Source organism: Synechococcus sp. CBW1108, assembly GCF_015840335.1.
GTDB lineage: Bacteria > Cyanobacteriota > Cyanobacteriia > PCC-6307 > Cyanobiaceae > Cyanobium_A.
This window is the reverse complement of the sequence record NZ_CP060395.1, coordinates 1,963,426-2,019,415: the sequence shown is the minus strand read 5'-3', so window position 1 is coordinate 2,019,415 and position 55,990 is coordinate 1,963,426. Positions and strand designations below refer to the sequence as shown.

54 protein-coding genes, 6 tRNA genes, 3 rRNA genes and 2 pseudogenes (1 of these 65 cut by a window edge) are annotated in these 55,990 nt (G+C 64.6%); 34 read left to right on the top strand and 31 right to left on the bottom strand.

Annotated elements, in window-relative coordinates; all coding sequences use genetic code 11:
• Positions 1-171 precede the first annotated feature (171 nt).
• Positions 172-242 (bottom strand) — tRNA-Gly (locus tag H8F27_RS10965).
• Positions 243-339: 97 nt separating this feature from the next.
• Between H8F27_RS10965 and H8F27_RS10960 the strand changes: the two genes are divergently transcribed.
• Genes H8F27_RS10960 through plsY form a run of 5 tightly spaced genes read left to right on the top strand, consistent with a single transcriptional unit; the run spans position 340 to position 4,508 of the window.
• The gene (locus tag H8F27_RS10960; protein ID WP_370594512.1) at positions 340-1,740 is read left to right on the top strand and encodes an MFS transporter; all 1,401 of its coding nucleotides are present in this window, start codon (positions 340-342) and stop codon (positions 1,738-1,740) included.
• Positions 1,737-2,501: an ABC transporter permease gene (locus tag H8F27_RS10955; protein WP_197148119.1), complete on the top strand. Its 765-nt coding sequence runs from the start codon at positions 1,737-1,739 to the stop codon at positions 2,499-2,501. The genes H8F27_RS10960 and H8F27_RS10955 overlap by 4 nt, the downstream gene beginning before the upstream one ends.
• A complete protein-coding gene (locus H8F27_RS10950; RefSeq protein ID WP_231596212.1) occupies positions 2,501-2,962 on the top strand; it encodes a DUF3119 family protein in 462 nt (153 codons plus the stop codon). The genes H8F27_RS10955 and H8F27_RS10950 overlap by 1 nt, the downstream gene beginning before the upstream one ends.
• Positions 2,955-3,833 (top strand): DUF3086 domain-containing protein, encoded by an 879-nt coding sequence (locus H8F27_RS10945; RefSeq protein WP_197148118.1) that lies wholly within the window; start codon positions 2,955-2,957, stop codon positions 3,831-3,833. Before H8F27_RS10950 ends, H8F27_RS10945 begins: the two co-directional genes overlap by 8 nt.
• A 39-nt stretch (positions 3,834-3,872) precedes the next feature.
• Positions 3,873-4,508, top strand: a complete 636-nt coding sequence (gene plsY, locus H8F27_RS10940) for a glycerol-3-phosphate 1-O-acyltransferase PlsY (protein WP_231596211.1) — start codon at positions 3,873-3,875, stop codon at positions 4,506-4,508.
• A gap of 35 nt (positions 4,509-4,543) precedes the next feature.
• On the opposite strand, the gene proC is transcribed toward plsY, so the two are convergent.
• The 7 genes from proC to H8F27_RS10905 all read right to left on the bottom strand — a co-directional run bounded on the left by proC (position 4,544) and on the right by H8F27_RS10905 (position 9,762).
• Entirely contained in the window at positions 4,544-5,335 is a 792-nt protein-coding gene (proC, locus tag H8F27_RS10935) for a pyrroline-5-carboxylate reductase (protein WP_197148117.1), read from the bottom strand.
• Between the two features lie 8 nt (positions 5,336-5,343).
• The gene (locus tag H8F27_RS10930) at positions 5,344-5,895 is read right to left on the bottom strand and encodes a cell division protein SepF (RefSeq protein WP_197148116.1); all 552 of its coding nucleotides are present in this window, start codon (positions 5,893-5,895) and stop codon (positions 5,344-5,346) included.
• Positions 5,896-5,979: 84 nt separating this feature from the next.
• The gene (locus H8F27_RS10925) at positions 5,980-6,606 is read right to left on the bottom strand and encodes a YggS family pyridoxal phosphate-dependent enzyme (protein WP_231596210.1); all 627 of its coding nucleotides are present in this window, start codon (positions 6,604-6,606) and stop codon (positions 5,980-5,982) included.
• A 10-nt stretch (positions 6,607-6,616) separates the two neighbouring features.
• Entirely contained in the window at positions 6,617-6,844 is a 228-nt protein-coding gene (locus tag H8F27_RS10920; RefSeq protein ID WP_197153517.1) for a PII-interacting protein PipX family protein, read from the bottom strand.
• Positions 6,845-6,935: 91 nt separating this feature from the next.
• A complete protein-coding gene (locus H8F27_RS10915; RefSeq protein ID WP_197148114.1) occupies positions 6,936-7,868 on the bottom strand; it encodes an energy-coupling factor transporter transmembrane protein EcfT in 933 nt (310 codons plus the stop codon).
• Positions 7,869-7,893: 25 nt separating this feature from the next.
• Positions 7,894-9,258 carry a ribosome biogenesis GTPase Der gene (der, locus tag H8F27_RS10910; protein WP_197148113.1) on the bottom strand — a complete coding sequence of 455 codons (1,365 nt, stop codon included), beginning with the start codon at positions 9,256-9,258 and terminating at the stop codon, positions 7,894-7,896.
• Between the two features lie 33 nt (positions 9,259-9,291).
• The gene (locus tag H8F27_RS10905; protein ID WP_197148112.1) at positions 9,292-9,762 is read right to left on the bottom strand and encodes a DUF1823 family protein; all 471 of its coding nucleotides are present in this window, start codon (positions 9,760-9,762) and stop codon (positions 9,292-9,294) included.
• Between the two features lie 28 nt (positions 9,763-9,790).
• Between H8F27_RS10905 and dusB the strand changes: the two genes are divergently transcribed.
• Positions 9,791-10,771: a tRNA dihydrouridine synthase DusB gene (gene dusB / locus H8F27_RS10900; protein WP_197148111.1), complete on the top strand. Its 981-nt coding sequence runs from the start codon at positions 9,791-9,793 to the stop codon at positions 10,769-10,771.
• A complete protein-coding gene (locus H8F27_RS10895; RefSeq protein WP_231596209.1) occupies positions 10,768-12,798 on the top strand; it encodes a glycosyltransferase in 2,031 nt (676 codons plus the stop codon). The genes dusB and H8F27_RS10895 overlap by 4 nt, the downstream gene beginning before the upstream one ends.
• On the opposite strand, the gene H8F27_RS10890 is transcribed toward H8F27_RS10895, so the two are convergent.
• Both H8F27_RS10890 and cobI read right to left on the bottom strand, forming a co-directional pair.
• Positions 12,692-13,468 (bottom strand): DUF4079 domain-containing protein, encoded by a 777-nt coding sequence (locus H8F27_RS10890; RefSeq protein WP_197148109.1) that lies wholly within the window; start codon positions 13,466-13,468, stop codon positions 12,692-12,694. The two genes, H8F27_RS10895 and H8F27_RS10890, sit on opposite strands and share 107 nt — an antisense overlap.
• A gap of 71 nt (positions 13,469-13,539) precedes the next feature.
• Complete coding sequence (gene cobI, locus H8F27_RS10885) at positions 13,540-14,316, bottom strand: precorrin-2 C(20)-methyltransferase (RefSeq protein WP_231596208.1); 777 nt, start codon at positions 14,314-14,316, stop codon at positions 13,540-13,542.
• Between the two features lie 55 nt (positions 14,317-14,371).
• On the opposite strand from cobI, the gene H8F27_RS10880 reads away from it, so the two are divergent.
• Entirely contained in the window at positions 14,372-14,944 is a 573-nt protein-coding gene (locus tag H8F27_RS10880; protein WP_197148108.1) for an acireductone dioxygenase, read from the top strand.
• Positions 14,945-15,011: 67 nt separating this feature from the next.
• Here H8F27_RS10880 and H8F27_RS10875 read toward each other — a convergent pair whose 3' ends face one another.
• On the bottom strand, positions 15,012-16,028 hold the full coding sequence (locus tag H8F27_RS10875) for a cation diffusion facilitator family transporter (RefSeq protein ID WP_231596207.1): 1,017 nt from the start codon (positions 16,026-16,028) through the stop codon (positions 15,012-15,014).
• Positions 16,029-16,123: 95 nt separating this feature from the next.
• On the opposite strand from H8F27_RS10875, the pseudogene H8F27_RS10870 reads away from it, so the two are divergent.
• Positions 16,124-16,975, top strand: a pseudogene (locus H8F27_RS10870) (IS256 family transposase); the annotation flags it as partial.
• A gap of 374 nt (positions 16,976-17,349) precedes the next feature.
• On the opposite strand, the gene istB reads toward H8F27_RS10870, so the two are convergent.
• Positions 17,350-18,120 (bottom strand): IS21-like element helper ATPase IstB, encoded by a 771-nt coding sequence (gene istB / locus H8F27_RS10865; RefSeq protein ID WP_231596206.1) that lies wholly within the window; start codon positions 18,118-18,120, stop codon positions 17,350-17,352.
• Positions 18,017-19,654 (bottom strand): IS21 family transposase, encoded by a 1,638-nt coding sequence (gene istA, locus H8F27_RS17625; protein ID WP_231596205.1) that lies wholly within the window; start codon positions 19,652-19,654, stop codon positions 18,017-18,019. The genes istB and istA overlap by 104 nt, the downstream gene beginning before the upstream one ends.
• Before the next feature lie 44 nt (positions 19,655-19,698).
• Between istA and H8F27_RS10860 the strand changes: the two genes are divergently transcribed.
• From H8F27_RS10860 to H8F27_RS10835, 6 genes are all read left to right on the top strand, one after another.
• Positions 19,699-20,088, top strand: coding sequence for a transposase (locus H8F27_RS10860; RefSeq protein ID WP_231596204.1), 390 nt, complete (start codon positions 19,699-19,701; stop codon positions 20,086-20,088).
• 492 nt (positions 20,089-20,580) lie between these two features.
• Complete coding sequence (locus H8F27_RS10855; protein WP_231596203.1) at positions 20,581-21,870, top strand: chloride channel protein; 1,290 nt, start codon at positions 20,581-20,583, stop codon at positions 21,868-21,870.
• Positions 21,871-22,267: 397 nt separating this feature from the next.
• Positions 22,268-22,450 (top strand): hypothetical protein, encoded by a 183-nt coding sequence (locus H8F27_RS10850; protein WP_197147973.1) that lies wholly within the window; start codon positions 22,268-22,270, stop codon positions 22,448-22,450.
• The gene (locus tag H8F27_RS10845) at positions 22,422-22,862 is read left to right on the top strand and encodes an IS66 family transposase zinc-finger binding domain-containing protein (protein WP_197148105.1); all 441 of its coding nucleotides are present in this window, start codon (positions 22,422-22,424) and stop codon (positions 22,860-22,862) included. The genes H8F27_RS10850 and H8F27_RS10845 overlap by 29 nt, the downstream gene beginning before the upstream one ends.
• Positions 22,832-23,785: an IS66 family transposase gene (locus tag H8F27_RS10840; protein WP_197148104.1), complete on the top strand. Its 954-nt coding sequence runs from the start codon at positions 22,832-22,834 to the stop codon at positions 23,783-23,785. Before H8F27_RS10845 ends, H8F27_RS10840 begins: the two co-directional genes overlap by 31 nt.
• Positions 23,786-24,271: 486 nt before the next feature.
• Entirely contained in the window at positions 24,272-25,243 is a 972-nt protein-coding gene (locus tag H8F27_RS10835) for a hypothetical protein (RefSeq protein ID WP_197148103.1), read from the top strand.
• A 115-nt stretch (positions 25,244-25,358) separates the two neighbouring features.
• On the opposite strand, the gene H8F27_RS10830 is transcribed toward H8F27_RS10835, so the two are convergent.
• Positions 25,359-26,003 carry a tRNA-(ms[2]io[6]A)-hydroxylase gene (locus H8F27_RS10830; RefSeq protein ID WP_197148102.1) on the bottom strand — a complete coding sequence of 215 codons (645 nt, stop codon included), beginning with the start codon at positions 26,001-26,003 and terminating at the stop codon, positions 25,359-25,361.
• Positions 26,000-26,440, bottom strand: coding sequence for a type II 3-dehydroquinate dehydratase (aroQ, locus tag H8F27_RS10825; protein ID WP_197148101.1), 441 nt, complete (start codon positions 26,438-26,440; stop codon positions 26,000-26,002). Before aroQ ends, H8F27_RS10830 begins: the two co-directional genes overlap by 4 nt.
• Positions 26,441-26,493: 53 nt before the next feature.
• Between aroQ and H8F27_RS10820 the strand changes: the two genes are divergently transcribed.
• The 7 genes from H8F27_RS10820 (at position 26,494) to H8F27_RS10790 (ending at position 33,069) form a co-directional block, all read left to right on the top strand.
• Positions 26,494-26,575, top strand: a tRNA-Tyr gene (locus H8F27_RS10820).
• 10 nt (positions 26,576-26,585) lie between these two features.
• Positions 26,586-26,657 (top strand) — tRNA-Thr (locus H8F27_RS10815).
• A 58-nt stretch (positions 26,658-26,715) separates the two neighbouring features.
• Complete coding sequence (locus tag H8F27_RS10810) at positions 26,716-27,312, top strand: response regulator transcription factor (protein WP_231596202.1); 597 nt, start codon at positions 26,716-26,718, stop codon at positions 27,310-27,312.
• Entirely contained in the window at positions 27,309-29,342 is a 2,034-nt protein-coding gene (locus tag H8F27_RS10805; RefSeq protein WP_197148100.1) for an ATP-binding protein, read from the top strand. Before H8F27_RS10810 ends, H8F27_RS10805 begins: the two co-directional genes overlap by 4 nt.
• Before the next feature lie 110 nt (positions 29,343-29,452).
• A complete protein-coding gene (locus H8F27_RS10800) occupies positions 29,453-30,031 on the top strand; it encodes a hypothetical protein (RefSeq protein WP_197148099.1) in 579 nt (192 codons plus the stop codon).
• Between the two features lie 53 nt (positions 30,032-30,084).
• Positions 30,085-31,473, top strand: coding sequence for an aldehyde dehydrogenase family protein (locus H8F27_RS10795; protein WP_231596201.1), 1,389 nt, complete (start codon positions 30,085-30,087; stop codon positions 31,471-31,473).
• Between the two features lie 102 nt (positions 31,474-31,575).
• The gene (locus tag H8F27_RS10790; protein ID WP_197148098.1) at positions 31,576-33,069 is read left to right on the top strand and encodes a LysM peptidoglycan-binding domain-containing protein; all 1,494 of its coding nucleotides are present in this window, start codon (positions 31,576-31,578) and stop codon (positions 33,067-33,069) included.
• A 1-nt stretch (position 33,070) separates the two neighbouring features.
• Here the strand turns inward: H8F27_RS10790 and H8F27_RS10785 are convergent, their stop codons facing one another.
• Entirely contained in the window at positions 33,071-34,555 is a 1,485-nt protein-coding gene (locus H8F27_RS10785; protein ID WP_197153512.1) for an ATP-dependent DNA helicase RecQ, read from the bottom strand.
• 66 nt (positions 34,556-34,621) lie between these two features.
• The gene (locus H8F27_RS10780) at positions 34,622-35,635 is read right to left on the bottom strand and encodes a hypothetical protein (RefSeq protein ID WP_197148097.1); all 1,014 of its coding nucleotides are present in this window, start codon (positions 35,633-35,635) and stop codon (positions 34,622-34,624) included.
• A gap of 140 nt (positions 35,636-35,775) precedes the next feature.
• On the opposite strand from H8F27_RS10780, the gene H8F27_RS10775 reads away from it, so the two are divergent.
• From H8F27_RS10775 to mtnC, 4 genes and pseudogenes are all read left to right on the top strand, one after another.
• Positions 35,776-35,985 (top strand): photosystem I reaction center subunit IV, encoded by a 210-nt coding sequence (locus H8F27_RS10775; protein ID WP_197153511.1) that lies wholly within the window; start codon positions 35,776-35,778, stop codon positions 35,983-35,985.
• A 90-nt stretch (positions 35,986-36,075) separates the two neighbouring features.
• The gene (locus tag H8F27_RS10770; RefSeq protein ID WP_197148096.1) at positions 36,076-36,921 is read left to right on the top strand and encodes a DNA-formamidopyrimidine glycosylase; all 846 of its coding nucleotides are present in this window, start codon (positions 36,076-36,078) and stop codon (positions 36,919-36,921) included.
• A pseudogene (mtnB, locus tag H8F27_RS10765) lies at positions 36,900-37,547 on the top strand (methylthioribulose 1-phosphate dehydratase); the annotation flags it as partial. The gene H8F27_RS10770 and the pseudogene mtnB, both read left to right, overlap by 22 nt.
• A 48-nt stretch (positions 37,548-37,595) precedes the next feature.
• On the top strand, positions 37,596-38,327 hold the full coding sequence (gene mtnC / locus H8F27_RS10760; RefSeq protein ID WP_197153510.1) for an acireductone synthase: 732 nt from the start codon (positions 37,596-37,598) through the stop codon (positions 38,325-38,327).
• Positions 38,328-38,432: 105 nt separating this feature from the next.
• On the opposite strand, the gene rrf is transcribed toward mtnC, so the two are convergent.
• The 7 genes from rrf to petB all read right to left on the bottom strand — a co-directional run bounded on the left by rrf (position 38,433) and on the right by petB (position 45,934).
• Positions 38,433-38,549: ribosomal RNA gene (rrf, locus tag H8F27_RS10755) — 5S ribosomal RNA — on the bottom strand.
• Between the two features lie 155 nt (positions 38,550-38,704).
• Positions 38,705-41,591, bottom strand: a 23S ribosomal RNA gene (locus tag H8F27_RS10750).
• Between the two features lie 531 nt (positions 41,592-42,122).
• Positions 42,123-42,195: transfer RNA gene (locus H8F27_RS10745), tRNA-Ala, on the bottom strand.
• Between the two features lie 35 nt (positions 42,196-42,230).
• Positions 42,231-42,304: transfer RNA gene (locus H8F27_RS10740), tRNA-Ile, on the bottom strand.
• A 187-nt stretch (positions 42,305-42,491) separates the two neighbouring features.
• Positions 42,492-43,977, bottom strand: a 16S ribosomal RNA gene (locus H8F27_RS10735).
• The 16S, 23S and 5S rRNA genes sit together here with 2 tRNA genes alongside, the layout of an rRNA operon.
• A 694-nt stretch (positions 43,978-44,671) precedes the next feature.
• On the bottom strand, positions 44,672-45,154 hold the full coding sequence (petD, locus tag H8F27_RS10730) for a cytochrome b6-f complex subunit IV (protein WP_197148095.1): 483 nt from the start codon (positions 45,152-45,154) through the stop codon (positions 44,672-44,674).
• A 96-nt stretch (positions 45,155-45,250) separates the two neighbouring features.
• Positions 45,251-45,934, bottom strand: coding sequence for a cytochrome b6 (gene petB, locus H8F27_RS10725; RefSeq protein ID WP_197148094.1), 684 nt, complete (start codon positions 45,932-45,934; stop codon positions 45,251-45,253).
• Positions 45,935-46,064: 130 nt separating this feature from the next.
• Between petB and ctpZ the strand changes: the two genes are divergently transcribed.
• The 3 genes from ctpZ to H8F27_RS10710 are packed head-to-tail and all read left to right on the top strand — an operon-like array spanning position 46,065 to position 49,278.
• Positions 46,065-47,261 (top strand): carboxyl-terminal processing protease CtpZ, encoded by a 1,197-nt coding sequence (gene ctpZ / locus H8F27_RS10720; RefSeq protein WP_370594510.1) that lies wholly within the window; start codon positions 46,065-46,067, stop codon positions 47,259-47,261.
• 2 nt (positions 47,262-47,263) lie between these two features.
• A complete protein-coding gene (locus H8F27_RS10715) occupies positions 47,264-48,505 on the top strand; it encodes an HD domain-containing protein (protein WP_197148092.1) in 1,242 nt (413 codons plus the stop codon).
• Positions 48,506-48,531: 26 nt separating this feature from the next.
• Complete coding sequence (locus H8F27_RS10710) at positions 48,532-49,278, top strand: septum site-determining protein MinC (protein ID WP_197148091.1); 747 nt, start codon at positions 48,532-48,534, stop codon at positions 49,276-49,278.
• On the opposite strand, the gene H8F27_RS10705 is transcribed toward H8F27_RS10710, so the two are convergent.
• From H8F27_RS10705 to H8F27_RS17620, 4 genes are read right to left on the bottom strand one after another with little or no spacing between them, the layout of a single operon-like run.
• Positions 49,268-49,867 (bottom strand): chromate transporter, encoded by a 600-nt coding sequence (locus H8F27_RS10705; RefSeq protein ID WP_197148090.1) that lies wholly within the window; start codon positions 49,865-49,867, stop codon positions 49,268-49,270. The two genes, H8F27_RS10710 and H8F27_RS10705, sit on opposite strands and share 11 nt — an antisense overlap.
• Positions 49,864-50,427 carry a chromate transporter gene (locus tag H8F27_RS10700; protein ID WP_231596200.1) on the bottom strand — a complete coding sequence of 188 codons (564 nt, stop codon included), beginning with the start codon at positions 50,425-50,427 and terminating at the stop codon, positions 49,864-49,866. Before H8F27_RS10700 ends, H8F27_RS10705 begins: the two co-directional genes overlap by 4 nt.
• Positions 50,420-51,274: a phospholipase D-like domain-containing protein gene (locus tag H8F27_RS10695; protein WP_304623220.1), complete on the bottom strand. Its 855-nt coding sequence runs from the start codon at positions 51,272-51,274 to the stop codon at positions 50,420-50,422. The genes H8F27_RS10700 and H8F27_RS10695 overlap by 8 nt, the downstream gene beginning before the upstream one ends.
• A 15-nt stretch (positions 51,275-51,289) precedes the next feature.
• Complete coding sequence (locus H8F27_RS17620) at positions 51,290-51,436, bottom strand: hypothetical protein (RefSeq protein WP_231596198.1); 147 nt, start codon at positions 51,434-51,436, stop codon at positions 51,290-51,292.
• Positions 51,437-51,552: 116 nt separating this feature from the next.
• On the opposite strand from H8F27_RS17620, the gene minD reads away from it, so the two are divergent.
• The 5 genes from minD (at position 51,553) to H8F27_RS10670 (ending at position 53,705) form a co-directional block, all read left to right on the top strand.
• Positions 51,553-52,371: a septum site-determining protein MinD gene (gene minD, locus H8F27_RS10690; protein ID WP_197148089.1), complete on the top strand. Its 819-nt coding sequence runs from the start codon at positions 51,553-51,555 to the stop codon at positions 52,369-52,371.
• 5 nt (positions 52,372-52,376) lie between these two features.
• Positions 52,377-52,685: a cell division topological specificity factor MinE gene (gene minE / locus H8F27_RS10685; protein WP_197148088.1), complete on the top strand. Its 309-nt coding sequence runs from the start codon at positions 52,377-52,379 to the stop codon at positions 52,683-52,685.
• Positions 52,686-52,762: 77 nt separating this feature from the next.
• Complete coding sequence (locus H8F27_RS10680) at positions 52,763-53,020, top strand: response regulator transcription factor (protein WP_197148087.1); 258 nt, start codon at positions 52,763-52,765, stop codon at positions 53,018-53,020.
• Between the two features lie 11 nt (positions 53,021-53,031).
• Positions 53,032-53,103 (top strand) — tRNA-Thr (locus H8F27_RS10675).
• Positions 53,104-53,138: 35 nt separating this feature from the next.
• The gene (locus H8F27_RS10670; protein WP_197148086.1) at positions 53,139-53,705 is read left to right on the top strand and encodes a hypothetical protein; all 567 of its coding nucleotides are present in this window, start codon (positions 53,139-53,141) and stop codon (positions 53,703-53,705) included.
• A gap of 102 nt (positions 53,706-53,807) precedes the next feature.
• Here the strand turns inward: H8F27_RS10670 and H8F27_RS10665 are convergent, their stop codons facing one another.
• The 3 genes in view from H8F27_RS10665 to H8F27_RS10655 are tightly spaced (at most 23 nt apart) and all read right to left on the bottom strand, a layout consistent with a single transcriptional unit that may run on beyond the window.
• Positions 53,808-54,398: an L-threonylcarbamoyladenylate synthase gene (locus tag H8F27_RS10665; RefSeq protein WP_197148085.1), complete on the bottom strand. Its 591-nt coding sequence runs from the start codon at positions 54,396-54,398 to the stop codon at positions 53,808-53,810.
• A gap of 4 nt (positions 54,399-54,402) precedes the next feature.
• The gene (prmC, locus tag H8F27_RS10660; RefSeq protein ID WP_197148084.1) at positions 54,403-55,269 is read right to left on the bottom strand and encodes a peptide chain release factor N(5)-glutamine methyltransferase; all 867 of its coding nucleotides are present in this window, start codon (positions 55,267-55,269) and stop codon (positions 54,403-54,405) included.
• Positions 55,270-55,292: 23 nt separating this feature from the next.
• A protein-coding gene (locus H8F27_RS10655) for a DNA-processing protein DprA (protein ID WP_197148083.1) crosses the window boundary here: on the bottom strand, positions 55,293-55,990 show its 3' portion. Its footprint extends 520 nt past the window's final position; the window shows 698 of its 1,218 coding nt (coding positions 521-1,218); the start codon falls outside the window, past its right edge; it ends in the stop codon at positions 55,293-55,295.

The following is a 55,990-nucleotide window of genomic DNA, read 5'->3' as shown; positions in this document are numbered from 1 at the left end:
ACGACGGCCCTGATCGTCACCTCCCAATCACGGGCCGCGGGCATGTGAGACGTTTGGTGAGATGTTTCGTCTCACAGCCTGGCACGGCCAAACAGGGAGCGGCAAAGACTGGAAGCCCTAACGCCAGTCGCAGCATGGGCTTGGAACCGAAAACCCTTGTTGAGAAAAGGAAGCGGGCGGCGGGAATCGAACCCGCATCATCAGCTTGGAAGGCTGAGGTTTTACCACTAAACTACGCCCGCAGCAGTAGATAAATACTACATCGCCATGGGGCCCCCGGCAGGAGGCTTGCTTCCCTCGTCTCCTGCATTATGACTCGATCACCCCGCCTATCCAGAACTGCCGTCTGTGACGCCTGACCCCAGCGCGGCAACGAACCCAAGCCTGGGCAAGTCGGCCCGGCGAAGACTGCTCTGGAGCTATGGCCTCGGCGATATCGGCACCGGCATGGCCGCCACCCAGCTGGGCTTCTATCTATTTGTCTTCTACACGGGCGTAGTGGGGCTGCCGGCCTGGATGGCGGGCCTGGTGCTGATGGTGCTCAAGGTGTGGGATGGCATCAACGACCCCCTGGTGGGCTGGCTGAGCGACCACACCAAACACCCCTGGGGGCCGCGCCTGCCCTGGATGGCCGGCAGTGCCATCCCCCTGGGCATGGCCCTGGTGGCGATGTGGTGGGTGCCGCCTGGGAGTGACTGGCAGAAGTTCACCCTACTGGTGCTGATCCAGCTGGTGGCCATGGGCCTCTACACCTGCGTCAACCTGCCCTACTCGGCCCTCGCCTCGGAGCTCACCGGCTCCACCCAGCTGCGCACCGAACTGAATGCAAGCCGGTTCACCGGCTCAATCCTGGCGGGCCTGGCGGGCCTGGTGCTGGGGGCCCTGCTGGTGGGCCAGGGAGCGCCGGGCTACCTGCGCATGGGCTGGGTTTCCGGGCTGCTGCTCACGGTTTTCACCCTGCTGTGCTGCTGGGGGCTGGCTCCCTTCGCACGCACCTGCCAACGGCCCAAGGGCCAGCCGGAGCCGCTGGGCCGCCAGCTGAGACGGCTGGCCGGCAACCCCCGTTTCCTCAAAGTGCTGGGCCTCTACCTGCTGCTGTGGTGCGCCCTGCAGCTGATGCAGCCGGTTTCACTGATTTTCCTGGCCGTGGTGATGCACCTGCCTGAAAGCTGGAGCACCTGGATCCTGATCCCCTTCCAACTGAGCGCCCTGGTGGGATTGCAGCTATGGAGCCGGGTAGCGGGCCGCCATGGCCGGGTCTGCGCCCTGCGCTGGGGCACCGGCCTCTGGATCGCCGGCTGTCTGGCGGCCATGCTGCTGATCCCCATGGATTCCAGCGCAGCTCCCCTGGCCACGGCCAGTAACAGCCTGGGGCTGGCCCTGCTCGTGCTCACGATCGTGGTGATTGGCCTCGGGGCCTCCACTGCCTATCTGATCCCCTGGGCCCTGCTGCCCGATGCGATCGATGCGGACCCCGACCAACCGGCAGGCCTCTACACGGCCTGGATGGTGGTGACCCAGAAACTGGGCATCGGCGTAGCCGTGTTCGCCCTGGGCAATGTGCTCAGCTGGAGTGGCTACCAGGCCAGTGAGGGACTGGTTCAGCCAGGCTCAGCCCTCACCACGATCCGCCTCTGCATGGGCCTGATTCCGGCGGTTCTGATCGCTGCCGGCCTCCTGGTGATGCGACGCTGGCCTGAGAAGGGTCTGCACCGCCGGCCGGCATCGCCATCACCATGAAGCGTCCCGCCTGGTTCAAGACCCCCCGCTGGCTCTCACGCCTGGGCTCCAGCCTGCTGGTCGGCGGCCAGGCGGTGAGTGCCGTCGCCAAGGGCCGCATCGGCTTCAACGATCTGATGCAGGAGCTGATGGAGGCCGGCCCAGGCAGCTTTCTGATCGTGCTGATCACCGCCCTGGCAGCCGGCACGGTGTTCAACATCCAGGTGGCAGCGGAGCTGAGCAAACAAGGCGCCAGCGCCACCGTGGGGGGGCTGCTGGCCCTGGGGCTGTCGCGGGAAATAGCGCCCTTGCTCACCGCCACCCTGCTCACGGGCAAGGTGGCCACGGCCTATGCGGCCCAGATCGGCACCATGAAGGTGACCGAGCAGATCGACGCCATCACCATGCTGCGCACCGACCCGGTCGAATACCTGGTGGTGCCCAGGGTGCTGGCCATGGTGATCATGGCGCCGGTGCAGTGCCTGCTCTTCTTCTGGGTGGGGATCTGGTCAGGCCAGGTAAGCAGCACGATCCTTTACAGCATCCCCCCATCGGTTTTTTGGAACTCCGTGCGCACCTGGATGGAGCCCGACGACCTGCCGTCGATGCTGCTGAAGGCCCTGGTCTTCGGCCTACAGATAGCCGTGATTGCCTGCGGCTGGGGCCTGACAACCCGCGGGGGCCCAAAGGAGGTGGGCACCAGCACCACCGGGGCCGTGGTGATGATCCTGGTCACCGTCGCCCTGATGGACGCCCTGCTCACCAAATTGCTTTTCGGCTGATGCCCTCCCCCAACTCCCCCACTGGCGATATGGAGCTGAGCCCTGGCTCCAGCGGCGTGGTGCTGGCGCCCAGCTACGGCGTCGCCCTTGGGGTGATCGGGCTGGCCCTGGCCGCCCTTGGCCTCCTTCCCCTCTGGAGCGGCGCACCCTGGTTGAGCCTGTCGGTGGCGCTGTTGGGCCTGTTTTTGCTATTGCAGACAAGCCTGTTGCGGCTGGAGTTTGGCGGCGATGCCATGCTGGTATGGCGCCAGCAGACCCTGCTGCGCAGCTTCCCCTATGCCGAATGGCTGGGCTGGAAACTGTTCTGGCCAGGGTTGCCCGCGTTGTTTTACTTCCGTGAGCAGCGCAGCATCCACCTGCTGCCAATGCTCTTTGATGCCGCCACCCTGCGGGAGCAACTAGCCCAGCACCTGGGCCAACTCAACGCAGCGGAGCGTTCCGATTCCGATCGCGATGACTGACGACCCCAGCCCCGAACAAGCCTGGAGCGACCTGGCCCTCACTGAACTGCGCGAGCGTCGCGAGGCGTTGCTGCAGGAAATCGGCCAGCTGGAAACCCGCCGCAGCCAGATCCAAAAAGAGATCGAAACCAGCTTTGCCGGCCAGGCCGATGCCATGGCCAGGCGCATCAAGGGCTTCCAGGACTATCTGGTGGGCGCCCTGCAGGACCTGGCCGTGGCGGCTGAGCAGGTGGAGCTGGTGCCCCAGCAGCTGCTGGTGCAGCCTTCTCCCCTCGATCATCCTGCCCCAACCGGCACCAGCCCCGAACCAGCCCCCGCCGGGCCTACAACAGGACTGTTCAGCCAGGATGAAGCCCTGATCCGCGAGCGTCTGGCGGGCTTCGGCGGCCAGCCCGATTTCTACGCCGATCCCTGGCAGTTGCGCCGCACCCTGGACCCCGGCGGTGCCGCCCTGCTCGCAGACTGGTTTTTTAGTCAGGGGGGCAGGGGTGCCCAGGCCAGCTGCGGCAGCCGCAGCCGCAACGCCCTAGTGGCCGCCGCTGCCATCGCCATCCTGGGGGAGCTCTACGGGGAACGCTTCCAAACCCTGGTGCTGGCAAGCCAGCCCGAGCGCCTGGGCGAATGGCGTCGCGGTCTGCAGGACTGCCTGGGCCTGGAGCGGGAGGATTTCGGACCCTCCAGCGGCATCGTCCTGTTCGAGCGGGCCGATGCCCTGGTGGAACGGGCCGACCGACTCGAGGAGCGAAACGAGCTGCCCTTCATCGTGATCGATGCCGGCGAACTGACCATTGAGGTGCCAATCCTGCAGTTCCCCCTTTGGCTCACCTTCGCCGCAGGTCCCGGCGAGATCGACAGCGACGCAGCCTATTGAGCGAACCGCCATAGCCCATATCACCAGGCTCCCATCGCCATGCCACTGATCACCATGACCCTGATCACCCTGCCCCTGCTGTTCGCTGGCTACCTGCTCGGCTCCATCCCCAGCGGCTACCTGGCGGGGCGCTGGCTGGCGGGGCTGGATATTCGCCGCGAAGGATCGGGATCCACCGGAGCCACCAACGTGCTGCGGGTGGTCGGCAAGGGCCCGGCACTGGCGGTGTTTCTGGTGGACGTGCTCAAGGGTGCGGCTGCCGTGCTGCTGGCCAAGGCCGTGCTGGATCCCCTGGGTGTGGGGGTGGTGCTGGCCGGTCTGGCGGCCCTGGCAGGCCACATCTGGCCGGTGTGGCTGGGCTGGAAAGGGGGCAAGGCGGTGGCCACCGGGCTGGGCATGCTGCTGGGCCTCACCTGGCCGGTGGGCCTGGCCTGTTTCGGCATCTTCCTGGCCGTCCTCAGCCTCGGCCGGATCGTGTCCCTGGCCAGCGTGGTGGCCGCCCTGGCCCTGCCGCTGCTGATGCTGGGCTGGTTTGCCGACCAAAACCTGGCGCCACGCTGGCCCTACCTCTCCCTGGCCTTGCTCACCACCGTACTGGTGGTGTGGCGCCACCGCAGCAACATCGAGCGACTGCTAGCCGGCACCGAACCCAAACTGGGCGCCCCAAAACCCTGAGGCTGGGGCTGGGGCTCTGGAGGCGCTGGTGCGGTTCAGCCCAGCTCGCGACTGCGCTGGGCTGCGGCCAGCACCGCCTCAATCAGGGCCGAGCGCAGGCCGGCCTGCTCCAATTGGCGCAGGCCGGCGATCGTGGTGCCACCCGGAGAGCTCACCATGTCCTTGAGCTCTCCTGGATGGAGGTTGCGCTCCAACATCAACTTCGCACTGCCCGCGAGGGTCCTCGAGGCCAGCTGCTGGGCCAGGAGCCGTGGCAATCCCGCTGCTACGGCGCCATCGGCCAGGGCCTCGGCCACCACCGCCACAAAGGCCGGCCCGGAGGAGGTGAGCGCCAGAAAGGCATCCAGCTGAATTTCGGGCAGCTCATAGACCTCACCCACCTGGGCAAACAGCTGTTCCACCCAGCGACGTTGGCCAGCGGGCACTACCTGGGCAAAGGCCAGGCCCGTGAGCCCGGCTCGCACCAGCGCCGGGGTATTGGGTACGGCCCGCACGCACTGCCATCCGGGGAAAAGGCGCTGTAGGCGCTCCAGGGACACCCCGGCCAACACCGAGATCAGCAGCCCGCCGGAGCCAGCGGCAGCAGCTTGGGCAGCCCCCTCGAGCTGCTGGGGCTTGACCGCGAGCAGCACCACCGGCGCTGACCAGGCAGCCTGGGGGTCGGTGGCCACGTTGAGGCCATGGGCCCGACGCAACATTTCAGCCGAGGCCTCACTGGCCACAGCAGCTCGCACGTCCCCGGGCTGAACAAGCCCAGCCTCCAGCAGGGGAAACAACAGGGCCTGGGCCATGCGGCCCAGGCCCACCACGCCAAAGCTGGGCGCCATCGGGTGGCCTAGAAGGCGCTTGCCTGGCGACCCCAAGCCGGGCTGGGTGCGGCCACCGGCTCGGGACTATCCACGCCGCGGCTCAAGGTGGTGGGGGAGGAGGCCTCCTCGCTGGAGGCGGTGGTGACCGTTACGCAGCTGGGCGCAAACAGGAAAATGCTTTCGCCCACTCGCTCTTGCTGGCCATCGATGGCGAAGGTGCCGCCAGCTACGAAGTCCACGGAGCGCTGGGCCTGGTCAGGCTCCATCATCGTGAGATTGAGAATCACGGTCTTGCGTTCCCGCAGGGCCTCGATTGCCCGGGGCATTTCATCAAAACTGCGCGGCTCCATCAACATCAGCTCTGCACCGGCCGTCGAAAGGCCCGGCATGCCGATCACATTGGTGCCCGCGAAGGGGTCGTCTGCGGTGAAATCGGAGCTCAAAACCAGGGGACTTGAGCGGATGGGCGGGGTGGGCTCGGGCAGCTCCCCGCCGTCATAGTCGAGCTCATCGTCGTAGTCGCCGTCGAGATAGTCGTCTCCTGAGACAACGGCACGCAGACGGGAAAACAACGACACAGAGCGAACCTCGCAGGATGCTTCCACATAAATAGCGTCCCACACCAATGGCGGCAAGGCTTTCCGCTGCAATTGGCCGCCAGGTCAGCTAGCCAGAACCGGCCGCTCCCCGAACAGAAGGCCGCCGATCCGCACCCAGGTGCTGCCCGCCGCGGCCGCCTCTTGCCAGTCGCCACTCATCCCCATCGAACATTCCGGCAGCCCCAGGGCCCCGGCCAGGGCGGCACATTCGCGATACAGGCTGCCGCGCTCACCAGGGCTGAGTCCCAGGGGGGCAATGGTCATCAGGCCCACCGATCGCAACGGCGCCAGGCAACTGAGCTCGGGCCAGTGCTGCTGGAGCTCAGCTGGTTCAAAGCCAGTCTTGCTGGGATCGGGCCGGAACTTCACCTGAAACAGCACCGCCGGAGCGCGATGCTCCTCCGCCGCGATTCGGGCCAGGCGACGGGCCAGGGCAAGGGAATCGAGGGAGTGGATCGTGCCGAATTGGCGCACCACCGCGCGGGCCTTGTTGGCCTGAAGGCGGCCGATGAAATGCCAGTCGAGGGGTTCAAGATCGGCAAGCTCGGCCTGCTTGACCGCTGCCTCCTGGAGCCTGCTCTCGCCGAAACTGCGCTGGCCCGCAGCCACCGCCTCCCGGATTCGGGCGACCGGCTGGCCCTTGCTCACTGCCAACAACCTGCAGCCGGGGGGCAGGCTGGCGCGCACCAAGGCGAGTTGCTCAGATAAAGGTTTGGTCAAACAACTGGCGCCAATGGGCTTGGGCCTCAGGGCAATCGCGACGGGCCCGGGCCAGATTCTGCTCGGCATAGTGGCGGGCATCCATCAGGGGCACCACCTCAAAACTGGCTCCCTTGGACTGCAAAGTCACCACAAAGAAAATGCGCTGGGCATAGAGGGTGGCGTAGAGGTCCTTGCCCTCGGCCACCGCAGCCACCCGGTAAAGCATCCCGAAGGTGGGATGGTTGAGATAGCGCTCGGGAATCGCAAATGCGCTGCTCACCAATACGCTGCTCACCAATGCGGTTGTCTGGGGGCCATTAAAGGTCACCGACTTTCCAGCGCAGTCCCAGCAGCACCAGCAGCCACGCCGCCGCCGAGGCATTGAGCAGCTTCTGCACCACTCCACCGCCCTGGGGCCTGGGCAGCTGATCGGGCGGCAACCAGCAGCCCCCTCGGGCCAGCAGGGCTTCAGCCCCCTGCTCGGCGCGCAGCAGCACGTTGGCCAGCAGCCGCTCGCCGAGGGCGAGCACCAGGCCCAGGCCGGCCTTCCAGCCCAGGCGCTTGAAATTCACTGCCCTGGTTGCAACAGATCGCAATAGGTTTTGCAGTTCTTCCTGCACCAGGGGCAGAAAACGCAGCGCCAGCAGCAGCGTGAAACCGAGCCGCTCCACCGGCCAGCCCAGCCGGCCCAGGGGGGCCAGCAACCAGCCAATCGCCCACACCAACTGCTCCGGAGAAGTGCTCAGCAGCAACAGGTTGGCGCTGTGAATCAACGTGAACAACAACGTGGCGCCGTTGAGGCCGAGCTCGGCCGAGCGCCGGGTCACCACCAGGGGACCCTGGCGGAAAAGCACCCAGGCGGCGCCGGAACGTTCCGGCGGCTGGCTACCGGGGGGGCCGGGCTCGATGCGCAGCTCCGCCGGTGGGCGCTGCAGCTGCCCCGGCGGCAGGGAGCCGGCCGGCAGGAAAGCCGCCAGGCCACCCACCAGCAGGGCCAGGGCCAGCAGCAGCGGCACGCTGCGGCGCCAGAGCCGCCAGCTCAGGCCGCTGAGGGCGGTGATCAACAGCAGTAGACCCACCAGGGCCAGGCGCCAGATCGGCCCGGCCAGGATCGGGGTCATCAGGAAGGCCAGGGTCCAGGCCAGCTTCAGGCGGGGATCCAGCCGTCGCAGCCAACTGCCGCCCCCGGCCTGATCAGCCGGATCCGGGACAGCGAACTGCCCGATCGGGATCTGGCGCAGGAAGTCCACTCAGCTGCCCCCCAACAGCCAGGCCTCAGCGACCACGAGTCTGGCTGCGGGCCAGTTCCTTCTCGGCATCGCGCTGTTGTTTGCCGCGCCAAAAAAGCTTGATGGGTGTGCCCTCAAAGCCCAGGCCCTCGCGGATCTGGCGCTCCACATAGCGGCGATAGGTTTCACCAAACAGCTTCGGCTCATTGACAAACAACGTGAAGCTGGGGGGCCGCACCGCCACCTGGGTGCCGTAATAGAGACGCCCCTGGCGGCCGCCGCGGCTGGTGGGCGGCGAGCGCCAGCTGAGGGCCTCGGTGAGCACCTCGTTCACCACCGAGGTGGTGACGCGGCGGCGGTGCTGCTCCACCGCCAGCAGGGCCAGGGGGAAGACCGCCTGAACCCGCTGGCCGCTGAGGGCCGAGGTGAACAGCATCGGCGCCCAGTCGAGGAAATAGAGCTTGGCGCGGAGTTCCTTCTCCATCGCCGGCATGGTGTGGCTGTCCTTCTCGATGGCGTCCCACTTGTTGACCACCACCACGCAGGCGCGGCCATCTTCTTCAATGCGGCCGGCCAGGCGCTGATCCTGCTCGGTGACGCCGTCGAGGGCATCGATCACCAGCACGCACACATCGGAGCGCTCGATCGCCTTGAAGCTGCGGTTGATGCCGAAATATTCGGGCCCGTAGCTCACCGAGCGACGGCGGCGGATGCCCGCCGTATCGAGCAGTTTCCAGGTTTTGCCCTCCCGCTCAATCGTGGTGTCGATCGTGTCGCGGGTGGTGCCACGAATCGGGCTGACGATCGCCCGGTTCTCGCCGCAGACTGCGTTGAGCAGGCTGGATTTGCCCACGTTGGGGCGGCCGATGATCGCCAGCTGGATCGGCTCCTCCGCCTCCTGTTCTTCGCTGGCAGGCAGGAAGCTGAGCACCTGGTCAAGCAGGTCGCCGGTGCCGGCGCCGTGGATGGCCGAGATCGGGTAGGGCTCGCCCAGGCCCAGGCCCCAGAACTCCGCCGCCATGGCCAGACCCGCATCCGGCGACTCGCACTTGTTCACCGCCAGCAGGGTGGGCACCCCCTGGCCCCGCAGCCATTCGGCGATCGACTGATCGGCAGCCGTGCAGCCCTGCTGACCGTCGACGATCACCAGGGCCACGGCCGCTTCTGCCAGGGCCAGGCCCACCTGCTCGCGAATTTCGGGCAGGAATTCGCTGTCGTCGTCGAACACCAGGCCACCGGTGTCCACCACCCGGAAACTGCGATCACCCCAGTAGCCCTCCTGGTAGGTGCGATCGCGGGTCACGCCGGGCTGGTCGTGCACGATCGCTTCGCGGCTGCGGCAGAGCCGGTTCACCAGGGTGGATTTGCCCACGTTGGGGCGGCCAATAATGGCAACGACCGGCAAGGCCAAAGCAGGTATCACAACAACTGTCGTACCTTGACCCTACAGATCACCCGGATGGCCCGCCACCGGATCGGCCGGCTGATCCAACAGTTGCGGCAGCGGCCCCCCATCCGGCAGCGGCTCGCCCCGCTCGGCCAAATGGGCCAACAGCCAGTTCACGGCGGTGGCTCGGCGGGTGCGGCGCGGGTAGAGCTCGCCGATCGTATACCCCGCAAAACCCAGCTGCTCCTTCAGCAATTGCTTGTGCGCTTTGGCGATCGAGCGGGTGAGAGCCACCGCCGGGGGGCGCTCGGCGATGAACTGGGGTTCGATCGGGAACTGCTCCCGCCAGGCAGCGCCGGTAGCCGGGCCCGCGCTCCAGGTGCCCGAGCCGTTCAGCTCGTATCCCAGGCGCGGCCAGATCAGCTCACACACGAAGCGATCGCTGGTGCGGTCGGCCAATACCGCTTCCAGCAGCGCGCGGCTCAGGGGGTAGGGCACTGCAGCGGCGGCGGCCTGAGCGGAAACCATCGTCCTGGAGCATCACAATCGAATCACCATGATTAACGCTTTGCCCCTGCAGCTGCCCGGCAACGGCACGCCGCGTGCCCTGCGCTGCAGGGTGCTGCAGTCGCCGCTGGCTGGGGTGAGCGATCGCATCTTCCGCGGCCTGGTGCGGCGCTGGGCGCCCGATGCCCTGCTGTTCACCGAAATGGTGAACGCCACCAGCCTGGAGCTGGGCTTCGGTCTGCAGAAGGTGGAGGAGCTCAGCAGCGAGAGCGGCCCGATCGGCGTGCAGCTGTTTGATTACCGCACCGCCGCCATGGCCGAGGCGGCCAAGCGGGCCGAAGCCGCCGGCGCCTTCCTGATCGACATCAACATGGGCTGCCCGGTGAAGAAGATCGCCAAAAAGGGCGGCGGCAGCGGCCTGATCCGCGACCCCGAGCTGGCCGCCCGAATCATTGAGGCGGTAGCCGAAGCCGTGGCGATCCCCGTGACCGTGAAGACGCGGCTGGGTTGGTGCGGCAGTGAGGCCGATCCGGTGAGCTGGTGCCGCCAGCTGGAGAGCGCCGGCGCCCAGCTGCTCACCCTGCACGGCCGCAGCCGCGAGCAGGGCTTCAAGGGCAAGGCCGACTGGGGCGCCATCGCCGCCGTGAAGCGGGCGCTCACGATTCCGCTGATCGCCAACGGCGACATCAATACCCCGGAGGACGCGTTGCGCTGCCTGGCCCAGACAGGCGCCGACGGGGTGATGGTGGGCCGGGGCACCATGGGTGCCCCCTGGCTGGTGGGCCAGATCGATGCGGCCCTGGGCGGCCGGCCGATCCCGCCCACCCCCGGCCCCGCCGCGAAGCTGGCCCTGGCGGCCGAGCAGCTCCAGGCCCTGGTGGCGGCCAAGGGCGACCACGGCCTCTTGATTGCCCGCAAGCACCTCAGCTGGACATGCACCGGCTTCCCCGGCGCCCCCCAGTTGCGCCACGCCCTGATGCGGGCCCCCACCCCGGCCGAAGCCCTGGCGCTGCTGCAGCGGCAGCTGTGATCCAGCTCTGGCCCTGGCTGCTGCTGCTCTGGCCCCTATGGCTGAGCCGCCGGCCGGAAGCGAGCAGGCCCCTGTGGATGCGACGCAGCCTGTTGCTACTGCTCACTCTGCTCACTGTCCGATACCTTTGCTGGCGAGTCACCGGCAGCCTCAACCTGGCCACACCCCTGGCGGCCCTGTTCAGCCTGCTGCTGCTGGCCGCTGAGGCCTGGCTCCTGCTCAGCGGACTTGTGCCACTGCTGCTGGGCTGGCGCCGCTTCGACGATGGCCGTGCCGCCGCCGATCGGGCCGAGGCCCAATGGCGCAGCAGCGACTGGCGCCCCTGGGTGGATGTGCTGATCCCCACCTGCGGTGAGCCCCTGCCCGTGCTGGAGCGCTGCCTGCTGGGCTGCACCGGCCTCGACTACCCGCATCGCACCATCTGGGTATTGGACGATGGGGGCCTGCCGGAGGTGGCAGCGCTCGCCGCTGCCCATGGCTGCCGCTACCACCACCGGCCCCAGCGGCTGCTTGCCAAGGCCGGCAACCTCAACGCCGGCCTGGCGCTGGGCGGCGGCGACCTGGTGGCCGTATTCGACGCCGACTTCGTGCCCCAGCGCCACTTCCTCGATCGCACCATCGGCCTGCTGTTGGATCCGGCCGTGGCCCTGGTGCAGACCCCCCAGTGCTTCATGAACGCCGATCCGGTGCTGCGCAACCTGGAGCTGGAGCCCTGGTTGCTGCCCGATGAAGAGAGCTTCTATCGCTGGATCGAGCCGGTGCGCAGCGCCTGGGGCGCGGTGGTCTGCGCCGGCACCAGCTTTGTGGTGCGCCGCTCAGCCCTCGACCAGATCGGCGGCTTTGTTGAGGGGGCCATCTCGGAGGACTTCGTCACCGGCATCGCCCTGGCGGCCCGGGGCTGGCAACTGCGCTACCTGGGCGAGAAGCTCAGCGCTGGCCTGGCAACCGAAAGCATGCTCGACTTCGTGCGCCAGCGCCAGCGCTGGGCGGGCGGCACCCTGCAGGCCCTGCGCCTGCCCCAGGGGCCCCTGAGGGTGAAGGGGCTGGGCTGGGGCCAGCGCCTGGCCTACCTGGAGGGAGCGCTGCACTGGCTCAACACCCTGCCCAGGCTGGTCCTGCTGCTGCTGCCCCTGGGTATCGGCCTGTTGGGAGTGATGCCCGTGCGCTACAGCGCCATGGAGCTGCTCAGCCTGTTGCTGCCCCTCTGGCTGGCCCTGCTGCTGAGCGTGGGTTGGCTGAACCGCGGCAGTCGCCATGCCCTCCTGGCCGACCTGCCCGGCTGGGCCACGGCCATTCCCCTCAGCACCTGCGTTCTGCAGGGGATCTGGGGGCGGGTGATGCCCTTTCGCATCACCCCCAAACACCGGGTACGGCATCGGGGCGGCATCGATCCGCTGCTGGGCTGGCCCCTGCTGCTGCTCCTGCTGCTGAATGGCTTCAACCTGGCTGCCATCGGCCTGGCCCTAGGCACCAGGGGGGCCAATCCGCAACTTGCCCTGGGATTGCTGTGGGCAGGCCTGAATCTGCTGGGGCTGCTGGTGGCCCTGCGGGCGAGCTGGGACCGCCCCTGCCCCGATCCCACCCCCTGGTTGGGCATCAAAGTGAACGTGAGCCTGTGGGGGCCAGAGCAGCAGCAACTCAAGGGTCGGCTGACGGCCCTTGCGGAAACGGGAGCAGACCTGGTGCTGCCCGGCCCCGGCCCGGTGGGCCCGGGCTGGCGACTGGTGCTTGATACCGGGGCCGGATCCCTTCTCCCCCTTGATCTGGCCCCCTTGCCCGCGGCAGGTGAACTGCTGAGCGTGAGCTGGGCTGGGGAGGCCAGGGCCAGCGTGGTCGAGTTGCGGCGCTGGCTGTTCAGCCGGCCGGGCGCCTGGCCAGATCGCCTCGCTCCGCCGGAATGGCCAGCGCTGCTCGCCCTGCTCAGACAACTGGCGCGGCGGCCCGTCGCCCCCGGACCCGGCCGTCGAAGCCTGGTGCACCAGCAGCTGCACCCTGGGCCTGGGCCTGGGGACAGCGGCGGGCGTTGAAGTCGCAGGCGTAAATCGCCGGCTTCTGCCAGCTCAGGGGAATCTCGAGCAGGTCTCGCGTGCCGGTAATGGCCTGCACCGCCAGCAGCACCGCCGCCAGCACGTTGGCACTCACATGCAGGCGCCGCATGCGGGGCGAACGCTGGATTTCCGGGCGGGAGGCCATGGCCAGCAGCAGCAGGCCCGTGAGCAGGGCCCCACTCCAGTAGTGGGAACTCCAGAAGGCCCCACTGAAGGGGTTATCGGACACCCGCCAAATTTCCGGCTGGCTGCCCAGGCCCAGCAACCCCGCCCAGGTGAGCAGGGCAAAGCTCGCCCGCAGGGCTGGCCGCCGCACCCGCCCCAAAGCCAGCAGGGCCAGCAAGCTGCCGAGGGCCACCAACACCAGCAGGGCCAACCGGCCCTGCCCGCCAACAAAGGGGGTGCCGGGGTCAAACCAGCGGCTGAGGAAGGAGTACACCAGGGCGATCAGCACGGCCACCACGACCCCGCCAGCGAGCCAGCGGCCGTGGTCGGCATGTTCCTGGGGCACGGTGAGGGGCTGCCTGCTCAGCCCTAGGCGCCGCTCCCGCGCCAGTAGGCCCAGCCGCACCGTGGCCCCAACCACCGGATAGACGAACAACACCGCGAGCACCGGATGCAGCAGGGCAAACCAATCGATCGGGGTCATCGCTACGGAAGCTCTGCGGAGAAGTCTGACCATCCCTGGCCCTGGCGGCCATTACTGGTCAGGGGCGCAACTCAGGGCAGCACCGCCGGCCAGCTCTGGCGGATCAGCAGCAGGGAGAAGTAGGGCTGCTCGTCGGCGGGCACCTCAGCCGCCGGCGCCAGCAGCTGGTCGGGCCAGCCCACCCGCTGGGCAAAAAGACTGGCGGCCAGCAGCCCCCGCTCCGCCAGCAGCGGACGCACCCAGGCCCAGCGGTGGCCAAGCTTGAGCAGGGCCAGCACCATGCCCTCGCCGCAGGCTCTCTGCAGCAGGGCCGCCAGCTCCTCGGCGCCGTCGGGGGTGGGCCGGATCAGCAGGGCGTCCTGCTGCAGGGCCAGGGGCCAGGGCAATCCCTGGGAGGAGGCTGCCGCGGCGGCCGCCGCCACCGCGGTGATGCCCGGAATCACCGCCACCGGACAGGCCGGATGGCGTTCAGCCAGGGCCAACAGGGCGTAGGAGGCACTGGCATAGAGGGAGGCATCCCCCTCACACAGCAACACCACCGCCTGGCCGGCGGCCACCTCAGCCGCCAGAGCTGCGGCGGCGCTGTGCCAGGCAGCCTGGCGCGGTTCGGCGCCAGCCACCATCGGAAACAGCAGCGGCAAGCGCCGCTGCTGGGGCCCGATCCAGGGGGCGGCAATGCGGGCAGCCATGCCATCGGCACCCTCCCGGGCCACCGGGTAGGCCACCACCGCCGCGGCCCCGATCGCACGCACCGCCGCCACCGTAAGCAGCTCCGGATTGCCTGGCCCTACCCCCACCAGGGTGAGCCCCGCCGCCGCCAGCTCTCCTGGGAATTCTGCCGAGGACACCGCTGGCCTGCTGCTGCTGCCTTTCTAGGGTGGGAATTGAAAGAGCCCTGGCCAAATGAGTCTCCTGCAGGTGTTTGCCACCGACCCGGCCGGACCAGCCTCCCCCAGCCTCTGCAGCAGCGATCCGGCCCAGATCGCCGCCACCCTGGCGCCACTGGGCATCGGCTTTGAGCGCTGGCAAGTCAAAGCCCCCCTGGCCCCAAACGCCGATCCGGCCGCGATCCTGGCCGCCTACAGCGCCGAAATCGCCCAGGTACAGACCGGCGGGTCGTACCCCACGGTGGATGCGATCCGCATGACGCCGGAGCACCCCGACCGCCAGGCCCTACGTCAGAAGTTTCTTGCCGAGCACATCCATAGCGAAGACGAAGTGCGCTTCTTCGTAGAGGGCCAGGGCCTCTTCTGCCTGCACATCGGCGTTGAGGTGCTGCAGCTGCTCTGTGAAGCAGGCGACTGGATTTCCGTGCCCGCTGGCACAAAGCACTGGTTTGACATGGGCCCAGAGCCCCACTTCTGCGCCCTGCGCTTCTTTGACAACCCCGAAGGCTGGGTGGCCCAGTTCAGTGGCGACCCAATCGCCGAGCGCTATCCGCGCCTCGACGAACTATCCGCACCTCGACGAACTTGAAAATTTGATTGGGCTTAAACGCCCCCAGCAAAGCTATTTTTGGCTCCCCGGGGCTGCGCAGACCCAATCACTGCACGGGCTCTAACGACAGGGGCTCTAACTGCAGAGTCGAATGGTCGATGCCCAGCTGGGCCAACTCAGCCTTTGCTATATGCAGCAGGGCCATGTCATCGACTTGCTGGGGATCGCGCAGGAGGTGCGCCGTCAGCGCCGTTTGGGAGGTGCTCATGCCCCAGATATGGATGTGATGCACCGCCGCCACCCCTGGTAGCGCGGTCAAGGTGCGTTCCACAGCGTCTCGATCGATGCCTGGTGGGATCCCGTCCAGGCTCACCAGAACCGACTGGCGCAGCAGGGTCCAACCGGTCCAGGCCACGGCCAAGCCCACCCCAATACCGGTGAAGGGATCGAGCCAGTGGATGCCGGTGAACTGAATCAAAAGGGCACTGACCAGCACCGCAGCACTCACCGCCGCATCGGTGAGCAGGTGCACCACCGCAGCTCGGCGGTTGAGATCGTGGCTGTGGTTGTGGCCAAACAAACGGGCCGAGCCCAGGTTCACCGCGATGCCCAACAGGGCCGCCACCGCCACCGGGCCAGGGGTTAGCTCCACCGGTTTGGCCAGTCTTTGTACGCCCTCCACGATCACAACGGCGGATGCCATCAAGATCAAGGCCGCGTTGATCATCGAGGCCAGCTGGGTGCTGCGGCCAAATCCGTAGGTGAATTGCCTGCTGGCGGGCATGGCGCTGAGGCGCTCGGCCCCCCAGCCCAGCAGCAATCCCGCCACATCGCCGAGGTTGTGCAGGGCATCACCGATCAGGGCCAAAGAGCCAAAGCCGATGCCAATCGCCAGCTGCAAAGCGGAGAGGCCGCTGTTGAGCAGCACACTCCAGCGAAAGGCGGCCGGATTGCCATCTCGATGTTCGTGCTGGATGTGGCGTGGCAGCCGTTGGCGACCGACCGCGCCTGCGTCCCCCGCAGTGGTGTAATTCCCCTGGGCCTCAGCCCCGGCGTAGCCGGGGCTGAGCGTCCGCACCTCAAGCGATCGGCTCAGCGGCTGGCGTTGCAAGGGGCGGGGCACCCCGCGAATTCAGCGCCTCGGGCGCTGGATTCGTGGGGACCCCGGGTGGGCAGGCCCGTTTCCCTGGTTCGAGTACCACCTCAACCAGACGAACCATGCCCAAGCACCATGCTGCCGTGCCTGAACTGGCGGCGCTACTCGATGGCAGCAGCGCCGGTGAGCTGATCCCCGAGCTGGCCCGCTACGGCCTGCAGCAGCTGATCGAACTGGAGGCCTCCGCTGTGGTCGGTGCCGATCGCCATGAGCGCAGCGAGGAGCGGGTCAACCAACGCAATGGCTACCGGCCTCGCACCCTGACCACCCAGGTGGGGGATCTCGCCCTGCAGATCCCCAAACTGCGAGCCGGCAGCTTCCTGCCCACGATCCTCGAGCCCCGCCGCAGGGTCGATCAGGCCCTGTACGCGGTGATCATGGAGGCCTACATCAGTGGCGTCTCGACCCGCAAGGTGGATTCCCTAGTGGCGGCGCTGGGTTCCCAGAGCGGCATCTCCAAGTCGCAGGTGAGCCGCATCTGTCAGGACATCGACCAGCAGGTGCAGGCGTTCCTGGGCCGGCCGCTGGAGAGCAGCAGCTACGCCTACGTCTACCTGGATGCCACCTACCTCAAGGGGCGCCTGGGCAAGGCCCAGCAGGTCTGCTCCCGCGCTGTCGTCGTCGCCATGGGGGTCAACGAGGACGGGCGCCGGGAGTTGCTGGGCCTCAAGGTGGGTAACAGTGAGAGCGAGCCCTTCTGGGCGGAGTTCATCTCCCACCTCAAAGAGCGGGGTCTGGGTGGCGTCAAGCTGGTGATCTCTGACGCCCACAGCGGCCTCACCAAGGCGATCCGCAGGCAATTGCAGGGCTGCGTCTGGCAGCGCTGCCGGGTGCATTTTGCCCGCAACCTGCTGCAGTGTGTTCCCAGGGCTCACCAAGGCATGGTCACCGCTGCCCTGCGCAGCGTGTTCGCCCAAGTGTCCCGCGTCAACCCCCTTGGCCGCTTGGCGTCAATCAAGTTGGCCGGTGAGGGGAACTGATTTCCCCCCGGTTGTCGCCGGCGACAACCGGGGGGAAATGGCGCTGGAGGCGACACGAATACTGAGCCATCCATCGCTCAGAGCCATTGCCAGCACTGACTTCCTCTGATCGGCACCAGGCGACAACCACGTTGGCCGGTTAGGCGCCGAGACCTCTGCTGAGCCTTGCCCTGGAGCGCACGAGCCGGCGGAACCCACGGTCCGCCGGCAGCGCGGAGCTCCCCGCCGGGATCTGGCACCATCGGCACCAGGTTGTCGCCGGACGACAATCTCCCGGGCTGTTCTCCGCTTCTCTACGGCTGCTGTGGCTATTTGCTGCCGCTGCGCCGGCTTGCTTGGGCGCGGCGGTGGCTGTCGCCGCTGATCTCGACGATGTGGCAGTGGTGCACCAGCCGGTCCACCGCCGCCACGGTCATTGAGCTGCTGGGGAAGATCTCATCCCAGGCGGTGAACGGCTGATTGGCGGTGATCAGCAGCGATCGGCGCTCGTAGCGGTGGCAGATCAGCTCAAACAGCACGCTGCTCTCCTGTTCATCCCGCCGCACGTAGCCGATGTCATCGATCAGCAGCAGCGGGTAGCGATCCAGCCGCTCCAGCGCTGCCGGCAAGTTGTAGTCGGCGCGGGCCTTCTGCAGCTCCTGCACCAGGCTCGTGGCGGGATAGAAGCGGCAGGCCTGATCCAGGCCGATCTGCGCCAGGGCGATGCCGATGGCCAGATGGGTTTTGCCCACACCGCTGGGGCCGAACAAGAGCACGTTTTCACTCCGCTGCAGCCAATCGCTCTGGCGGCTCAGAGCCTCCAGCTCCTGCCATCGGTGCGCCTCGATTCGGCCGCCATGGTCGTAATCCGCCAGCACCTTGCTCCAGGGCAGCTGGGCTGATCGCAGCAACCGTTGCTGGCGGGCCTGCTGGCGCTGCTCCACCTCCTGCTCACAGAGGGCATAGAGAAACTGGCTGGGGCTCCAGCCCTCGGCCTCAGCCTGTAAGGCGAGGCTCTGCCAGTGGGAGCGGAATCGCGCCAGCCGTAGCTGCCGCAGCAGCATCGGCAGGGCCGCCTCCACCGCCTGGGGTCTGGGCACTGAGGACGAGGAGGTCGTCATAGCTCTGCAGGCTGTGTTGGGGAATGCGTTGCGGTGGGTGGGGGCGATGGGGCGGCAGCCGGAAGCGTTGCTGCAGCGCCGCCAGCGACAGCCCTTGCCGTTGATGGGCCTTCTCGAGCCAACCCAGCACTGGCTCGTAGCCCGCCAGGCGGCAGCCCACATACAGCGCCTCGACCATCAATCGGGCGGCGGCGTCACGGTCACCGCCATTGCGCAGCTGCTGCCACAGCTGCCACCAGCGCTCATCGGGGAACAGCTCCCGCTGGTAACTGCAGTGCAGCAATGCCCGGGGTTTTCGCCTGAGCGCATCGATCAGGTGCTCCAGATCGATGCTCCATGCCCGCCCATGACGCTCGACACCGCCGTGGCGCCGCTCCAGTTCGCAGGCGATCTGCCGGCCCAGAAGCAGCTGCAGCCGGTCGTGGAAGATCCGCACCGTCAGCCGCTGGTCGATCAGCCGCGGCGGCACCGAATACACGACTCTGCGTACCTCGATCGTGCTGGTGCGCCGCACCGTGAGCTGTTCAATGTCGTAGTCGGCAAAACGAAACCGCGGTAGTGGCCGCAGCGCCGCCTGCTCCTGCTCCAGCCGGATCAGGCGCGGCCTGTTGTACTGGTCAATCACCGCGGCCAGAAAAGCCTGGTATTCAGCCAGCGACTCGAAATCACTGCTGCCGCGCAGCAGCAACGCCTGCTCGATCCGCCGCTTGAGATGGCCATGGGGACTCTCCACACGGCCGTTCTCATGCGCCACCCCCAGGTTGTTGCGGCTGTAGGCCAGGCTGTAGTGGCTGCAGAGGGCGTGATAACGGCGGGTGATGTCGGAGCTGAAACTGCCGTTGCGGTTACGGCACGCTGCTGATAACCGGTCGGTGCGCAGTTCACCTGGCACCCCGCCGCAGGCAGCCAGAGCGTTCTGCAGACCCTCGGAGAGGGCTGCAAAACTCTCGCCGCCCTGGACCACCTGCGCATAGCTCCAGCCGCTCCAGGCCAGGCGGTAGTGGAACAGCAGATGGGGGAACACCTGGCCGGCGATCGTCACCTCCACCCCCTTGAGCTGGGTGAAGTCACAGAAGGCAATTTCGCCAGGCTCATAGCTCAAAGGGAAGATCACCTCCGGCGCCGGGCCGTGCAGTGCCTTCCACTCCCGCACCCGGCGCTGCAGGGTGCGCTGTAGCGGAATCCAGTCCACATCAGGTTTCTGCTGCTGCAGATGCTCCAGGAGCGTGATCGGCGTCAGCGCGGGTGAGCGCTGCAGCAACGGCACCAGCTCCTCCTCCCATACCCCTACCAGCGGATCGGGGCGGGTGCGGCCACGGGGCTGGTTCGCCCGCGGCTGCAGCTGATTGCATTCAATCCGGCGAGCACTGCGCACTGAGATGCCCGCCGCCGCGGCAGCAGCCTCCTGGCTGCTGCCGCCTCGTCGTTTCGTCATGAACAGATTGCGTTGGTGGCTTGTCAGTGGTGCCGGCATCACCTGGTCCCTGCGCATCGGCACCAGGGTCTCCAGCACTCACCCCACCGGCCAACGAGCTTGTCGCCGACCGGCCAACTTCATTGTCGGCGGACACCCAAGAAACCGCTGAGGAGATCGAGTCGCGCTGGGATGATCTGGCGGCCACGCTGGCGGAGCGCTTCCCCAAGGCCGCTGCGCTCATGCACGAGGCCAAGGAGGACGTGCTGGCTTTCCGCCACTTCCCCAAGGACCACTGGCGCAAGATCTGGAGCACCAACCTGCTGGAGCGGGTGAACGAGGAGATCAAGCGCCGCACCAGGGTCGTGGGCATTTTTCCCAACGACCCTGCGATCATCCGCCTAGTCGGGGCGGTGTTGCTGGAGCAACACGAGCACTGGCAGCTGGAGGGCCGCCGCATGTTCTCCGCCGAGAGCATGGCGACCATCCCCGAACTGGGCGACACCCCTACCCTCCAGGCCGCCGGCGCCTGAGAGCTGCAGGAAACAGGCCCCAGGTGATCGAGGCTGCAGCGCCTCTACAGGGCGCAGCGGTCTTGATCGCCGCCCGGGGGCCGGGGCAACAACCTGTGGCTGGTGCCAGCCACTCCAGAACACAACACATCCGCGATCGGGCGAAAGACTTGACAAGTCAATCGCCCTTGATTCAAGGTGAAAAAACGAGGTGCATCTGCGCCTCCGGAATGACAGCCCGTCATTCCACCCTGTTCACCCTCTGATCAGGGCATTCGGGCCTCGGGTTTTACACCACGCAAAGGGACGCGGTCCCGACCGCTGGATGACTCATGGGCTTTTTAGGTCGGTTTTGCTGTGCTGCCTGCCGAAACTCTTGGCCAAGATCCCATGCCACTTGGGGCCATTCCCTGCAGCATTGGGCAGCTTATTCACTTGGCTTTCGCCTTGAGGGATACCCGTTCTGGCCTGGTTGTGGCACTTGGCAGTTGGCTGGCACTGGGCAGGTGGCTGGTGCTGGGCCTGCTATTCGGGTTGGCGATGGGGCCATACCAGGCGCTCTCGGAACTCGGTTTCCGGATACAAGCAGCTCTTTGGCTCTCGGCTGAGCCCCAGTTGCTGCTCGGCTGCTTGCTGGTGTTTGGGGCCACCAGCCTGCTGGTTCTTCTGGCCTGGGGGCCGCTGGCTGGCGGCCGCGGAGGCGGCACCGCGGCGTTGCTCGCCCTCGATCGCGCCTCCCAGTCCGAAGGCAAGGCGGTTGAGCTGCACTGGCTGCAGCAGCTCAACCTGGCCACCCAGCTGCAGCGGCTGCCCTTGATGTTGCTCACCCATCTGGGGGGCCTTTCAGTGGGAGTGGAGTCGCCATCAGTGGCTCTGGGTGCCAGCTTGCTGCTGGCGATTCGCAGGCGCTGGCCCGGGTTGCAGCCCCTGGCCTCTCTCTCGCCCCAGCTGTTGGCCGTGATCGGCGGCGCGGCCGGATTGGGGGCGGCGTTTCGCTCGCCCCTGCTGGCCGTTGCCTACGGCTTGGAAGAGCTGGGCCAGCGCAGTGGTCTGCCACTGGTAATGCCGGCCCTGCTGCTGGCAGGTAGCGGCACCCTGGTGGCCACCACCATGGGGCAGCCCGCTCGCCTGCCTGGCCTAGCGCTGGGTTCCCTGGCAACGGGGGGCTGGGGCTGGGCCGTGCTGCTCACCCTGGTGGGCACTGCTGCCGGCGCCCTATTCATGCGTTTGTTACTGCCGGCGGCTGCAGGGGTGAAGCAATTGCTGGGGCAGCGGCGGCTCCTCGGCGCCTTGATCCTGGCGGGCTCACTCAGCCTGCTGGCCCTTGTCAGTGGCGGCCTCAGTCTCAACGACGGCTCCCTGTCGCTGGCTGCTGCGCTTTCTGGGGAAACGGTGGGCTCCCCAGCCATCTGGCTTTGGCGCTTGCTCTCCAGTGTGCTCAGCCTGGCGCTAGGGGCTCCCGGCGGGCTGATGCACAGCAGCATGACCCTCGGAGCCCTGTTAATCAGTCCGCTGCAGGGGCTGCCCGGGCTCGACAGCAGCGACCTGGCCCAGTTGGCTGCGGTAGGGGCCACGGCTCTGTTCGCCGCTGCCCATGGGGCGCCGTTCTTCTGCGCGGCCTTCGTGTTCACCCTGCAGGGTGATCCGGCCCTGCTGCCCTTGCTTTTGCTGGTGGCCGCGGTGGCCGCGGCCTTCGGCGAGCGCTGGCGGGGTGAGGGCTGGAACGAACACCAGGTGCGGATGCTGCTGGAGCAGCAGCCCAGCGTCCCTCAGAACCCCAGCGCGACCCCATCGAGCCGGTGATCCACGCTTGCCCTCTAGTTTTCTCCAGCCCGGAACTTCCCAGGGCCTGCCCAGGGGGTGGAGTTTGGCTGAGCCTCCATGGTTCGGTTGAAGATCCCCAGCTCCACCCCAACCGAGTGCATCCGCACCTGGGCGGGATCGGCCCTGGGTCCAGCCAGGGCTGTGGGCTACGACTACGGGCCTCGATCAGGCCGGCCACCAGAGAGGAAGCCAGCATCCGCTCGGGCTCGCCAGCGCCGCACCCAGCTGCAAACTTGACAAAAACACAAAAGCTTACTGGCGCGAAGGTATTTTGTAACCGTTCAGGGGTCGGGACTGCTCAGTGCGAACATTGTCCCTGCTGAACCCTTGACGGCAGCTTTATTACCGGTTGCATCTCAGGCAGAGACTGCTTGTGATGAGCACACCTCCGGCCGGAATTTCAGAAGCTGACTGGGAGACCTGGCCGGCTGGTGCAAGAGAGCTGATCCTTTCCCAGCATGAGGAGATTGAGCTGCTCCGCAGCCAACTCACCGCCCTGGCGAGCGAGCTGGCCAGCCTGCGGGAGCGGATTGGTCGCAGCTCCCGCAACTCCACCTAGCCGCAAGGCTTCTGCGCAGCAGCAACCTCCCTCCAGCGATGGACCCGGGTTTAAGCCGCCGGAGCGACGCAAGGGCAGTGGCCGCAAGCGCGGTGGCCAGCCGGGCCATCCTGGATCCGGCCCGGAGCTGCTGCCAATTGAACGGGTGGATGAGGTGGTGGAGCACCACCCGGATGCCTGCCGCCGTTGCGGCACGTTGCTTGAGGGCGAGGATTCAGATCCGTTGCGCCATCAGGTGATCGAAATCCCGCCGATCACGCCGCTGGTGATCGAGCATCGGTTGCATCGCCTGGTCTGCCCCTGCTGCTCCACCAGCACCTGTGCGCCATTGCCGGCTGATGTGGAAGCCAGTCAGTACGGTCCCCCAGGCTCAGTGCCCTGGTGGGTCTGCTGGGCAGCGTCTTTCGTTTGAGTTTCAGCAAGACCCAGGCGCTGCTCGATCAGCTGCTAGGGGTGGAGATCAGCCGTGGGGCGATTGCACGGATCCGCCATCGCCTGAGTGCAGCATTGGCCGAACCGATGGCCCAAGCGCTGCGGGCCGCCCGTCAGCTGCCGGTGGCCTACGTCGACGAAACTGGCGCCCCCACCGGCAACGCCGACGGCAACAATCCCACTGGAAAGCGGGGCTGGCAGTGGGTCATGGTCACCGCCGTGGTGACGGTGTTCATCCAAGGGCTGAGTCGATCGACGACCGCTGCCATCGAGCTGCTGGGGAACGCCTTTGGCGGGATTGTGGTGAGCGATCGCTTCTCGGCCTACAACCACCTGCCCACCAAGCAGCGCCAGCTGTGTTGGGCCCACTTAATCCGCGATCTAACGGCCATCGCCAAACGCCCGGGCGCCAGCACTGAATTTGGAGCAAAGCTGCTGGGCCTGCAGCAGCAGCTATTTGGCCACTGGCACAACTACAAGCAGGGAAAGATTGACTGGCCCGCCTTGCAGCAAAGCTGCCGGCCGATTCGCCAGACCTTTGAGGCCACGTTGCAGCGGGTAGTGGAGCTGGGCTACCAGCGCAGCGAGCGAACGCCGTGGGCCAGCACGGTGCGCACCTGCCGAAAGCTCTTGAAGATGACAGGTGAATTGTGGACCTTCCTGGACATCGAGGGAATCGAGCCCACCAACAACGCCGCAGAACGTGCCCTGCGCCAATCGGTGATTCAGCGCAAGATCAGTCACGGCGTCCAATCAGCCAGCGGTGCCATCTGCCGCAGCCGCCTGCTCACAGTCACCACCACCCTTAGGCAACAGGGGCGGGATGTCTGGGAGTTCCTCGAGCAGGCCTGGATCTCCCATCACCGCGGTGGGGTGATGCCGTCACTGCTGAGCGACCCCTGAGGGAAGAAGAACGAGCAAGGAAGAGTTTCCGATCGCTCAGCGGTGAGTGATCAGGCTTGCATTCGTGCGGCCGGGCGTCCCGACCCCTGAACGCATACGGTATTTTTGCGCTAAATCGCATAAGCGATGAAGAGGCTTAAGTCCACAAGATTTGCCCCCCAAGCAATGCCCGCCCAATCCGCTTCAGGCCGAACCCAGGGATCCCTTTAGCCGCAAAAAGCGTTTACCTACCTGCGATCTGATCTGATGCTCCCTAGTGACAAGCCTGGAACATCCAGCCAAGCCGCCTATTTTATCGCCACAGGCGCCGCTGTTCCCTGGAGCCAGGCTAATCAGATCAGAAATACAGCAGCACAGGGGCAAAGCCGCTGAAAAACCAACCAGACAAACAAGCCCTCCCAAGATGAAATTGCCCCCTTGATGGCGCCTACATATGTGCCAATAAGGAGGGAAAGTAACACCACATAGGCACCCAGGAGCAGAACGATGGCTTCCCTATCAACAACAATTGAATACGACGGAATTACCTGGACTATCACTGCCACAGAAATAGATGGGGGGCTTTCTTTTGACATCACCCCCAGCACAGATACGGCAGGCGACATTCGCGGCTTTTTCTTCGACCTGGAAACAATTGATACCGGCAGCTCACTGCAAAACGACACCGAATCCAGTGACGGCTTCAGCTGGTCTGGGGGCACGATTACAGGTGATGCCATCACCGAAACCCAGTGGGGAGAAAACCTGGTCAACGACCTTGGCAACGGGGCAAACATGAATGGCGAGGAGCCAAGTAATAGCCCGATAGAAGGCTATGAAGGTCCAGACATCTTCGACCTTGGCATTGAATTTGGGACACCTGGGGCCAAAGGCGACTTCATCAACAGCACAAGCTTCACCGTCACGGGAATGACCCTGGCAGACCTGGAAGATCAGTATTTCGGGCTGCGGCTGACATCCACGGCTCCAGATGGCGAAGGCAGCCTCAAGCTGGTGGGCCAGTTTCCCTCCTTGGATGGGGACGACCCCCTTTACCAGGGATTCACGCGCGGAAGCTGGCTGCACGGTTCCCGTTCAGACGATCTCACTGGCCTATTCGAAGGTTCCGCACCCACCTATGAAACCCTGTTCCTTAGCGGAAATACCGCTCTAACCTTCACCTCCGCAGGCAAAGGCAACCCGACCCTCGACAACCCGACACTTGAGCAGGTCTTGGGCCTCAATGGCGGCGGCCTCAACCAGTTCACCGCCCAATCCACCGCCGCCTATCTCAATGCCCTCTATCTCGAAGGAGATAACGACCCACTCACTTCCTATTCCCTCTCCTCTAAACAGGTCATGGAAATGACAAAGGCAGTGCTGAACGGGGGGTCATTGGGTGGGACCGTCGACCTCAGCGGCTACAGCTGGTATCAGGACACCAACGGCGTGCAGGGTTTTCAGCAAGCTGGCGTATAGGACGGCATAAATGGTGACACAGTTGTTTCCGGCCTAAACGGAATGGGCATGCAGGAGCTCACCAGCCTGTTTGACTTCTACAACAACTTCGGCAGCGATCCAGCCGCTTTCATGCTCAACCCAAGCCCCCAACCATTGGTGGTGTGATCTCAACCCCCGCCGAGTGCATCCGCACCTGGGCGGCATCGGCCCTGGGTCCAGCCAGGGCCTCTTTTTCCACGGCGGCCAACTGCTCCAGCCGGATCGCCGTGGCTTCCCGCCCGTAGCGGCCTTCCGCCAGCAGCCAGTAGAGCCCGAAATGGCGCGCTTCGCTGACCAGCAGCTCGCCGTACAGCGCCCTCAGCTCGCCATCGGGGCTATGGGCCGCCAGCAGGGCCATGCGCTCATGGCTGCGGGCCTCGATCAGGCCGGCCACCAGAAAGGAATCCAGCATCCGCTCGGGCTCGCCCTTGCGCACTGCCGCCGCGAGGGCGGCGCCATAGCCAGGCGCCGGCAGGGGCCGCAGCGCGATGCCACGGCGTTGCAGCAGCTGCAGCACCTGCTCGAAGTGCTCCAGTTCCTCGCGGGCCAGGGGGCTGAGCACCTCCCCCAGCTGCCCATCGCTGGGATAGCGGAACATCAGCTGCAGGGCCACACCGGCGGCCTTGCGCTCACAGTGGGCGTGATCGATCAGCACCAGATCGGGCTGGGCGATCGCCTGCTCCAGCCAAGCAACGCTGCTGGGGGCAGCCAGCCATTTCACCCGGGCAGGGGCGGTCAAGCCGCACCGCGCAGATGGGCCACCAGGCCCTCCAGGGCCAGGGTGTAGCTGGTGGGTCCGAAACCGCAGATCACCCCCACGGCCCTGTCGGCCAGGGTGGAATGGTGCCGGAAGGACTCACGAGCGTGGGTGTTGCTGAGATGAAGCTCCACAAAGGGGATCGCCACCGCAAGCAGGGCATCCCGCAGGGCGATCGAGGTGTGGGTGTAGGCCGCCGCATTGATCAGGATGCCGTCCACGCCGCCGCGGCCCTGGTGGATGCGGTCCACCAGGGCACCCTCGTGGTTGCTCTGGAAGCAGTCCACCAGCGCGCCGAGCTCCCCTGCCCGCCGCTGCAACGCGCCATTGATCTGCTCGAGGGTGGCACTGCCGTAGACCCCCGGCTCGCGCGTACCGAGCAGGTTCAGGTTGGGGCCGTGAAGGACAAGCAGCTGCATGGCAAGGGGGGGTTCTAAGCGTGTCCGGCTGGTAAGTTCTTGGGGTGTGGTTCGGGTCGGTGCCCGAGTGGTTAATGGGGGCGGACTGTAAATCCGCTGGCTCTGCCTACGTTGGTTCAAATCCAACCCGGCCCACCTTCCACATGCCCTTGTAGCTCAGTGGTAGAGCACTCCCTTGGTAAGGGAGAGGTCACGAGTTCAAATCTCGTCAAGGGCTTACAAAAAGAGGGGCTGGCACCGCTTCTCAAGCACAGTGGTACACCGGGTTTATTTGGGTGACCCTCCGCTGCCTGATCGTCGAAGACCAGGTCATGTTTCTGCAGCTGCTCTGCAAAATGCTGCAGGTGCTGCCGGGGTTGGAGGTGGTGGGTACCGCCACTAATTGCCATGCCGGCTGTGAAGCCTGTCGCAAACTCCGCCCAGATGCCCTAATCATCGATCTGGCCCTGCCCGACGGCGATGGCCTAGGGGTGGCCCGCTTCCTGCGGCTGCTCCGACCCGAGGCGAAGGCGCTGGTGCTCTCGGCCCATGCCAGCAGCTTTGTGTGCCCGGAGGAGCTCGAAGCGATGCTGATGGGAGTGGTGGATAAAACCTCCACCTACGAAACCCTGCGCGACGTAATCGAGGCCGCCCTGCTGCAAGAGACGCCCCAGGCCGCCGAAGCAAACGGGCCAGTGGCCGCGCTCACCCCACGCCAGCGGCAGATCTTCACCCTGATCGGCCAGGGCCTCAGTAACAAGGCGATCGCCCACGCCACCGGGCTGGCAGTTGCCACGGTGGAAACCCACCGCAAGGCCATTGCTCGCCACCTCAATTGCAGCGGAGCTGAGTTGGTGCGGCGGGCAGCCCTGGATCTGGGCCCGGTGCCATGAGGGGCAGGGGGCTGCGCAACCGGATCGTCTGGGCGACGAGCTTGCAGCTGCTGCTGGTGAGTGGGGCGGTGGGCGGCCTGGCCTATTTCAGCGGCCAACGCAGTGGCTTTGGTCTGGCCGAGGCCTACCGCCAGCAAGACGCCATCACAGACCTTTCTGAGCAGCTCTCGGGCCGCCTGGCGGCACCGCAGCTGATCAACAGCCTCAACGTGCTCGCCATCCAGCAGGGCCGGCTCTCCTTAAACGACTTCGACACCATGGGGCAGCGCTTCTGGAGTCAGATGCAGCTCTTCCCCGTGAGCAACATCAACTACGGCAGCGTTCGAGGGGAATTCCTCGGGGTGGAAAGGCTCGACAGCGGCGCCTTTGCGATCAACGAAGACGCGTTCGCCAGCCCCCTCGGCAAGGGCACGATGGGGGTCTACGAAATGGGAACAAAGGGACAACGGGGCGCCCTGCTGGAGTCAATTCCTGGCATGAGCGACAGCCACGAGGAGGCCTGGTACGTGGAAACGGTGAAGGCCGGCCAGCCCACCTGGAGCTCGATCTACCAGTGGGAAGACAAGCCCGAGGTGATGGCTATTGCCTTCAATCAACCTCTCTACGGCCCTGGGCGCCAACTGCTCGGCGTCATCGGCGTCGACTTCGTTCTCAGCCAGCTCAATACCTGGCTTGCGGAAGTCTGGAAAGACAGGAGCGGCTTCGCCTTGATCATGGAACGAAACGGCATGGTCGTGGCCAGCTCCCGGCCTGGCCTTACCAGCACGGGCACGGGCTCCAAAACCAAACGAGTGCGGCTGGAGCAACTGCCCGATCCCCTGGTGCAGGCCACCCTCCGCCGCCTGCAGGAGGTGGGTGGTCTCGCTGCCCCCAGCTCCCTAGCCAGCACCCAGACCGTGCAATACGGGGGCAGCACCTACCTGGTAGGCCTCCATTCCTGGGGCCAAGCGGAGAAGCTCGACTGGCTGCTGATCACAGCCCTGCGCTCAGATCAGATCGTGCAGGCCAGTCAGCGCTACGCCCTGATCGCCCTGCTGCTGAGCCTGGGGGCGGTAGCCACCGCGGTGGTAGTGACGATCCGCGTGAGCGACTGGCTGCTGGCGCCGCTGGAGCGGCTGCGCAGGCGCTGCCAGAGCGCCTCCGAGCAGGTGGGCCAGGGGGACGCAAATCTTGTATTTGAAGCAGAGCTGCCCAAGGGCAGCGCCAGAGAGATAGAGGCTGTTTCCCAGGCGTTCGGAGCCCTGGTAAAGCGGCTGAGCCAGGCCCGGCGACAACTCGCTGAAGCCATCGAACGGGAGCGAATCAAGGACGCCCAGACCGTGTTGGTGCTGGAAGACAAGCTCAAAAGCAGCCTGCAGGCCGCAGCCATTGCCCACGAAATCAACCTGCCCCTAAGCACCCTGCTACTGAACAGCAAATTGCTGCTGCACCAGCAAGAAGCTCCCCTGCCCACCAACCTGAACGAGCACCTCCAGGCGATCGCCAGCAACGCCGATGAGGTCGTAACGACGATTGAAAAGATGCACACCCTGCTGCGCAATGTGCAGACCCACCAGCGGCGCCTCAACCTGGCCAACGTGGCCCGCAGCGCCCTGCTCTACGCAGGCCCGAGCCTCAAGGCCGCAGGCATCAGGGTGCAGCGCGAAGGCCTCGAAACCAGCCTGGCGGTGCTGGGGGATGCGGCCCAGATCCAGTTAGCCGTGGTCAACCTGCTGCGCAATGCCCTTGAAGCGCTGGAGACAGCAGCCCCTGCGACAGCCACCCCTCCCACCATTGCGGTGCGGCTACAAAGCGAAGGCGACACGGTGGTGCTCAGCGTGGCCGACAACGGCCCGGGGTTCCTGGCACCGCAAACGGCCCTGGCACCCCTGGAAACCAGCAAGGCCAATGGCAGTGGCCTGGGCTTGTTTGTGGTGCAGACCACCATGGAAAACCATCGCGGCTCCCTGGCGATTGGCCGCTCCAACCTGGGCGGCGCCGAAGTGCGACTGACTTTTCCCGCCGCTCCGGCCCCGCTTATTACCCAATAGGAGGTTGGAGGTTACCCAATAGGGGGTAGGAGGCGGTTTGTGGGCGTGTACCAATTCATAAGGTTGCTGCACTGCGCGGTAGCAGTTTGCGCGACGTCCTGCTAAACGGGTTGCCCGTTCTGGATCTGCTGGAGATCACTGCCAGCACTTCGGTTGTGGCAGCCCTGACCAACTGCGACCAAAGCTCCGTTTCACGCCTGTACCGCCGCGTCAGCAATCAGCTCGGCCTGGATTTCCGCAAAGCCAACGGCCAGTACCGGGCCCACGCCAACCACGCCGTCTTGGCCTCCCTGCGGCAAGCCTCCCAGCTGCTGCGTCTTGGCAAGGGCCAGCTGCAATGGCAGGGCAACCCCCTGAATGTCCAGGCTCTCCAATCGATGGGAGGGGGCACCCTGGAGCTGGTGCGCGAGCGGGTGCTGGATCTGGCCGTGGTCAACGGCCTCGACACCCTGCCGCCGGGCTGGGAGGACAGCCGCAAACCCTTTGCCTTCTGCGATCTGATAGCCATTGGGCTGGTGCGTTACCCAATCCAGCCCCGCTGCCAAGCCGGCTGCAGGGGCACCAACCTCGATGCAGTGGTGCTGCGCCAGGAGCATTTGGAGCAGCCGGCAGTGCAGGCCTTGATCAGCCAAATCCGCGCTGTTTACCTACGCGAATATGGGCAGTTGCCCGAGCTGGCCTGGCTCTGAGCAGCAGCAGTCGATGCCAAGGGTTGTCAGTCTGGGAATAGCCGTTGTTGCCTATGACCCCTAACCCACTTCTGAGCACCCCGATTGACGCCATGCGGGCCCCGGTGACCGCCGGCCTAAGCCGCAGCCTTGGTTGGCGACTGGAGCAGCTCGATCGCCTAGAGGGGCTGCTGCGCGACCACGAGGGGGAGGTGCTAAAGGCCCTGGCCGCCGACCTGGGCAAACCGCCCCTGGAGGCCAACTTCGAACTGGTGGGGGTGCGCAAAGAATTGGCCCACACCCGCCGGCAGCTGAAGGACTGGATGGGGCCAAGGCCTGTCGGGCTCGATCTGATTCTGCGGCCCAGCCAGGCCTGGATACAGGCCGAACCCCTGGGCTGCGTGCTGATCATCGGGCCCTGGAACTACCCCTTCAAGCTTTGCCTGCAGCCGCTGGTGAGCGCCCTGGCCGCGGGCAACACCGCCGTGCTCAAGCCGTCCGAACACGCGCCAAGCACCGCCGATCTGCTAGCCCGCTCCATCCCACAGGCCTTCTCCGCCGAGGTGGTGCAGGTGGTCAGCGGTGATGGGGCCGTGGCCGCCGAGCTGCTGGAGGAACGGTTCGACCACATCTTCTTCACTGGCGGTGGCCGGGTGGGGCGGTTGGTGCTGGCCGCTGCAGCCCGCCACCTCACCCCGGTCACCCTAGAGCTGGGGGGCAAAAACCCGGCGATCGTGCTGGCCGACGCCGACATCGCCACCACCGCGAGGCGCCTCGCCTGGGGTAAGGGGCTCAATGCCGGCCAGAGCTGCATCGCCCCCGACCACCTGCTGGTGCAAAGCCAGGTGGTCGGGGGCCTGGTGGCTGCCATCGCCGCCGAGTGGGCTCGCTTCTACGGCGCCGATCCCCTGGCCAGCGTGGATCTGGGCTGCATCGTCAACGACGCCCAGTTCAGTCGGCTCGAAGAGCTGCTGGCCGGAGCCCGCAGCCGGGGGCAGGTGCTGACAGGCGGACGCAGCGACCCCGCCCGGCGACGCATCGAACCCACCCTGGTGGCGGTGGAGAGCGGCGACGATCCGCTGATGCAGGCGGAGCTGTTCGGTCCAATCCTGCCGGTGCTCAGCGTGGCCAACCTTGAGACAGCCCTGGCCGAAGTGCGCAGCAGGCCCAAGCCCCTGGCCCTCTATCTGTTCAGCCACGACCGCACGGCCCAGCAGCGCACCCTGGCCACCACCAGCTCCGGCGGCGTCTGCTTTAACGACGTCGTGCTGCAGGAGGTTGCCGCTGCCCTGCCCTTCGGTGGAGTGGGGGAAAGCGGCATGGGCAGCTACCACGGCCGGGAGGGCTTCCTCACCTTCTCCCACCAGCGGGCGGTGCTGCGCCGCCCCTTCTGGCTGGATCTGCCCTTCCGATACCCCCCCTATGCCGGGAAACTGGCCCTAATGAGGTGGTTGCTGGGCTGATCCAAGCCTGGCCGATCAGCAGCTTTGATGCACAGATCGTCCAACGGCACTGGATCGGCCTAGGCAGGCCCCTTAACGTTCGGAGAGCTATGTGTAGTGTTCATGCGTAGATACCTCGTCGCCCTGGCCCTAGCGATGGTGTTGCCGTTGCCTGGTCTGACGGACGTGGTGGTCAAACCAGGCGAAACCCTCTCGGAGATCGCCGAGCGCCATGGGGTCAGCCTGACCCAACTGATGCAGGCCAACGGCATTACCAACCCAAACCTGGTGGTGGCCGGCCAAAAGCTGGTGCTGCCAGGAGCCCGCCGGGCCGGTTCGGCTGGCTCCAGCGTCACGGTGCGCCCAGGCGACACACTTTCGACCATCGCTGAAGCCAATGGCGTCAGCCTCACCAGGCTGATGCAGGCCAACGGCATCTCCAATCCAAACCTGGTGATCACCGGTCAACGGCTTGTCATTCCCGGCTCCCGCAACACCGCTGCCGCGCCGCCCCCCAAGCCCATTCCCACCGCCAGATACACTGTAAAAATTGGGGAAACGCTCTCTGAAATCGCCAGTCGCTTCGGCACCAGCACCGAACGGCTGATTCAGATCAACCGGATCAGCAACCCCAATCTGGTGGTTGCCGGCACCCAACTGGCCATCCCAGGGCGGCCGACCCCCTCGGTTGCCCCAGCCACGAGACCTGCGCAGCGCAACACGAAGGAACATGTGGTGCGCAGTGGTGAGAACCTCTCCACCATCGCCGACAACTACGGGGTTCCCGTGGAGCGACTGATTGCAATCAACAGGATCGACGACCCCGACCTGGTGATCTCCGGCACCCGCCTGAAACTGCAGGCTCCCCCCCCGGTAACTGCCAAGCCAACTGCCAAACCGGTGGCCCAGGCCAAACCAACCCCCAAGCCGGTGGCTCAGGCCAAACCAACCGCCAAACCGGTGGCCCAAGCCAAGCCCACAGCAAAACTGCCCCCCAAGCCCGCGGCCACCGTCACACCCGGCCCCAAACCCGTCGCCAAGGAATCTTCCTCGCCGGCCCCAGCCACCACAACTGCTAGTTCCCCCACCAAGCCATCACCAGCTCAGCCAGTAGCCCAAGCCCAACCCGCCAGCGCTGTCACCAGCACGCCAAACACCAGGCCAAGCCCCACTCCAACCCCTGCTGCTGCTACCACTATTGCTGCAACTACCACCGCCAAGCCCCCTGCCAAAGCCAAGCCAGTTATCGAGACCAAGCCGGTGGCTGAGGCCAAGCCACCGGCTCAGAAGGCCTTGGTCAGCGTCAAACCGGCCGCAGCCAAAATTGCAACGGCCACCGCTGCTCCGAGCAAAGTCGCCGCCAGCAAGCCCAAGGGACCCGACTGGCGCAGCTACGGGCCCCTCCAGGTGGACTGGGCCAACTGGCAACCCATGGGCGGCAGCTTTGTGGCTCCGACGCTCAACGGGGAGGGCAAACCCGTTTATCTGGCTGTCAATTGCGGAGCCCGCAAGCTCAATGCCACCAGCCAATCCGGCCAGTGGAAGAGCTGGGATTCACCCCAAACCGACTTCGAGAAACAGCTGATCACCGACATCTGCAAGGCCCGATCCAGTTAGGTCAGGCGGCCCAATGCAGCGGCCAAGGCTGGCGTCGATAGCGTCGGCCCGATGCCTGCAGGTAGAGGCGCTGGGCGCCGTCATTGCTCTCGCTGAGCAATTCCTCCTGCACAAGCCGCCGCAACAGCCAGCCCCACTGGGCCTCCTGTCGGGGCCTGAGCGCGATCGGGGCGGCGGCGGCCAGCTCCTCGGCCAGGCTGCGCAGATCTCGCCCCTTGCGGGCCTCCAGCGCTTCCAACACCACCGCTACCTCCGTTGCCCAGTCCCGCTGCTCCAGGGAGCCCTGGCAGTTGTCACAGCGGCCACATACTGCCGCCAGCTCACCGATGGCCAGCAGCAGCGCCTGCTCCCGGCAACCCTCGCCCTCCGCCACCGCCTCCATCCGCCGCAGCTGCTGCTGGGCCAACTCCGAGCGCTGTTGATCCTGCTGGGGTGGCGGCGTACCCACCCCCCGAATCGCCCAGCCCAAGCTGGTGCGATCGGCCGGGTCGTAGAGCACCAGACAACGGGCGGGCAGGCCATCGCGCCCCGCCCGTCCCGATTCCTGCAAATAGCCCTCGGCGCTGGCAGGCAGATCGAGATGCAGCACGAGCCCCACATCCGGGCGGTCCACACCCATGCCGAAGGCCACCGTTGCCACCAGCACCGGCGAGGGCTGGAGCTGAAAGTGCTCCAGGGCCAGCAGGCGACTTTCAGGATCCATCCCAGCGTGATACGCGATCGCCTCCACCCCGGCTGCCGTCAACCTGGCGGCCCACTGCTCCACCGTGCGCCGGGTTCGGCCGTAGATCAGCACAGCCCCGCGACTCGCCCCTATCGCTGCCAAAACCAAGGGCAGGGCATCCTCTGGCCGGCGCTGCATGCCATAGACAAGATTGGTGCGGCGGGCTGAGCGCACCTGGATCAAGGGCCGCCGCAGCTGCAGCAGGCGAATGATGTCGGCTCGCACCTGGGGTGCGGCGGTGGCGGTGAGGGCCACCAGGGGCACGCCAGGGCACTGGGCGCGCAACTGGCCCAGGCGGCGATAGTCAGGGCGGAAGTCATGGCCCCAGGCACTGATGCAGTGAGCCTCATCCACCGCCAAAGCCACCAGCTGGCCGCTGTCGAGCACGTCGTCCAGCAGTTGGCGCGTGGCCTCCGCCTGGAGCCGTTCCGGCGCCAGATAGAGCAGGCGCAAGCGATTGTCCCGCAGGCGCTCCAACAGGCCTCGCCGCTCCGGCAAGGAGAGTCCCCCATGCAGGCAAGCCGCTGGGATGCCGCGTCGCTGCAGCTGGGCCACCTGGTCCTGCATCAGGGCAACCAGGGGCGAAATCACCAGCACCAAGCCCTGGCGTACCAACGCCGGCAACTGATAACAAAGCGACTTGCCGCCACCGGTGGGCAATACGGCCAGACAGTCCTGACCTGTCAACAGGGCCTCCACCACCGGGCGCTGCCCCGGCCGAAAGGCCGACCAACCAAAATGGCGACTCAGGGCCTGCTCCAGCAGATCCGGTTCGTTAATGGACCTACCTGTAGCGCCCCCCGACCCTAGCGGCCACCAGATGCGTGGTCAGGGGTGAACCGGGGGTGGGTCCAACTGCTCGGGGGATTCCTCCACCAGTTGCAATCGCACCCGCTTGCCACCAGCCAACTCCCCCAGCGAAACCCGCAGGGTGCTGCCGCTGAGCGACTGCAGGGCCGTGAGCAACTCCCGCAGGTGGGGGGTGCTGCTGCCGCTCTCCAGCCAAAGACGCTCCTGCAGCCCACCGAGCCGCCGCCAACTGGTGTGCAACTTCAAAACGGCACTTTCCAGCGCCTGCGCCTGGCCGACCGCATCGGCCAGCAGGCCCAGGGCGTCGAGGCGCTGGGCTTCCTGCAGGGCCTTGTCGAAATCCAGCTGCCCCTGCTGGAAGGCCCGCACCGCCAGGCCAGCTTCCGCCGCCTTGCTGAGCCAGCGGGCCGTGCTGGTGACATCCTTCACCCGCTCGAGCTCGGGCTCCTCCCGCAGCACTCGACGCAGCTCCTCCTGCTGCCCTTCGGGCAGCTTGGCCAACTCCTTCACCAGGGGGGCCACTGCCCTGGGTGGCAGGAGATTGTCGGCCGTGCGCTGGCGGATCTCCTCGGGCAAAAGCGGGCTGGTGGCGGCGGTGAACTCATCGCTGAGCCGCCGCACCTGTTTGCGGGTGATCTCCTGGCCCTCATTAGCCGCCTCCGCAATCATCAGCTGGACCTCCGGATCGGCCTGGGCGGTTTCCAGAAAGGCCCGCTTCGAAAAATTGTTGACACTGGCCTCCTCCAGCAGCCCCTCCCCAACCAGGCCGTCGGCCGATTCCGCCAGCTGGATCAGGGTGTAAGCCCGCGTTTTGCTGATCTCCTGCTCCCGCAACCACTGCAGAAAACCGGTGCCGCGCCCCTCGCCGCCGCGCTTTTCACGATCCCGCACAGCCCGCAGGATGCGGCCGCGCCAGATCTCGGTCTGCAGGTCGAATCGATCGCAGACTGCCCAGGCCTCCTCAAGGCGGGCCAGAAACTCGATCGTGCTGATCGAGTCGCTTTCGGGATCGGGCAGCTCCAGGCTGAGCATCGGGCGCGCTGCTGAGGAGCTGATCGTGCCACGGGCCGGGATGGCCCCAGCAAGGGCGACGAATCGTGACGCCGGTAAATGAACCCCCGGGCGCCGCGGCTATCTTTACTCTGGTAGCCACCCGATCTACAAGCGCAGCGATGGCCATTTCCCGCGGCGACAAAGTGCGCATCAGGCGCCCTGAGTCTTACTGGTTCAATGAAGTCGGCACCGTCGCTTCGATCGACACCTCCGGCATCCGCTACCCCGTGGTAGTTCGCTTTGACAAGGTGAATTACAACGGTTTCAGCGGCTCCGAGGGCGGCATCAACACCAACAATTTCGCCGAAGCAGAACTCGACAAGGCCTGAATCCGGCTCACATGCCTGAGTCCGGCTATCCGGCCCCAGCTCAATGTCCCTGGCCGGGAGGAGCTTCTTCAGCCCATCCAGCCTGCGCCGATGCCGGAACTGCCTGAAGTCGAAACCGTCCGCCGAGGACTTGAGCAGCAGACCCAGGGATTCTCGATCGATCAGGTGGAGGTGCTCCGGGCACGGGCGATCGCTAGTCCAGCCACTCCCGCATCTTTCGCCGCCGGGCTCATCGGCACCACGGTGGGGGCCTGGCAACGGCGCGGGAAATACCTGATGGGGCAACTGAACCGAGATGGCCTGGGCGCCGGAACCTGGGGCGTGCACCTGCGCATGACCGGTCAGTTTCTCTGGCTCCAGGAGCCCAGGCCAGCCTGTGCCCACACCAGAGTGCAGCTGTTCAACGCCGCCGGCCAGGAATTGCGTTTCATCGACACCCGCAGCTTCGGCCAGATGTGGTGGGTGCCGCCCGGAGAACCGCTCGAGGGCGTGATCACGGGCCTGCGCAGGTTGGGACCAGAACCCTTCAGCGATACCTTCAGCGCGGCCTACCTGCGCCAGAGGTTACAGGGCTCCAGTCGGCCGATTAAGAACGCCCTGCTCGACCAGGGGGTGGTGGCGGGGGTGGGCAATATCTACGCAGATGAATCCCTCTTTGCAGCGGGGATCAGACCCACTACCCCCAGCGGACGACTGAACGGTAAGCAGCTCGAAAGCCTGCGTCAGGCCCTGGTGGAAGTGCTGGAAACCAGCATCGGCGCAGGCGGCACCACCTTCAGCGACTTCCGCAACCTCAGCGGCACCAACGGCAACTACGGGGGAGTGGCCTGGGTGTATCGGCGGGGGGGCGAACCCTGCCGCCGCTGCCACACCCCAATCCGCCGCGACAAGCTTGGCGGCCGCAGCACCCACTGGTGCCCCAACTGCCAGCATTGAGGCAGTCGAAGTTGCCCGTGACCGTTCCCCCTCCCAGCAGCGCCAAACTGGCGAAGCAGCTGGGCGCCGCCATGGCCGCCATCCACCGCCGGGGATGGTGTGAGGGAACCGGTGGCAATTTCAGCTGCGTACTGCAACGGCAGCCCTTGCAGTTGTTGATGGCCCCCAGTGGGGTCGACAAAGGCTCCGTCTCGCCGGAACAGCTGATCGTGGTGGACGAGCGGGGCGAGGTGCTGCGGGGCAGCGGCCGCGCCAGTGCCGAAACTGAACTGCACCTGGCCTTAGTCCAAACCTGCGGGGCCGGCGCGGTCTTGCACACCCACTCCCAGGCCGGCACCCTCCTCTCCCAGCACTACGCCCCCCACGGCGCCGGGGTGGCCCAGCTCAGCTTGCAAGACCTGGAAATGCTGAAAGGGCTAGAGGGGGTCAGTAGTCACACCTCCAGGGTGGCTATCCCCGTACTGGACAATGACCAGGATCTGCGTCGCCTGCGCTCAGTAGCAGAGCCCCACCTGGGGGCCGCCCCCTACGGCCTGCTGATCGCGGGCCACGGGCTCTACGCCTGGGGGAAGGATCTGGGGACGGCACGCCGCCACCTGGAGATTCTGGAATTCCTGCTGGAGCAGCACTGGCGCCAACTGCTGCTGCAGGCATTGGCGCCGCGCACGCCACGCCTGCAGCGACACGGTTTGCGCTGGGTATTGCTGGACATTGAGGGAACCACCTGCCCGGTGAGCTTTGTGGCCGGGGAGCTCTTTCCCTATGCAGCCGAGCAAATGGGAGCCCTGCTGTTAGCCCGGCAAGGCGATCTTGAGGTCCAGGCCCTGGTGGCCGCAGTGGAGACGGCCTGGAAACAGGATCCGGATCCAACGGCCCAGGCCCTGCGCCAGAGGGCGCCTACAGATGTCCTGGCATACCTGCAGTGGCTAATTAGGGAAGACCGAAAATTGACACCCCTGAAGGAATTGCAGGGGTTGGTCTGGGAGCAGGGCTACCGCAGCGGAGCTTTGCGGGGTCCCCTTTATGGCGATGTACCGGCAGCCCTGCGACGTTGGAGCAGCGCTGGTCTGCAGCTGGCGGTCTATTCATCGGGCTCTGTTACTGCCCAACAACTGATCTACGGCTTTAGCAATGCTGGGGATCTTCGCCCCCTTTTCAGCGGGTGGTTCGACACACGCAGCGGTCCGAAGCAGGAAGCCGCGAGTTACCTCAACATTGCCAACCAACTGGGGGTGCCAGCCGAGCAGGTGCTGTTCATCAGCGATGCCAAAGCGGAGTGCCAGGCCGCTGCCAGCACAGGCATGCAGGTGATATTCAGCTGCCGTGAGGGCAATCCGGAGCAAAACTCCGGGAAATTTGAACAGATCAGCAGCTTCGATGAACTGGAGCTGCGTACCTTGGCGTAGCACATTGGTCTGGAAAGCCAAACGATGCCTGGCACCAAGCGTGCAACCAGCCAAACAACAAAAAAGCCACCCCGAGGGGTGGCTTTTTATTGGAATGAAAGTTTTACCTGGCATCGAGCTATTTTCTCAGGGGGCTGCCCCCCAAATATCGTTGCCGCTGCAGCGTTTCACAACCGAGTTCGAGATGGATCGGAGTGGTTCCACTGCGCCATGGACACCAGGATAGTCTTCACTCCCAGGTTGAACCCTGAGAACTGCATAGGAAAAGTCAACCAGTCACCCCAAGCGGCAACGCCTTACGACGTACTACAGAAGTAGATAGGGGCTGACGATCTGGAAAAAAGCTGTGTCATCGCTGACACCTAAGAGCTTGAGTAATGGTCAAGCCCTCGGTCTATTAGTACTCCTCTGCTTCACGCATTACTACGCTTCCACATAGAGCCTATCAACGGGTGTTCTTCCCGTGACCTTACTGGCTTACGCCATGGGAATACTCATCTTGAGGTGGGCTTCCCACTTAGATGCTTTCAGCGGTTATCCACTCCGCACATGGCTACCCAGCGTTTACCGTTGGCACGATAACTGGTACACCAGAGGTGCGTTTCTCCCGGTCCTCTCGTACTAGGGAGAAATCCTCTCAATATTCCTGCGCGTGCACCGGATATGGACCGAACTGTCTCACGACGTTCTGAACCCAGCTCGCGTACCGCTTTAATGGGCGAACAGCCCAACCCTTGGGACCGACTTCAGCCCCAGGTTGCGATGAGCCGACATCGAGGTGCCAAACCTCCCCGTCGATGTGAACTCTTGGGGGAGATCAGCCTGTTATCCCTAGAGTAACTTTTATCCGTTGAGCGACGGCCCTTCCACTCAGAACCGTCGGATCACTAAAGCCGAGTTTCCTCCCTGTTCGACTTGTTGGTCTCACAGTCAAGCTTGCTTCTGCTTTTACACTCGTCGGCTGATTTCCAACCAGCCTGAGCAAACCTTTGCGCGCCTCCGTTACCTTTTAGGAGGCGACCGCCCCAGTCAAACTGCCCACCAGGTACTGTCCGGCCCCCGGATGACGGGTGGCCGTTAGAACCCTAGCTCGCAAAGAGTGGTATCTCACCGTTGGCTCACATCGACCCGCAAGCCGATGATCAAAGCCTCCCACCTATCCTGCGCATTGCGAGCCCGGGCACAATACCAAGCTACAGTAAAGCTTCATAGGGTCTTTCTGTCCGGGTGCACGTAGTCCGCATCTTCACAGACAATTCTATTTCGCCGAGCCTCTCTCCGAGACAGCGCCCAGATCGTTACGCCTTTCGTGCGGGTCGGAACTTACCCGACAAGGAATTTCGCTACCTTAGGACCGTTATAGTTACGGCCGCCGTTCACCGGGGCTTCAGTCGCCAGCTTCGCTTGCGCTGACCAGCTTCCTTAACCTTCCGGCACTGGGCAGGCGTCAGCCCCCATACATCGTCTTGCGACTTAGCGGAGACCTGTGTTTTTGGTAAACAGTCGCCTGGGCCTCTTCACTGCGACCACCTTGCGGTGGCACCCCTTCTCCCGAAGTTACGGGGCCATTTTGCCGAGTTCCTTAGAGAGAGTTACCTCGCGCCCCTCGGTATTCTCTACCACCCCACCTGTGTCGGTTTCGGGTACAGGCCATGATGCCTTAACGGGTATAGGGCTTTTCTTGGAAGCATGACATCACCAACTTCGCTGCCGTAGCAGCTCGCACTCACGCCTTGGCTCAAACCGTTTTCACCGGTTCTCAACACCTCGAACGCTTGGACCAGTAACCAACATCTGGCTTGGCTAGCCTTCTCCGTCCCCCTTCCCAAAACATCACAGGTACAGGAATGTTGACCTGTTATCCATCGACTACGCCTTTCGGCCTCGCCTTAGGTCCTGACTAACCCTCCGCGGACGAGCCTGCCGGAGGAACCCTTAGGGTTTCGGGGCATGGGATTCTCACCCATGTTTTCGCTACTCAAGCCGACATTCTCACTTCCATGCAGTCCACGCCCGCTTACGCTAACGCTTCACCCCACATGGAACGCTCCCCTACCACTCATCTGCTCAAAAAGCAAATAAATCCGCAGCTTCGGTACAATGCTTAGCCCCATTCATTTTCGGCGCAGGATCGCTCGACCAGTGAGCTATTACGCACTCCTTTGAGGATGGCTGCTTCTAGGCAAACCTCCTGGTTGTCTGGGCAATCCCACCTCCTTTATCACTCAGCATTGATTTGGGGACCTTAGCTGGCGGTCTGGGCTGTTTCCCTTTCGACCATGGAGCTTATCCCCCACAGTCTGACTGCCTAGTTACACACAGGGTATTCAGAGTTCGTATCGATTTGGTACCGCTCTCGCAGCCCGTACCGAAACGGTGGCTTTACCCCCCTGCTGGAGCACTAGACGCTACGCCTCAACGTATTTCGGGGAGAACCAGCTAGCTCCGGGTTCGATTGGCATTTCACCCCTAACCACAGCTCATCCGCTGATTTTTCAACATCAGTCGGTTCGGACCTCCACTTGGTATCACCCAAGCTTCATCCTGGCCATGGTTAGATCACCCGGGTTCGGGTCTATAAACACTGACGATCGCCCTATTCAGACTCGCTTTCGCTATGGCTCCACCATTTCCGGTTTAACCTGCCAGTGCCTATAAGTCGCCGGCTCATTCTTCAACAGGCACACGGTCATCCGATTAGTCGGACTCCCATTGCTTGTAAGCTCACGGTTTCATGTTCTATTTCACTCCCCTCCCGGGGTTCTTTTCACCTTTCCCTCGCGGTACTGTTGCGCTATCGGTCACACAGGAGTACTTAGCCTTACGAGGTGGTCCTCGCAGATTCACACGGAATTTCACGTGCTCCGTGCTACTCGGGATACAGCTAGGCCAACTTTGTTTTCAAATACGGGGCTTTCACCCTCTATGGCGCGCCATTCAAACGCTTCTTCTAACTCCGTTGGTCCACGTTGCTGTCCCACAACCCCGATGGACGAATCCATCGGTTTAGGCTCTTCCCCGTTCGCTCGCCGCTACTTGGGGAGTCGTTTTTACTTTCCTTTCCTCCAGCTACTAAGATGTTTCAGTTCGCTGGGTTGGCTCGCGCCGCCCTATGGATTCAGGCGGCCGTTCTAGGGGTTGCCCCATTCGGAAATTCCCGGATCAAAGCGTGTTTCCAGCTCCCCGAGACTTATCGCAGGTAACTACGTCCTTCATCGCCTCTGTGTGCCAAGGTATCCACCGTGAGCCCTTTGTAGCTTGACCAATTTATACTTCCAGTTCTTGGTAGCTTCGATTTCTCGATCTACACGCGGCTGTTGAGGCCGATTCTCGCTAGATTCACCTCCACCAAACTCCATAATTACTTACAGTGGCTGATGCGGTTTGAATGCCAGGATCAAACTCACTTGTCCTCGGCGGACAGGTAAGAAAACTGAAAGCTCTCGGCTCTTAAACTCAATAGAATTTTCTTGATTCCTCTCCCAGCACTGGTCCATTGCTGAACCAGCGCACGGGCTAAAAATCAAGCATCCATGAGATGCTTTATTTCCAGACTTTCCTATACAGTTGTCAAGGTTCTGCTGAAATACACACTACCCCATTTAAGGGGCAATTATGAATCCAGCGTCCTTCCATCCTATCGATGGAAAGAAGCTGAAATCAACAGCAAATTTTCTAGATCACCTACACGGTTGCACTCCCCTAGTGTGGTGCCATGCTGTGGAGCCCTGCGGCACACTTAGTTTCTATGCAATGGCATAACTGGTTTGGCTTGAAGGCTGAGCAAACGTTGGATGGAGGTTAGCGGACTCGAACCGCTGACATCCTGCTTGCAAAGCAGGCGCTCTACCAACTGAGCTAAACCCCCAGCCATCAAGTCCTGCCTGCTCAGCAGGCGGTGAATGGGCCATCCTGGACTTGAACCAGGGACCTCACCCTTATCAGGGGTGCGCTCTAACCACCTGAGCTAATGGCCCAGGAGTGTAACCCGCTTTGGGGTGACCTAGACAAAGTTTAGGAACTGAAATTGATTTACCAGTCTCTAGGTTGGTTACCCATCCTTTCACTGCTATTCAAATTGAGGTACCGATCGACCTTAGAGATGACAGAATCATGGCCTGAGAATAAAATACTCAGACATCACGATTAGTTATTGTATCCCTGTTAGGAGGTGATCCAGCCGCACCTTCCGGTACGGCTACCTTGTTACGACTTCACCCCAGTCATCAGCCCCACCTTCGGCATCCTCCTCCCTTGCGGGTTGGAGTAACGACTTCGGGCGTGGCCAACTTCCATGGTGTGACGGGCGGTGTGTACAAGGCCCGGGAACGTATTCACCGCAGTATGCTGACCTGCGATTACTAGCGATTCCTCCTTCACGTAGGCGAGTTGCAGCCTACGATCTGAACTGAGCCACGGTTTATGGGATTTGCTAGCTCTCGCGAGTTTGCTGCCCTTTGTCCGTAGCATTGTAGTACGTGTGTAGCCCAGGATGTAAGGGGCATGATGACTTGACGTCATCCACACCTTCCTCCGGTTTATCACCGGCAGTCTCTCTAGAGTGCCCAACTTAATGCTGGCAACTAAAGACGTGGGTTGCGCTCGTTGCGGGACTTAACCCAACATCTCACGACACGAGCTGACGACAGCCATGCACCACCTGTCACTGCGCTCCCGAAGGCACTCCCAAGTTTCCAAGGGATTCGCAGGATGTCAAACCCTGGTAAGGTTCTTCGCGTTGCATCGAATTAAACCACATACTCCACCGCTTGTGCGGGCCCCCGTCAATTCCTTTGAGTTTCACACTTGCGTGCGTACTCCCCAGGCGGAACACTTAACGCGTTGGCTACGACACCGAGGGGGTCGATTCCCCCGACACCTAGTGTTCATCGTTTACGGCCAGGACTACAGGGGTATCTAATCCCTTTCGCTCCCCTGGCTTTCGTCCATGAGCGTCAGTTATGGCCCAGCAGAGCGCCTTCGCCACTGGTGTTCTTCCCGATATCTACGCATTTCACCGCTACACCGGGAATTCCCTCTGCCCCTACCACACTCTAGTCTTCTAGTTTCCATTGCTGAAATGGAGTTGAGCTCCACGCTTTAACAACAGACTTTCAAGACCGCCTGCGGACGCTTTACGCCCAATAATTCCGGATAACGCTTGCCACTCCCGTATTACCGCGGCTGCTGGCACGGAATTAGCCGTGGCTTATTCATCAAGTACCGTCAGATCTTCTTCCTTGATAAAAGAGGTTTACAGCCCAGAGGCCTTCATCCCTCACGCGGCGTTGCTCCGTCAGGCTTGCGCCCATTGCGGAAAATTCCCCACTGCTGCCTCCCGTAGGAGTCTGGGCCGTGTCTCAGTCCCAGTGTGGCTGATCATCCTCTCAGACCAGCTACTGATCGATGCCTTGGTGAGCCTTTACCACACCAACTAGCTAATCAGACGCGAGCTCATCCTCAGGCGAAATTCGTTTCACCTCTCGGCATATGGGGTATTAGCGGCCGTTTCCAGCCGTTATCCCCCTCCTGAGGGCAGATTCTCACGCGTTACTCACCCGTCCGCCACTAACCCGAAGGTTCGTTCGACTTGCATGTGTTAAGCACGCCGCCAGCGTTCATCCTGAGCCAGGATCAAACTCTCCGTTGTAGTCAAGTCCTCTTGGCTTGCGCCTCAACCTGATTTGCTTCTCACCCGCTTCAACCCACTGGCGTAGGTGTCGCAGTTGGAGCCCCTTCCTCTGACAGAAGGTTGCAAAGAGTGCATTCAGAAATTTCTTTCCTCTTGACTTTCCCGAATCTCAGATCCGGTCGCGCTCGCCTCTCCTATCGGCACACCAGCTCCTGTTCCCTCGTGAGAAGGCAACAAAAGCCAACCCATAGGCGCGTCACGCTTTGTTTCTTTTTGACGGGACCTCACACCTTCACTGCTAACTCGCCACTTACCCAAACCCTTGCTGCCTCCCTCTCAGGGGCCACAAGAGTTCAGGTCAATGACGCAGTGAAAGCGTCAGTTCCTAAACTTTTTAGTTGTCCAGGTGCTTCCGCTTTCTCCCCCCTCTCGGGAGGCTCTCGGCGGAACGTTGCCTCTCAGCAACTTAGAAAACCTACAACACCGGTCGCTCTCGCTTCCCCTGCTGTCGGCCTGCTCGCTTGGGCATCTCTCCCTTGCGCGCAGACCACAAACATAACACCTGGGTGGGCCCCCAGGCAAGAAAAGGTGTCCTGTGTGACAGCGGCTTTGGGCCGGCGCCCTCCCGGATCCCATAAAAAAAGCTGCAGCAGCGGCTGCAGCTTGGGTAATTGGGCTGGGAAGGCCCCTGTGGACCCCTGGAAGAGCAGGGTCAGAACAGCCCGAGGGTTAGCGACTTATCGATCGGCAGGGCGGCACCAATGCCCAGATAGATGGCAAATGCGGTGCCGAACAGGAACACACCCATCGCTACGGGGCGGCGGAAGGGGTTCTGGAACTTATTGAAGCTCTCGATGAAGGGCACCAGCATCAGACCCAGGGGGATCATGGTCTGAAGGGCAATTCCCAACAGCTTGTTGGGAACCACGCGGAGGATCTGGAACACCGGGTAGAGGTACCACTCGGGCAGAATTTCCAGCGGGGTGGCGAAGGGATCGGCCTTATCGCCCAGCATGGCCGGATCGAGCACGGCCAAGCCCACCAGGCAGCCGATGGTCCCGAGGATGACCACCGGGAACATGTAGAGGAGGTCGTTGGGCCAGGCTGGCTCCCCGTAGTAGTTATGGCCCATGCCCTTGGCCAACTTGGCGCGCAGGCTCGGATCGGTGAGGTCTGGCTTCTTAAGGATGTGCATGGCTAGCTCCTGGAGCAGGGATCTCTGGGGACTGGAAAATGAGCTTAGAAGGAACTGACGGTTGGCTCGTTGGAGGGAACCAACAGGTTCATGGAGTCACAAGGGGCCGGAAATTCCCTGTTTGCGAATCATCAGGAAGTGCATGAGCATGAATACCGCCAGGAGCCAGGGCATCACGAAGGTGTGCAGGCTGTAGAAACGGGTGAGAGTGGACTGGCCAACGCTCTCGCCGCCGCGGAGCAGCTCAACCATGAAGTCGCCGATCACTGGCACGGCTGCGGGAACACCTGAGACGATCTTCACGGCCCAGTATCCGAGCTGGTCCCAGGGGAGGGAGTAGCCAGTGACCCCAAAGGACACGGTGATGACAGCCATGGTCACGCCGGTGACCCAGGTGAGCTCGCGGGGCCGCTTAAAGCCTCCGGTGAGATACACGCGGAACACATGCAGGATCAGCATGAGCACCATCATCGAGGCGCTCCAGCGGTGCACTGAGCGGATCAGCCAGCCGAAGCTGACATCCGTCATCAGATACTGCACCGATGCGTAGGCCTCGGCCACCGTGGGCTTGTAGTAGAAGGTCATCGCAAACCCAGTGGCGAACTGAATCAGGAAGCAGACCAGGGTGATGCCGCCCAGGCAATAGAAAATATTGACGTGGGGCGGGACATACTTGGAGGAGATGTCGTCGGCAATTGACTGGATCTCAAGGCGTTCCTCGAACCAGTTGTAGACCGGGTTAGCAGCCTGTCCGGAGTTTCCAGCAGGTGTGTTCGCCATGCAGCTGGTGGGGTAATTGCGAAAGTCTACCGATGATCAAGAGCAGCTCGTGAGTGCCCAGCCCCCCAGGCCCAGGCCTTCTCAACCCTTTGCAACAGGCCGGTCCAAGGCCAGGCATCCGCTGCGGATCCTGCTGCTGGTGGCATTGCTGGTCCTCAGCCTGCTGGCCGGACCAGCCAGGGGGACCCTCGCCCTCAGTGACACCCAGCAGCTGGTGGTGGAGGCCTGGCGCCTGGTGAACCAGAGCTATGTGGATCCCGCTCGCTTCGACCAGGTGCACTGGAAGCGCCTGCGCCAGAAGGCCCTCGAGCAACCCATCTCCAGCTCAAGCGACGCCTATGACGCCATCGAGGCGATGCTCACCCCACTGGGCGACCCCTACACCCGGCTGCTGCGACCTGGCGACTACGCCACCCTGCGCTCCAACACCCAGGGCACGGTTACCGGAGTTGGGCTGCAGCTGGGCCTGCGCAGCCCCGATCAACAAATCGTTGTGATCGCCCCGCTGGATGGCTCCCCCGCCTCTGAAGCCCAGATCCCCAGCGGTGCAGAAGTGCTGCAGGTGGATGGCAAGGCCAGTGAGGCCCTTGGGCTCGAGCAAACAGCCGCCGCCCTGCGGGGCCCAGCCGGCAGCAGGGTGCTAGTGCAGCTCAGCATCAGGGGAAAGCCCCGGGAAGTGGAGCTGGAACGGCGCCAGGTGGAACTGCGGCCGGTGCGCAGTAAGCGGCTGCGGGTGGGCGACCACACCCTGGGGTACCTGCGGATCACCCAATTTTCCGAACCGGTGCCCGAGGCCGTTCAGGAAGCCCTGGCAGATCTCAACGGCAAGGGCATCGAGGGCCTGATTCTGGATCTGCGCAACAATTCCGGTGGCCTGGTGAGTGCGGGGCTGGCGGTGGCGAATGACCTGCTCGATGGGGCTCCGATTGTTGAAACCCAAGACCGCAATGGGCTCAGCTCCCCCCAGCAGGCAAGCCCTGGCCAGCTCTTCGACGGACCGATCCTCACCCTGGTGAACGCGGGTACCGCCAGCGCCAGCGAAATCCTGGCGGGGAGCCTCCAGGACACCGGCCGCAGCGAGCTGGTGGGGGCACGCACCTTCGGCAAGGGACTGATTCAAACCCTGATCCCCCTGGGCGACACCAGCGGCCTGGCCGTAACTGTGGCCCGCTACCTCACGCCCAGCGGTCGCGACATCCAAAACCAGGGCATTGAACCCGATGTGGTGTTGCCCCAGCCCGAACCCCTCGATCCCGGCGGCGAAGGTGACAGTTGGCTCGAACAGACGGGCCACTTGCTGGCAGGCCGCCTGGACGGGAACCCATAAAGATGGGGGAACGTACCTATCACGACCCGCTGCACGGGGCGATCCGCCTCGATGGCGCCGACCCGGCCGAAGCCCTGGTCATCGACCTGATCGACACCGCCCCCTTCCAGCGCCTGCGCCGGGTGCGCCAGCTGGGGCCAGCTTTTCTGACCTTCCACGGAGCCGAATCGAGCCGCTTCACCCATTCCCTGGGGGTGTTGCATCTGGCCCAGCTGGCCCTGGGCCAGCTGGAGCGCCGCAATCCCGCCTTGGCCGAGCACCGGGCCGTGCTCTACGCCGCGGCCCTGCTCCACGACGTGGGCCATGGCCCCCTGAGCCACTCCGGCGAAGAGATGTATGGGCTCCACCATGAAGCCTGGTCGGGTCGCCTGATCCGGGAACATCCGGCACTGCGGGACCGGCTGGAGACCTATGCCCCAGGCACCGCAGAGGCCGTGGCCGCCCTGCTGGAGCACGGCCAGTACCCCAACGCCGCGATCCAGGCCCTGGTGAGCAGCCAGCTCGACTGCGACCGACTCGACTACCTGCTGCGCGACAGCTACAGCACCGGCACGGCCTACGGCAAGCTTGATCTCGAGCGGATCCTGGCAGCCCTAACCCTGGCCCCCGATGGCCAACTGGCCATCACCCCCAAGGGACTGATGGCCGTGGAGCACTACCTAGTGGTGCGCAATCTGATGTACCGGAGCGTCTACAACCACCGGCTCAACGTGGTGTGCAACTGGCTGCTGCGCCAGACCATCGCCAGCGCCCGCAGGCTGGGGCCGGCAGAGGTTTGGGCCGACCCGGTGATGGCCCGTTGGCTGTGGCATTGCGATGGGCTCGATCTCGAGACCTTCCTGGCCAACGACGACATCCGCACCGGTTATCACCTGATGCGCTGGATGGAGGAAGGCCCTGCGGAGCTGCAGGCCCCTTGCCGCCGACTGCTGGAAAGACGGCTGCTTAAGGCCACCGCCGTGAGCCACCTGGAGCCGGGCCGGCGGATGGAGCTGCTGGCTGCAGCCCATCAATTAAGTGAAGCTGCAGGATTAGACGTCGAAACCAGCTGTGGCCTGGAACAGCGCCAGAACCGCGGCTACCACCCGTACAAGGGCGGCTTGCGGCTCTGGGATGGCGAGAACCTCCAGGCCCTGGAGCAGCGCTCTGCCCTGGTGCAGAGCCTCACCACCCCAGTGGAGCTGGCCTGGCTGATCCATCCTGCCGAGGTGGCGCCTAAGTTGCGCAAATTGGTGGGCCGCTGAGCAGGGACGCCGCTGGGGATCCTTCTATGGGAGCAGATTCGGGAGCAGAGCTGATTCCAGCCCAGGGGGGCAAGGGGCTGCACCGGCTAGTGCTGCCTGCTCCAGCGGCCATTCACAGCGGCCAGGTAGCGCCGCTGCAGGAAGCCGCCGCCCTGGTGCAGTCGGCCGTGGCCAGTGCGCGCCTGCTGGGCAGCGGTGGGCCCCGGGGCCTGCTTCAACTCGAGGCCGGATCCTGGCGTCTCAGCCTGGGCCAACTAAGCGAACTGCGCGACACCCTGGCAGGCCTGGAGCTGGAGCTTGCCAACCTCTGCAGCAGTAACCCCCAGACCCATGTGGCGGCAGCGGCCCTGGGGATCGAGTGCCAGTGGCCAGCCCAGGCAACCGCTGGGGAGCCTGCCCCCAGGGGGAATGACCTGGGCGATCCTGATCCTGAGCTGGTGGTGCACCGGGGCACCCTGCGCTCCGGCGATCATCTGCAAACCCAGGGGACCCTCCTGGTGCTCGGGGATGTGAATCCCGGGGCTCGAATTTCCGCCGCCGGGCACGTACTGGTGTGGGGGCGTCTGCGGGGCACCGCCCATGCCGGCTGCAATGGCGACACCGGAGCGAGGATCGTGGCCCTCCAGCTCCGGCCCCTGCAGCTCCGCATTGCCACGACCGTCGCCCGGGGGCCAGATGGATCCCCACCACCCGGCCTTGCCGAAGAGGCCAAGATCGTCAATGGAACCATCCAGATCGACCCGGCCCAGCCAGGCTGGCCCCTCAGCGGTTGATCAGGCCGAGGCCGCCCAGCAGCCCCGCCCCGGCCATAAACCAGAGCGGTGAGATGCGGCTGCGCAGCATCAGCACACACACCAGCACCGAAACCAGCACGCCGGCTGCGTTGGTGTCAGCCGTGCGCAGAATCTTCAGGCCCACCGCAAACAGAATTCCCAAGGTGATCGGCCCCAGGCCCTGCTCGAAGTCTCGGCGCCAAGGGGAATGCTCCAGCTGCTTCCAGCTGAGGCAGGCCAGCACCATCACCAAGGTGGATGGCATAAGGATGGCCGCCTCGGCGCCGTAGGCACTGAGCAGGGCCCAGAAAGGCCCTTCCGGCCAGCTCGCGCCCAGGCCAATCAAGCCCACCAACATCGAGCTGGGGCCGGGCGCCGCTTCAGCTAGGGCGTAGAGATCGGCGAACTGGGCATTACTGAGCCAGCAGAACTGATCAACCGCCAGGTGGTGATACTCCGCCAGCAGGGTGTTGCCGCCACCCAGGGAAAACAGCGACAGGGACAAAAACTGCCCGAGCACCTGGAGCAGGGTGCCCAGGTCGGAGAGCCGGGCTGGCGTACAGGCGGCAGCGGCAAGCAGCTCGCTCATTGCTGGGCAGGCCGCCGGGGCCAGTACCAGACCATGGCCAGCGGAGCAGAGATCAGCACCACCGGAATCAAGCGCAAGTGCAACCAGGTGAGGGCCACAAAAACTGCCGCCGCCAGAACCAGGGCAAACCAGTCCTTGGTGTACTGATCAAGAATCTTGAATCCCATCGAGAGAGCCATCCCGGCCGCCGCCGCTACCACCCCGGCCAGCACCCGATCGACCGCAGGGATGCCGTGGAGCTGGAAATAGGCCAGGCCTACCGCCATCAGCAGGGTGAAGGGCACCAGCAACATGCCGGCCAGGGCCACCAGGGCACCGGCCAGGCCATGGAACTCGGCGCCGACAAATACGGCCATGTTGATCTGGTTGGGCCCGGGGAAAAGGCGGGCCACGGTGAGCCCGGTGAGGAACTGCTCATTGGTCATCCAACGTCGCTGCTCCACGACGATCCGCTGGCTCCAGGCGGACAGCCCCCCACCAAAGGCTGAGAGGGCCACCTGGAGCATGCCCCAGAACAACTGGACCAGGCTGGGACGGGGCGCCAAATGGGGCTCAGTCATGCACAAAATGGGGGTCGGGTGGCAATTCGCCCGCCTCATGCAGGCTCGGATCGAGGGGATCGGGGGCCTGGTATTTCTTGGCGACATCCCAGTCGGCCTGGAAGGTGTTACGCAGCCTCGCCACCACCTCAGGGGCATCGGATTCGATGCCGAGTTCCCGACGCAGGTCGAAGGCACTGCGATCGATATTCATCGAACCCGTCTGGGCGTAGGTGCCATCCACCAGCAACAGCTTGGCGTGCAGTTTCAGGTGTTTCTGGCGCCGCACCTTCACGCCAAACCTCTCCATCACCCGCAGGGAGGAGAAGGTGTCGTAGATATCCCAATCGGAGATGCCGTGCTTGCCACCGCAGAGCAAGCGCACCTTCACCCCCCGCTCCCGGGCGGAGATGATCCGCTCGAGGATCACCGCATCCACGAATTTGGGATGCTGAATCCAGAGGGTTTCTCGCGCCAGATCAATGATTCGGGCCATCTGGCCGCGGCTGTGCACGCTGCTCCAAACCAGGCCCACGTGGAGGTTGGGATGGAAAAAAGTGCGGGCCCAGTCGGCCTCAAAGCCGGCAATCACCTCCTCGACCACCGGCGGGGCGTGGCTGACGATGCCGTAGCCGCGGGATTCGGTGAAGTATTTGTCGCTGAGGTTGAAGGTGGAAATCAGGGCGCAGGAGCGATCCACCACCATCGATTTCTCGTGGGTCACTGGGAAGGCCTCACTGGTCCAGGCCACCTCGATACCCCATTCGCCTAGGCGGGCATGGGCCTCATCGTTCCAGCGGTCTCCGCCGGAGGTGTGGGGATTGAGCATCACCCGCACCTGCACGCCGCGCTGGTGGGCCCGCAGCAGGGCCTGCTCGATCGCCTAAGACTGCAGCTTGAACTGCTTGAGCAGCAGCGACTCCCGGGCGCCATCGATCAGGGCCACCACGGCCCCAGCCCCGTCATCAGGCATGACCAGCAGCTGCTGGTGAAGATGCTGGGGGGAGGAGGGATCCTTGGGCTCGGTCATCCCTGCGGTGGAGGGGGCTGACCCGTTGTAATCCAAGGGCCCCGAGCAGCGATGCCAGCACCAAGACATCCGTGCCAGTAGTTAGGCCTTAACCTTTGCCCATTCCAGCCTCTGTTGTGACCGCCCCGTCTACCCGCTACATCCTGATCTGCTCCGGCAAGGGGGGCGTGGGCAAAACCACCCTCACCGCCAACCTTGGCATCGCCCTGGCCAAGCAGGGAGCCCGTACCGCCGTGCTCGATGCCGACTTCGGCCTGCGCAATCTTGATCTGCTGCTGGGGCTGGAGAACCGGATCGTGTACACCGCCCAGGAGGTGCTCTCGGAAAGCTGTCGGTTGGAGCAGGCCCTGGTGAAACACAAGCAGGAGCCAAACCTGGCCCTGCTGCCGGCGGGCAACCCGCGCATGCTCGAGTGGCTGCAGCCCGACGACATGAAAAAGATTGCAGCCCTGCTCGGCGACCACTTCGACTTTGTGCTCATCGACGCCCCCGCTGGCATTGAGGGCGGCTTCAAGAACGCCATGGCGGCTGCCCGCGAAGCGATCGTGGTGACCACCCCGGAGGTGTCGGCGGTGCGCGATGCCGACCGGGTGATCGGCCTCCTCAACAGTGAAGGGGTGAAGCCCATCCAGCTGGTGCTCAACCGGGTGCGGCCCAAGATGATGGCCAACCAGGAGATGCTCGCTGTGAGCGATGTCACCGACATTCTGGCCCTGCCCCTGCTGGGTCTGGTGCTGGAAGACGAGCAGGTGATCGTGAGCACCAACCGCGGTGAGCCCCTCACTCTCAATGGCAATGGTTCCCCGGCCGCCCGGGCCTACTCCAACGTGGCTCGCCGACTCCTGGGCGAAGACGTGCCCTTGATCGACCCGAGCAAGGAGCGCCAGGGCATCCGCGCGACGATCGGGCGGCTGATGCAAACCAAGATCTTCTGAAGCCGATGACCCTGCGCGATGTGATCAACAAACTTCTGGGCCTGCACCCCCCCAGCGCCAACACTGCCAAGCAGCGGTTGCAGCTGGTGCTTGCCCACGACCGCAGCGACCTCAACCCCGAACTGCTGCAGCAGATGCGTCGGGAGATCTTGGAGGTGGTGAGTCGCTATGTCGAAATCGACCTAGAAGAAGGCGACGTCACCCTGGAGACGGAAGACCGGGTGACAGCCCTGGTGGCCAATTTGCCGATTCGGCGCGCCAAGGTGCCCTTCCCCCCTGTCGAACCGACCTTCCAGGCCAAGCTCAGCTCCTGATTTCAGCAAAGCGCCACGGCCAGCCCCAACGCTCCAAGCAAGTGTGGGAAAGCTGAAGCAACCGCATTCAGACCACCATGGGCGAAACCGCCAAGCCAGAACTCACGGCTGCTACATGCATCACCCCGGCAGAGATGCGGGTGCTGCAAGAACTGGAACAGGGCCACAGCAACAAGGCGATCGCCGCCGCCCTGATCGTCAGTCCCCGCACCGTGGAAAGTCACATGGCGAATTTGCTGGCTAAAACCGGCTGCCAAAGCCGCACCCAGCTCCTGCTGTGGGCGATCGGCGGGAGATCGGCAGGCGATAAAGTTCTATGGGAAGGGCAGGTTTGACCACTTCCACTGCCGGCTTAGCTCAGTGGTAGAGCAGCGCTTTTGTAAAGCGAAGGCCATCGGTTCAAATCCGTTAGCCGGCTTCTGGTGATTTCCTGGTCCACCCCGTCCCTGAGCCATGCTCCCTAACCCCTCCCATCGATTCGGCGGCTGGCGGCTGCCGCTAGCAAGTTTTGCCGGCCTGATCGCGCTGGCGCTGCAACTGGATCACCCAGGCCCTCTCCACGCCCAGTCGAACTCCCCGGATCAAACGCAAACGACCAAGCCAGCCGCTGGGGCCGCCTCGACCAGTGCCAAGGAACAGGCCCTGCTCGAGAAAATCCGCCAACTCAAGGCCCCCCGTTGGAAAACCTTTGGCCCCTGCCGCTACGACTGGAGCGCCTGGCGAATCGCTGAGGGTGGCGTGCGCACCACCACCAGCATCTGCGGATCCCCTGAAGTGACCAGCAAGGTTGCGGTTCACTGCGAAACCCTGCGGGTGAGCCGCCAATCCAGCGAGGGAACCTGGGGCGATTGGCGCCTGCCCCTATCCCTGGAGGAATCCAAGGGAGAAGGAGCGGAAGACCTGATGGTGGCCAACCTCTGTGCCAATGCCAAACCCCTACCTGCGGCCGTCAGCGAACCGCCGGGCGTCCCGCCAGCAGCCAAATCGCCAAAACCAGCAGCGTCCAAGGCAAAACCCTGAGATCCAGCAGGGCAGGCAGCACCTGCAGAAAAGGCTCCATCAACCAGTGGAAGGCAGCCACCGCCAGAAGCACCACCAGGAAAAGGGCTGCCATTTGATCGCTCAAATCCCTTGAGGCAGTAGAGCACCGGCCCGCAAGACCTGCCAGCCCCCACCCTCCCGCCAGGCCAGCACGGTGCTGGCCATGCCCCCGGCCTCTGGCCAGGGCATGGGGCCTAGCAGCGGCACGTCGGCAAACTGCCGGGCCGCCTCCTCTGCCGTGGTAGCGGGGGGCTGACCGGAAACATTGGCACTGGTGGTGGCCAGCGGTCCACTGAGCTCCAGCAGGGCCAGGGCCTGAGGGCAGGCCGGCAACCGCAACCCCAGGCTGCCACCACCTGGGTTGAGGGCTTCTGCCACGGGGCCAATGGCCGGCAGCACCAGGGTGACTGCCCCCGGCCAAGCCCAAGCCGCCATCGCCAACCACTCGGGCCGGGGCGGGCGGCCGATGGACCCCAGCAAGGCCTCGGCATTGGCGGCCATCAGAATCAGGGGCTTCTCGGCTGGGCGGTGCTTCAGGGCCCAGAGTTGATGGGCCTGGCTGGGACAACTCGCCAGGGCAGGCAAGGTGTCAGTGGGGAACAGGGCAGCCGATCCTCCCAGCAGGTGGGCGGCCAGATCCGGGGGAGCAAGGGTGGGCAAGGGGTCAGACATCAGCTCAGCATCGCCGGGCCGAAACAAAGCGCTGCTGGCCCTCCAGATCGAGATGGGCTCGCACCTGCTCCAAACCCGCCAACGTCAGCAGCTCGATCACCGCCGCGCTTTGGTCGTGATGGTGCTCCAGCAGCAGCAGTCCACCAGGAGCAAGGGCGGCCCTGGCGCCCTGAGCCAAAGGCCGCAGGGCGCCAAGCCCATCGGCCCCGCCATCGAGAGCAAGGGCGGGCTCGTGCTCCCGCACCCCCGGCTCCAGCGCAGCCCACACCGCCGTGGGGATGTAGGGCGGATTGCTCACCACCAGCTGCAGTTGTCCCCACAGGGGCCGCAGCGGCTGCCACCAGCTGCCCTCCAGCAGCCGCACCCGATCGCCCACCCCCGCCCGCTCCAGATTGACGCTCGCCTGAACAAGAGCTGCGGGGCTGGCGTCCACAGACCAACCGCTACTGGTGGGCCAGGCCAGGGCCAGGGCCAGGGCCAAACAGCCCGAACCGGTGCCCAAATCTGCCCATGGACCCGGGCAGTCTGGAGCCAGCGCCAGGGCTAGCTCAACCAGCAGCTCCGTTTCCTGACGCGGAATCAACACCCCCGGGCCCACAAGGAGTTCGAGGTCGCGCCAGGGGCAGCGACCCACCAGATATTGCAGGGGTTCGGCGGTGTGGAGATGGAGACTCCAAAGCTCCTCTATGTGGCTGGGATCCACCCTGAGCCGCACGAGCTGCTCGGGATGCAACCGCAGCTGCTGCTGCTCGCGCCAGGGGATACCGCCAGCGAGGTCCACCAGCCAGTCAAAATCGGCCGGATGGCCGCCCAGGGCCAGCTGGCGGCGGCGCCAGGCCAACCACCAGTTGCCATTGAGCTCTGTCGCCATTCCCCCCCAGCCAGGGCCCCAGGCTAGATCGGCCGCCAACACAGACCCGGCTCCGCCCTCACCAGGCCCCCCAGCTCGAGGGCCAGCAGCCTGGGAGCCACCTCGGCAGCGGGCTGCTCCAAGCTGAGGCACAACTGCTCGAGGGAGGCGCCACGGCCCAGGGCAGCCAACAGGGCTGAATCCCCGGGCGGCGAAGCGCTTAGCGGCGACTTAGCGGATTGGCGAGGCGCAAGGGGACCCTCACCCAGTTGTCGAATCAGATCGGCGGGATCCAGCAGCACCGTTGCATCCTGGGCGAGCAGACGATTGCTGCCGGCAGCAGAGGCCTTGCCGGCATCGGCAGGCACCACCCAGAGGGGCAACTCCTGTTCCATGGCCAGGGCCGCGGAATGGAGGGCGCCACTTTTGAGGGGACACTCCACCACCACCACGCCAGCGGCGAGCCCAACCTGCAGCCGGTTGCGAGCAGCAAAGTGACCGGCCTGAACCGCGGTGCCCGCTGGCAACTCACTCACCAGCAGCCCCCGAGCCGCCACCTCAGCCTGCAGCTGCTTGTGGTGCCTTGGGTACACCCGCTCCAGGGGCGTGCCCAAAACCGCCACCGGCTGCCCCCCCTGGGCCAGGCAACCCCGGTGCACCGCCCCGTCAATCCCTTCCGCCAAACCACTCACCACGGGCCAGCCTGCCTGGGCCAGGGCCGCCCCAATCGCCTCCGCCATTG

Bases quoted from the DNA above. Each gene is read 5' to 3' on its own strand.
- H8F27_RS10775 (WP_197153511.1), top strand. From the start codon at position 35,776: ATGGCCATTTCCCGCGGCGACAAAGTGCGCATCAGGCGCCCTGAGTCT.
- H8F27_RS10705 (WP_197148090.1), bottom strand. From the start codon at position 49,867: ATGAGCGAGCTGCTTGCCGCTGCCGCCTGTACGCCAGCCCGGCTCTCC.
- H8F27_RS10835 (WP_197148103.1), top strand. From the start codon at position 24,272: ATGGCTTCCCTATCAACAACAATTGAATACGACGGAATTACCTGGACT.
- minE (WP_197148088.1), top strand. From the start codon at position 52,377: ATGACCCTGCGCGATGTGATCAACAAACTTCTGGGCCTGCACCCCCCC.
- H8F27_RS10780 (WP_197148097.1), bottom strand. From the start codon at position 35,635: ATGCTCAGCCTGGAGCTGCCCGATCCCGAAAGCGACTCGATCAGCACG.
- H8F27_RS10790 (WP_197148098.1), top strand. From the start codon at position 31,576: ATGCGTAGATACCTCGTCGCCCTGGCCCTAGCGATGGTGTTGCCGTTG.
- H8F27_RS10905 (WP_197148112.1), bottom strand. From the start codon at position 9,762: ATGGTTTCCGCTCAGGCCGCCGCCGCTGCAGTGCCCTACCCCCTGAGC.
- H8F27_RS10890 (WP_197148109.1), bottom strand. From the start codon at position 13,468: ATGACCCCGATCGATTGGTTTGCCCTGCTGCATCCGGTGCTCGCGGTG.
- H8F27_RS10795 (WP_231596201.1), top strand. From the start codon at position 30,085: ATGACCCCTAACCCACTTCTGAGCACCCCGATTGACGCCATGCGGGCC.
- H8F27_RS10805 (WP_197148100.1), top strand. From the start codon at position 27,309: ATGAGGGGCAGGGGGCTGCGCAACCGGATCGTCTGGGCGACGAGCTTG.
- H8F27_RS10680 (WP_197148087.1), top strand. From the start codon at position 52,763: ATGGGCGAAACCGCCAAGCCAGAACTCACGGCTGCTACATGCATCACC.
- H8F27_RS10670 (WP_197148086.1), top strand. From the start codon at position 53,139: ATGCTCCCTAACCCCTCCCATCGATTCGGCGGCTGGCGGCTGCCGCTA.
- petD (WP_197148095.1), bottom strand. From the start codon at position 45,154: ATGCACATCCTTAAGAAGCCAGACCTCACCGATCCGAGCCTGCGCGCC.
- H8F27_RS10955 (WP_197148119.1), top strand. From the start codon at position 1,737: ATGAAGCGTCCCGCCTGGTTCAAGACCCCCCGCTGGCTCTCACGCCTG.
- plsY (WP_231596211.1), top strand. From the start codon at position 3,873: ATGCCACTGATCACCATGACCCTGATCACCCTGCCCCTGCTGTTCGCT.
- H8F27_RS10710 (WP_197148091.1), top strand. From the start codon at position 48,532: ATGGGAGCAGATTCGGGAGCAGAGCTGATTCCAGCCCAGGGGGGCAAG.
- H8F27_RS10880 (WP_197148108.1), top strand. From the start codon at position 14,372: ATGAGTCTCCTGCAGGTGTTTGCCACCGACCCGGCCGGACCAGCCTCC.
- H8F27_RS10920 (WP_197153517.1), bottom strand. From the start codon at position 6,844: ATGCTTTACCGGGTGGCTGCGGTGGCCGAGGGCAAGGACCTCTACGCC.
- H8F27_RS10715 (WP_197148092.1), top strand. From the start codon at position 47,264: ATGGGGGAACGTACCTATCACGACCCGCTGCACGGGGCGATCCGCCTC.
- H8F27_RS10700 (WP_231596200.1), bottom strand. From the start codon at position 50,427: ATGACTGAGCCCCATTTGGCGCCCCGTCCCAGCCTGGTCCAGTTGTTC.
- dusB (WP_197148111.1), top strand. From the start codon at position 9,791: ATGATTAACGCTTTGCCCCTGCAGCTGCCCGGCAACGGCACGCCGCGT.
- petB (WP_197148094.1), bottom strand. From the start codon at position 45,934: ATGGCGAACACACCTGCTGGAAACTCCGGACAGGCTGCTAACCCGGTC.
- H8F27_RS17620 (WP_231596198.1), bottom strand. From the start codon at position 51,436: ATGACCGAGCCCAAGGATCCCTCCTCCCCCCAGCATCTTCACCAGCAG.
- H8F27_RS10850 (WP_197147973.1), top strand. From the start codon at position 22,268: ATGAGCACACCTCCGGCCGGAATTTCAGAAGCTGACTGGGAGACCTGG.
- H8F27_RS10770 (WP_197148096.1), top strand. From the start codon at position 36,076: ATGCCGGAACTGCCTGAAGTCGAAACCGTCCGCCGAGGACTTGAGCAG.
- prmC (WP_197148084.1), bottom strand. From the start codon at position 55,269: ATGGCGACAGAGCTCAATGGCAACTGGTGGTTGGCCTGGCGCCGCCGC.
- H8F27_RS10950 (WP_231596212.1), top strand. From the start codon at position 2,501: ATGCCCTCCCCCAACTCCCCCACTGGCGATATGGAGCTGAGCCCTGGC.
- H8F27_RS10665 (WP_197148085.1), bottom strand. From the start codon at position 54,398: ATGTCTGACCCCTTGCCCACCCTTGCTCCCCCGGATCTGGCCGCCCAC.
- aroQ (WP_197148101.1), bottom strand. From the start codon at position 26,440: ATGCAGCTGCTTGTCCTTCACGGCCCCAACCTGAACCTGCTCGGTACG.
- proC (WP_197148117.1), bottom strand. From the start codon at position 5,335: ATGGCGCCCAGCTTTGGCGTGGTGGGCCTGGGCCGCATGGCCCAGGCC.
- H8F27_RS10945 (WP_197148118.1), top strand. From the start codon at position 2,955: ATGACTGACGACCCCAGCCCCGAACAAGCCTGGAGCGACCTGGCCCTC.